Origin of the sequence: Anaerocolumna jejuensis DSM 15929, from assembly GCF_900142215.1 — a bacterium.
GTDB lineage: Bacteria > Bacillota > Clostridia > Lachnospirales > Lachnospiraceae > Anaerocolumna > Anaerocolumna jejuensis.
On record NZ_FRAC01000014.1, the window covers coordinates 57,672 to 115,342 of the forward strand.

Genomic DNA, 57,671 nt, shown 5'->3' on the forward strand with positions numbered 1-57,671 from the left:
CATTGGTATAATCCGTTTTAAAGCTTTTTCCAGCTGTAAGCTTATACAGCAGCCAGCTATCCATTGTTCCCAGGTGGTACTCCTCTTCCCTGATTTCATTCTCGATCAGCCATGTCATTTTAGAGGCTGAAAAGTACGGGGATAAGGGAAGTCCTGTCTTTTTGCAGATTTCTTCTGCTTTCTCTTTGAGCCTTTCCGCAATTTCCTCCGCCCTTTTGCATTGCCATACTACAGCATGACCAATGGCCTTGCCGTTCTTATCCCAGGCGGCCACGGTTTCTCTCTGATTGCTGATTCCGACTGCCTGCAAATCACTCTTTGCAATGCCGGAGGCTTCCACCACAGCTTTTACTGCCTTTTGCAGATTTTGATAGATTTCTTCCTGATTGTGGGATACCCAGCCCTTCTCGTTAATAATCTGTTCATGGCTGCAATCTGCCCGCCCTGTAATTTTTCCTTTTTCATCAAGGAGGACCGCCTTTGTTGCCTGCGTACTCTGGTCGATGCTTAGTATATACTTCATGTATTACTCCATTTCCTTCTCGATGGCTTTTGCGATTCCCTCACTGTCAAGCCCATAATATTGAAAGATTTCCTTATTCGTTCCCCCAATGATATGACCGTCCGGCAGGGAAAGGTTAATTACCTTTCCGGGGCAGTTTGCAGATACAATCTGCGCTGTAATACTTCCAAGCCCTCCATGGGGCGCATGCTCCTCCACCGTTACAACATGTTTTGCATTTTTCGCCGCTTTTATAATAGCTTCCTGGTCTATGGGTTTGATGCAGTACATATCGATAACACCAACACTTAAGCCTTTTTCCGTAAGCTTTTTTTGTGCTTCCACAGCATAGGGCACCATCTCTCCGCAGGCTATAATGACAGCATCTTTTCCCTCGGAAATGATATTTGCTTTATCCAGTGTAAACTCCATATGCTCTTCGTATACATCCTCCGTAGCGGAACGGCTGACACGTACATAGGCAGGCTTTTCATCCTTTAAGAGGGCTTCTATGAGCCTGGCCGTCTGAAAGCGGTCACTTGGCAGATATACTCTCATTCCCGGCAGAGAAGCCATGGATGCAATGTCCTGGCAGGAATGGTGCGTCATACCAAGAGCCCCATAGCTGACTCCACCGCTAATACCAATCAGTGTTACATTTGTACCCGAATAAGCAACATCCACCTTTGCCTGTTCATAGCTCCTTGTAGATAAAAAACTGGCAGGAGAGGCAGCAAATACCTTCTTCCCGCAGGAGGCAAGTCCCGCTGATACGGTAACCAGGTTCTGCTCCGCAATTCCAAGCTCGATAAACTGCTCCGGATACTGGTCTGCAAAGGGCGTTAAAGCAGCGGAGCCTCTGGAATCCGAACATACTACCAAAATGTCCTTATCCTTCTTCGCAGCTTCTGTTAATACATCACAAATCACCTGTCTGTTGGCTATTTTATTCACAGTAACACCTCCTCTAACTCTTTTACTGCCTGCGTATACTGTTCCTCCGTCAAGACACCATGGTGCCAGCCTTTTTTATTTTCCATAAAGGATACACCTTTTCCTTTTACCGTATGTGCAATGACAACGCTTGGTTTTCCTTTAAATTCAGCTGCAAGCTTGTAGCCGTCCAGTAGTCCCGGACAGCTGTTGCCATCCTGTACATCTATTACATTCCAGCCAAACGCTCTGAACTTTTCACCAAGATCATCACTGCTTAATACTTCTTTCGTCAGTCCGCTTATCTGCAGCCCGTTCAAATCCACGGTGGCACAAAGGTTATCAAGCTTATAATGGCTGGCTGCCATCATTGCCTCATAATTAGAACCTTCTGCCATCTCTCCGTCTCCAAGGACCACATAAGTACGGTAGGAGCGGCCATCCAGCTTGGCTGCAAGGGCCATTCCGACACCAAGGGCTATTCCGTGCCCAAGGGAGCCTGAATTCATCTCAATTCCCGGCACATCGGTATTGGGGTGCCCGATAAATCTTGAGTTAAAAGCACTGAAGGTCTTGATTGCTTCCTGTTTGTCAAAATATCCCCTGTCCCCTAACACCGCATATAAAGCGTCCGTACAATGACCCTTGCTCATGATAAAGCGGTCACGGTCCGGGTCCTTCCTGCTGTCCGGTGAAGTATTCAAAACTTTATAATAAAGAACAGTCAGGATATCAATTACGCTTAAATCTCCTCCAACATGGCCCGCTTTTGAATTGTAGATCATTTCAATGATATCACGCCTCAGTTCGTATGATTTTTTTGTGAGACTGTCCATATATACCTCTTTCTGCGCTGTCTGGCAGATTCACTGATGAATCTCTATTACAGGTTTGTGTGCGCAGCGCTGACACAAACCAACTGAAGGTAAATGATTAAATTCCCCGGAAACCTGATGTGAATTATTCGCCGCGGATATATGCTTTTACCTCTTCTTCGTTGTCATCGTATAAATCAGGACTGATGCCTATATATTTACAGGCTTCATAAAGCACCGGCACCACATCCCTGTGAATACCTACACAGTGATGGATGTATGGGCCTTCCACAATTTTAGCCTCCAGCTTTTTCAGGTTTTTCACTTCAACCCATACATAGGTCCCCTTTGTATAGGGACCGGGGATTCCCTTTGCATTTCCAAGCAATAAGGAGTATTCTCCGTTATCACCGTCAAATCTGCACAGTGTCATTTCACCATGCTTTGCCTCAGCTTCCACTGCCCCCGGATGACGAAAGGCCAGGGGATATCCTATCTTAGGCTTGCAGGAAGCACAGGAAATGGGCCAGGGACCGCAATGCTGCAGCAATTCTCCGTTTTCATTGTCCGGATGCCTTACGGTCCAGTCCGCAAAGAAGGTGCGGGCCTGATCCATCCCAGCTGCTTCGCACATAATTGCCGTAACCGCCCCATGGATATCCGTTTCACATACGACCGGAAGACCTTCTTCATTTAATAAACTGTTTGCTGCGCAGGGCATGATTCCCAATTCTCCCTGCAGGGCATTCCAGCATTGGATTGCAATGGCATTGCATCCATACTGGTCAGCAAGCTTCCTCATTGCCACTTTTAATGCCGCAATACTTTCCAATTCCTCGTCCTTTACAGCTACTTGGAAGTTCTCCCTGCAATATGCCATTACCTTGCTCACTTCCGCTTTTTCTTCCTTTGCCCTTTTTACCTCTATCGTTAACTCGGGAATCGGAATGGGCGCCAACTGGATATTGAATCTTTCCAGCAGTTCTCCTTCATTGCACATGGTCGACCAGAAATCATAGGGTCTGGGCCCAATCTGAAGTATCCTGGTATTGCGAAAGGCTTTCACTACATTACAAACCGCGAGGAAATTCCGGATACCCCGTTCAAATTCCGAATCCTCCAGCCGGCAGTTGGTCAAATATGTAAACGGTACCTGAAAGCGGCGCAGAACTTTTCCCGTTGCAAACAATCCGCACTGGCTGTCACGAAGTCTGATACCATTTTCGTCCGGCCTCTCATCTCGGGGTCCCCATAAAAGCACAGGCACACCAAGCTCCTTCGCCAAACGGGCCACTTCATATTCTGTTCCGAAATTTCCATGGGGGAAAAATAATCCGTCAACCTTCTTTTCCTTAAATTTAGCGGCAATTTTAATTCTGTCATTTTCATCGTGCAGCAGTCCGTCTTCCGCAATATCATTAATGTCTACAAAAGAAACACCCAGCTCTTTTAATTTACTTCTGGTCAAATCTGCATATTTCACTGCATCCGGTGCTGAAAATATACTTCTTCTTGTTGGTGCAAATCCCAAAACGATATTCTTCATATTTTTTCACCTCAAAGTTATATTTGATATTACTATTATTAAGTGAATTATACTTAATTTCAATAAACTATTAAGTTTTTATGCCCTCAATCGTTGACTTAATTCACTTAATCTCCTATACTTAACAGTAAAGAAATACCTACTGAAAGGTGTATATCATTATGTCAATTACAGCGAAAGAGCTTGCTAAATTACTGAATTTATCTGAAGCTGCTATCTCAATGGCACTTAACAATAAACCAGGTGTCAGCACAAAGACCAGAAAAATGGTCACGGAAGCAGCAAAGCAGCACGGTTATGATTTTACCCGAATAAATGAAGATAACACTGCCCTCCCAAGCACCAACGGCACTATATACTTTATTATTTACCGTAAGCATGGTGCGGTAGTTTCTGACACCCCCTTTTTCTCCCAGCTTTCAGAAGGAATTGACTGCGGGTGCAAACGGGCAAAGTATTATCTGAATGTCTATTATTTATACGAGGGTGATGATATAGAGAGTCATTTGACCCAGATTCTGAATCAAGGCTGCAAAGGTATTGTTCTGCTGGGCACAGAAATGAAAGAAGAAGATTTCAGACCCTTTTCCAAATTGACGCTTCCGCTGATACTGCTTGACAACTATTTTGAAACGATAACAAAGGACTGTGTATTGATCAACAATGTCCAGGGTTCTTATCAGGCGGCAAACTACCTGATTTCAAAATGCAAATCCCAGCCCGGATACTTGCACTCCTCCTACCTTATTAATAACTTCAGCGAGCGTGCCGACGGCTTTTATAAGGCAGTCCGTGCCAATGGCATGTCCACTTCAAAGTCAATCGTACACCTGCTGTCCCCTTCCGTGGAAGGTGCCTATGCCGATATGCTGGCTCTGCTGGACCAGGGAGAGGAAATTGCAGGCTGCTATTTTGCAGATAACGACTTAATCGCTGCCGGTGCAATAAAAGCCTTTCGGGAGCGCGGCTATAAAATCCCCGGCGATATTTCTGTTATCGGCTTTGATAATATGCCGGTCTGCACTTATATTGAGCCTAGTTTAACCAGTATAAATGTTCCCAAGCAATACATGGGTGAAATGGCAGTTCAAAGACTTGTATCTATAATCGGTGCCAAAGAATTTACTCCTGTTAAGATTGAAATTTTAACAAATTTAGTGAAGCGGAAATCCGTTTAAAGAACTACACCCTGCTTCACGGCAAACGCATGAAGGAATTAATTGTAATTAACCAGATGAGTTTGGCTTACATTTAAGAATTTTCCATTGAAGGGTTCTTAATGACACTTAACTGGCAGCAGTTGTTCCTAGCAGAAAGGATACCATTGTTTGAGCGTATTCCAGCGAGTTTGGTATCCTTTCTGCTGCCAGGAACAACCGCTGCCGGTTTAGTAGATTTTAGAACCCTGAACAGGAAAATTCTTAAATGTAAGCCAAACTCATCGGAAGCTTACATAATTATCCTTCATGCGTTTGCCGTGCACCCTGCTTACTGTCTCATTGATTTTTTGAAAGCACAGGAGTATAATCATTGTAAATTGGTATTTCCTGTAGATACCAATACAGCGGGCAAAGAAAAAAATATCAGAAAGGATGCCACATAATCTTCGCTCCTGTTATTACGGCAATACTGCAGCTGTCTGCGGTAGGATGATAAAATATGAAATATTTAAAATTTCTATTACTATGCATTCCTTTTTCCATTGCTGGTTATTATCTGAAATGGAACTCGACACTCACTTTTTTCCTGGTATGCTTTTCTATTGTACCTTTAGCAGGATTTTTAGGCAGTGCCACAGAGGAAATAGCTGTCTACACAGGTCCAAAACTCGGTGGCTTCCTCAATGCGACCTTTGGAAACGCTACAGAACTGATTATCAGTTTTTTTGCCATAAGAGCCGGTTTATATGAAGTGGTAAAGGCCTCTCTTGTAGGCTCCATACTAGGGAATATTCTTTTAGTCCTTGGCTGCAGTATTTTCGCAGGGGGGTTAAAACACAAGGAACTAAAATATGATTCCCAGCTTGGAAGCTTTACTGCCACCATGCTGCTCTTTGCTGTAATCGGACTTTCCATACCCGCTGTGTTTACATATCATGTATCCGAAAAGCTTGTCTCCTCCGATTATGAAAATTTAAGTATCATAACCAGTGTTATCATGCTCATTATTTATATCCTTGGTATGATATATTCCTTTAAGACGCAAAATGACCTATATGGAGTGGAGCATGCGGAGGATATCGATTCCAAATGGAGTCTGAAATTAAGTATCGTAATCCTTGCAGCCTGCACTGTTCTGATTGCCTACGAATCGGAACTTTTAGTTGATACCATTAAGCCCATGACCTCCTCTGCCGGAATATCACAGATGTTTGTGGGTATTATCCTTATTCCTATCGTAGGAAATGCAGCAGAACACAGTACTGCCGTTATCATGGCCCTTAAAAATAAGATGGATATTGCAATAGAAATTGCCGTCGGCTCCAGCCTTCAGATTGCTTTGTTTGTAATTCCCATCTCCGTTCTTATCAGCTTGTTCTTTACACCAATGAGTATTGTTTTAAAGCCCGTAGAGCTGTTCTTACTTTTCTCCAGTGTACTTATCGCCAACCAGATCGTAAAATCCGGAAGGTCCAACTGGATGGAAGGGCTGAAGCTAATATCTATCTACATCATAGCAGCAGCGGGATTTTTTATAATCGGATAGAAAGGATTTTAAAAATATGACAGATGAAATGCACAATCTTAATACAGATTTTAAAGAGCTTTTTTCAGAGAACAGGCTTGATGAACTGACTGAGCTGCTGGATACAACCTCTCCTGATGTCGTTCATACCATAACCAGTTTTAATTTTGATATTGTTAAGGGCTATCTGGATTCGGAGGAATTCCATCTGCTAAAACAGTACATCCGCTTTGTAGCCTTCACAAGTTTCCTCTGTGAATATGCGGGCCGCCGGCAAATCCTTTCCGAATCAGCCTTTCAATCGATGTCACACAGCTTTAACACTATTTTAGAATACATTCAGCAGAACAAATAAATACCGTATATTTTTCAGTTCTTTGTATATGCTAAGTAGAACTGAAAGGAGTATTTATTATGAATATTGAAAAAAGTAAAATTCAGACTCATACAAACAGTCAAAAGGATGGCACTGCAAAGGACAGCACCCTTGATAAAATCAACCTCGATTATGACTTTAATACGGAATATGGCGACGGTGATATCCCGGATATTGATAAACCATCCGGTTCCAGCAGGGATAAGGAAACAGACACCTGAGCTTTTGCATCCAAATGCTATGGCAGGAAGCCGGCATCTGCTCCTGCCATAGCACAGATTTTACTTGCCCCCTTATAGCAGATATCGTATAATGAAGTCGTTCTTAATTCCTACACCTATGAAGGAGTACATAATGAAACAGATCAAAAAAGCAGCCCTTGCGCTAATAACTGCTGCCTCCCTTGCCCTGTCGCCGGTCGCAATCCCTTATACACCGGTTATCAGTCAGGTACAGGCAGCCACCGTAAAATTGAATACTACAAAAGCTACATTGTATACAGGAAATACAATGACATTAAAAATTGCCGGAACCACTTCAAAGATAAGCTGGACAAGCAGCTCACCTAAAGTTGCAAAGGTATCAGGCAAAGGAGTCGTTACCGGGCTTAAAGCCGGACATGCTGCCATAACGGCCTCTGTCAGCGGAAAAAAATATACCTGCAGCATTACAGTAAAAAAACCCTCCATTAACCAGTCAGCTTTAAAGCTTTCAAATGGAGATACTGCAAATCTAACAGTAAAAGGAGCAGTTGGCTCACTGACCTGGAAGAGCTCAAATCCCAAGGTCGCTGCCGTAAGCAGCAAGGGACTGGTTACAGCCAAGTCTGTTGGAACTGCCACTGTAACCGCCAGCGGCAAACATAATACATATACCTGCAGGGTAACCGTAATAAAGAAGGTGTCCAGAATTTCCTCCAGTGCAGCTGCCATTACCTTGAACCAGGAAAGCTATGTGACTGTTACCCTGAAGAACTCTACACAGGATGATACCGTACTTTATGATGTTGCCAATGAAAATGTTGTTTCCTGTAAATGGGGCGACTGGGCAGATGATGAAGACAGTTTAAAGCTCTATCTTATCCCTAAGAAAAAAGGCACCACTACCGTAACCGTAAAAACGAAGACCGGAACGGATAAAGCAACCTTCCAGGTTACAGTGGGAACAGATTCCCGCGCATCGGCAACAGCTCCTGAGGCCACCAAGATTGCTGAAAAATGCTCACCTTCCGTTGTGCAGATAACCACTGATATCGGAATTGGTACCGGCTTCTTTATTGATAAGGGAGTAATTGCTACAAATTACCATGTTATCAAGGGTGCTTCCATTGTATCGGTAGAGCTTAAAGATGGAAAGGAATATACCGTTAAAACAATCCTTGGTTATGATGAAGATTTGGATATGGCCCTTTTAAGCCTGCCAGGTGTTGGAACACCTCTTACTATCAGTAAATTTGCTCCGAAGGCAGGAGATACTGCCTATGCTATCGGAAGCCCCATGGGTCTTGAAAATACTTTCAGCAAAGGCATTATATCAAATGCCTCCCGAATAGCAGAGGACGTTGATTACATACAGACAGATACCGCACTCTCTACCGGTAACAGCGGAGGACCTCTCCTGAATGCATTCGGTGAAGTAATCGGCATTAATACAATGCAATACTCCGAGGGACAAAATCTAAATTTTGCTCTCAATATCACTCAGTTATACCGCATAAGCACATTGGATCCGGTTCCCGTCAGCAGCCTCACTGAAGACAGTGATACGGATTATTCCAAAATAACCATTAACGAAGATACTTCAAAAAGTAAAAGCATCGCTACTGCTCAGGACCTGCCTGACGGCTACTATGTCACAGGAACTATCGATCCTTCCGCCGATTCCATTGGAACGGATTCTTACCGGATAACCCTTGATAAGTATTCCCGTATCGGCGTTATGGCCGCTACGACCACCGAATATCCTACGGACCTTAAAAATATGCATCTTATTATTGCAGATTCCAATAATAAGGCTATACTGTACGATTATACAGATGACGATAGTGACGGATTTTTAAATATTTTCGCCGACCTGCCAGCCGGTACCTATTATATACAGGTATGTACCATGCCAGGTAAAATCTATGTTCCATTGCCTTATTTTATCTTTTACAATCAATACAAATTAAAATAATGATAAAATGATGAAAGAAGCTGTTGTGTACTATCTCTATACAGGTTTTCCCCTGTAAAGAGCGTACGGCAACAGCTTCTTTTAGTTTACTTCGCTTTTACTGCCTTTTCTTCCTTTCTCTATTTCCTGTTTCTTTAAGGAAGGGTATTTAATTTCGCACTGACAGTATTGGCAAAATCATAATTGTTGGTGGCATCCCAATTAATGGACCAGGTCATTGCACCACGCAGTGCAGGATATGTTCTGGGCGGTTTATAGGAGCCGCCCCCAGTACCCTTTGTAAGGCAATCCAGAGCCGAATTCACAACACTTGGAGCAACATAGCCGCCTCCGGCTGCCCTCGTAGATGCAGGCAGTCCAAGACCAACCTGGTCAGGACGAAGGCCGTTTTCCAATTGGATAGCTGCCAGAGCTGTCAGGAAGTCCACAGAGCCCTGGGCATATACCTTGCCATCCTGTCCCAGCATAGTGCCGGAGTTATAGTACTGGGTATTTACAACGGTCAAAATATCCTTGATATTCAAGGCAACCTGGAAATAGCCTGAACCAACTGACTGCATGTCAAGAGTCTGGGGAGCCATGGTAATAATCAGACCTGAGCCTGCTTTTGAAGAAAGCTGGCGTAAGGCGGAGGTCATATAGGCAGCATTGATTCCATTTTCCAGATCAATGTCCACACCGTCAAATCCGTATTTTGTCATTAATGAATATACACTGTTGGCAAAATTCGCAGCGGAGGCTTCACTATTTACACTGATGGATCCTGTTTCACCACCTACAGAGATTATAACCTTCTGTCCCTTTGTTTTTGCCGCTGCAATATCATTGATAAACTGCTGTTCCGTATAGCCTCCCAGCTTGGAAGCAAGGCTGGAATCCAGTCTAAAGGTTACCTCCCCTGCATTGGCTGTTGCTTCTGCAAAGGCTACAGCAATAATATTGTAGGTCTGGGGAACATCGCTGAGCTTAAGGCACTTTGCACCATTATCAAAGTTCTGCCAGTAACCGGTCAGAATGTGAGCAGGAAGCCCTGTCTGATTCTTTGAAATGGTATAGGCACTGCTCACTACTGCTGAGTCCTTCAAATTGGAAGCAGTTGCATAAGCCTTGATCGTAGTTGCAGCTGTCACTGCAATGGCTCCGGTGTATACCTTGGAGGCTGCTCCGGGAGTGGTTCCATCGGTTGTGTAGCGGATTGTTGCATTACCTGTTGCACAGGTAAGGGTTACATCCACATTTCCGTAATAGGTTCCGCCAGCCGGTGAAAAAGCCGGAGCTGCTGTTGTATCACTCTTATTAATGGTATAAGTGGCAGCAGCGGTCTGGGAATCATTCATACCGGAAAGAAATGCCTTGGCCTTTACTGTGGTAGTGGATGAGATAGCAATAGCTCCTGTATAGGCTGCCGAGGAAGCCGTAGGTTCACTGCCGTTTAAGGTATAGCGTATCGTACTCCCGGCAGTGGAGCAGGTAATTGTAACATTCTGGGCCGTTGTATAGGTCCCTCCCCCAGGACTAAATACCGGTGTTGCTGCTGTCTGGGGCGTCCCGCCGTTATATAAGGACCAAAGGGCAGGTACGATCGGCGGTTCCCAGCCGGTAAGCGCCGTATGCGCCTGGATGCATTGATAGTTACTGTCTCCATAGGAAACAATGTCACCTACCTTATAGGCAGTTCCTGCCTGCCAGGCTGGATAGGCTGCTTTTACGGCGGCATGGGATGACAGGGTAAAGACCATAACAAACATGATGATAACAGCAGTTGTTTTTATCAGCTTTTTTCTATTCATATTCTCTCCTCCTATAGAAGCTGCCTATTACACTAAATTCCATAAAGCCGGTACGGCAGCGGGTGTCCATCCTTCCAAAGCAGTATGTGCCTGGATGCATTTATAGGTTTTTCCCTCATAGGTTACAAGATCTCCTACTTTATAAGCAGTACCCGGTGCCCATGCTGCTGTCTGTCCGGAATTTATGGTATAGCTCTGGGTAATGGTAGCTGAACTGGTCATGCCGCTCTTGAAGGCCTTAGCCTTTATGGTAGTTGTAGCACTTACCGTAAGAGCTGACGAATACAGAGGGGATGAAGCAGCAGGCTCTGAGCCGTCGGTGGTATAATGAATTTCTGCTCCTGACGTTGCGCAGCTGATAGCTACTGTCTGAGCACTGGTATAGGTACCGGCTGCCGGGTTGAATACCGGTGCTGCCACTGTCTGGGCAGTTCCTATGGTATAATCAGCCGTCACTGTTGCCGAGCTGTTCATACCGCTCTTAAAGGCTTTTGCTTTTACAGTAGTTGTTGCACTTACCGTAAGAGGGGAAGAATACAAAGGAGAGGAAGCAGCAGGCTCCGTACCGTCTGTTGTATAACGGATTTCAGCCCCTGAGGTAGCACTGGAAATTGTTACAGTCTGAGCGCTGGCGTAAGTTCCCCCTGCCGGACTGAATACCGGTGCTGCCGCTGTCTGGACGTTACTTCCAATCAGCTTTTGGAAAGCAAGGCTTGTCATTTCATAATTACTGGTATCGCCTGAGATTTCCCAAACAATCAAACCGCCATATCCATTGCTGTTAATATAATCACATCTGGCACTTAAGGAAGTGGTATCCTCATAGCTTAGAACAATTCCCTGGGATGCATTATACAGCCATGGAGTCTTGGTAGTATCATCCCTGTATTTTATATAGCCATTCTGGTTCTCCATGGTCTTTAAGGTGAAATAGGGATACTGTCCTCCCGGTGACTGAGGATTGTCCCAGGAGCCTGTTGCTGCTCCTGTAGCATTTCCATACATTCCGTTTACTCCGCCCGTAACACCCTTCCAGCCTCTGGAATAATAGGGTGTTCCCACATACAGCTTCTCAGCAGGAATCTTATAGACCTGCTGCAAAGTCTTCATGGCAGAATCCGTATTATACCTGTTCTTAATATCAATGGGAGAAGTGCCGGAAGGATCATTGGGATTTGCATAGATGGGAGACTGGTGGTTCGTTGTCGTTTCCCATGCTCCGTGCATATCGTAAGTCATAACATTTAACCAGTCCAGATACTGGGCATAAACATTCGGTTCCTGCAATTCCAGCTTGTCATAGCCGGAAGGAGCTGCTATTGTCAGCAGCTTGCCGCTTAACCCATTATTATTATATGCCTGGCGGATTTCACGCAGCAATGAAGTGAAATTCTGCTTATCCTCCGGTCCCCCCGGGCATCCTTTGTCATACTGGTCATTCGGGTCTGCTGCCCTGTTAACACCGGGATATTCCCAGTCCAGATCAATTCCGTCAATAAAGGGATATTTTTTCAGAAAATCAATTACACTCTGGATAAATACAGCCCTGCTGGAAGAGGTGGCAGCCATTGCATGGAAATTCTGGCCCCTTGTCCATCCTCCAACAGATATGATTATTTTCACATTCGGATAGAGATTCTTATAGTACTTATACTCTCCGAAATGTCCCCTTAACTGATTGGTATCCCATCCCTCGGAATGATCCATCATTTTGTCAAAGTCAGCAAAGGTATCTGTGGATGCCAGTTTAAAGGAAGAATCCACCTCAAAAAAGGCATGGTTGATAACCGTAATCTTATCCCAGGGCATCATGCCTACGGTTATTGAGCGGTGGGCACTGTTATAGATCCCCCAGTTCGGGAAATAAACAACAATGTTTTTCCCCGAAGCAGCCTTCGCAGTATCTGCGCCGGCAGGTATCATTGTTACCAATAAGGCAAGTGCCAATAATACCCCTATCATTTTTTTGATTTGTTTCATAAATTAACCCCTTTCTTATAATATATACTCAACATGGCAGCTGATAACCTCCGGATAAGGACCAATTCTCCCCCTTCCTTCATCCAGGTATTGGTTGTTATTTACTGTCACGTAAGCCGATAGGAATATACTCCCCCTTTACTTCTAAAAGATAATTACAGCAGTATTTCAGATATCCCAAAAAATATTTTATTTCATCAATATTCTATGTTATTCTGTTTTTTTCGACATTGTTATGATAAATTAACCTTAGGATGAAATTTGACTGAAATTGAAAGCAAAAAGAATCTTTACGGGCAGGAAATAAAGAAAACCTGCAGCCAAGTATCCCATAATAATTAACCATATATCCATTAACTGAGAGTCCTTTTATATGTACCATTCTCTCTTAAGGATCTGTCTTATCAACAAGGTTAAGAAGTATAATAACTGCTGCCGGTCCAAGAAAGCAACAAAGAAGTATCTTTTAATTGGTTCCATTATAGTATAATTCTTCCAACAAGTAATTGTATATATTTGTTATTTTTATTGATTTATTGGCATATTTTGTTTATTAATTAAGAAATGTTTTCTTTTTTGGCACGACGGCTGATTTTAGACGCTGTTTTTAGACAGCATGGCAAACGTATGAGACCAAATAATGGATAGGAACAGATGACCAAGGGGGTTGTTTTGGAGTTTTGTCTCAAGAGGTTCCTTATGACACTTAAGCGGCAGGAAACGTGACTAGGTAAAACAGTGCCACTGTTTGAGCTTGATACCTTACACAGCCAAATTTGTCACAGCGAGTTTGGCGCTGATTTACCTGCCAGTCACGTTTTCTGCCGCTTTAGTGGAATAAGGGTTCTCGCGTAACAAAACTCCAAAACAACCCCCTTGGTCATCGTCCGGTTCCATAAACTTCCTTTATGCGTTTGACATGGAAATGACAGCTGTTGCTATGGACATGACGGCTGTACACTTGACCTTCCTTTTTAAAAGGCGTATAATGGCTTTTTGCACGGTCACTTTAGTCTCCGTAATAAAAAATAAGGTGATAAATGATGAAATTTAAGTTTTTAAATCAAAATTTGGAACAGCGCCGTGAGCTGATATTACGCGGAAATGTTCTATCCACTATCCTCATGCTGTCCGTTCCTTCTCTGATGATGGGTATTGTACAGTCCCTGATACCCGTTATTGACGGATTATTCTTAAATAACCTGGCAGGCACCAATGCAGCCAGTGCAGTAACCTACTGTACCCCAATCGTAAATATGACTTCCGCCCTGTCCCAGGGACTTAGTGTTGCCGGAATGGCAATCATCGGCCAGTCAAATGGAAGGGGCGACTATAAGGGAAGCCGCCGGATAACGGTGCAATTGGTGGTATTTGCTTTTATATTGGGATTTCTCTTAGCTCCCCTCCTGGTAGGTCTTGCTTTTCCCATATCCTCTCATGTGGACAGTGAAATTGCACATAATGTATTCTTATATCTGGCATTAAATGCCCTTGTAATACCCTTTTCTTTTCTGGAATCCATCTATAATGCAATTAAAAATGCAAGCGGCAAGCCGGAGGATTCCTTTATCCGGATGATTATCATGCTGATCCTTAAGATTGTATTTAACACTCTCTTTGTAGCCATCTTGCCCCTGGGACTTATCGGCTCCGTTATGGCCTCCCTGGCCTCCAACTTTCTGATTACCTTATGGATGTTTTATGAGCTTTTCCTGAAAAAGACCGGAGACAGGCTGGAATTCAAAGGCTTCCATTTTGACAGCAATATTATAAAGCAGCTTTTGCACATCGGTTTCCCTTCCATGCTCTCAAGCCTTATGCTTAACCTGGGCTTCTTCTTAATAAACAATGAGGTTGAAAAATACGGTGCCATTGTGCTGAACGGGCAGGGTATTGCAAATAATATCACCTCCGTCTGCTTTATACTGCCCTCCTCCTTTGGTTCTGCAGTTACTACCATGGTGAGCATGAACATCGGAGCAAATCAGAGTAAAAGAGCAAGGTTTTCCTGTCTGGTGGGCTGTATTACCAGTGCCATTACCGCTATCATCCTGATTGCCGTCATTGTTCCCCTTTCCTCCCATATTACGGTGCTGTTCACCAGAGAAGCGGAGGTACTTGCCATTGCCAACAGAGCATTACATATCTATACCTATTCCGTGGTGGGCTTTGGCGTATGCATGGTAGAACAGGGGGCTTTTATCGGCCTCGGCAAGACAAAGATAACCCTGGTCATAAGTATCCTCCGGGTATGGCTGCTGCGGTATCTCTTCATACTTGCAACAGAACAGGCCTTAGGCTACTATTCCGTATTCTGGGGGAATCTTTTCTCCAATTACATGGCGGCCCTGCTGATAACCATATTGATTTTTAAAGTAAAATGGAAATCTGATTTATGATTAAATAGAAAGAATCAAGATAGAAAGGGTGTCGCAAAATCACTGAAAATCAAGTGATTAAGCAACACCCTTCTTCTTTATAACAAAAATTAGAGAGGAATTTTATAAGCCTTCATGCTTGATGTTTATAAAGAGCATTTCATGAATTTATTGATATTAATTGCTCATTTAAGTATTCCTTATGTTCTCTTTTGATTTTTTCTAATACTTCTTTATTTTCTAATAAATCAAGAGCTGTAAAACTTAACACCTTTGCTCCTAACAGGATAGATGCAAGCCCTTTTTCTGAACACGCAGCTGCTTTCATCTCCTCACTATGACCAGCAACAGGAATATCTGTAATCGCAATACTTGGTTGTATTACCGGTATTATCTGAGACACATTTCCAACATCTGTAGAACCCATTGGTTCATTTTGCTTTCTAGGTGTAATAACTTCCCCAAACAGATTCAGATTTTTTTCATATATCTCATCAAAGTATGGAGTAGGTATCGTATTTTCCACTCGGTTCTGATAAGGCTGCATACGACCTTTTGCTCCAGTAGCAAGAGCTGCTCCCTCAACAATACGTTCAACCTTCTGATAGACTTCTTCTAAGACCGGTGCGGTAGCTGCACGAAAATAAAACTTTGCCTTAGCATAATCAGGTACAATATTTGGAGCATCTCCTCCTTTGGTAATAACTCCATGAATCCGAACATCCCTTGATAAATGCTGTCTTAGCGCATTGATAGAATTATAGACCTGAATAATAGCATCCAATGCATTAATCCCTTTTTCCGGTGCTCCTGCTGCATGCGCTGCCCGTCCCCAGAATTCAATATCCACCGGTGCACATCCAAGAGATTTTCCTGTTAATTTATGCTCATTTGCCCCAGGATGTACACAAAGGGCAGCATCAACATCATTAAAGAACCCTTCTCTTACAAAGCTCCCTTTTGCACTGCCATTTTCTCCGCCTTCTTCTCCCGGAGTTCCATAAACTCTTACTTCTCCACCTGTTTTTTCAAGAACCTGCTTTAACGCTGACGCAGCTAATAGAGAAGTTGCTCCAAAAAGGTTATGCCCACAGCCATGTCCCAACCCTTCCAACGCATCATATTCAGCTAAAAAAACAAAAATTGGTCCCGGTTTGTTTGACTGATATATTGCTGTAAATCCTGTTCTGTGCCCTGCCACATCTGTTTTTACAGTAAAGCCTTCTTTAATAAGTTGTTCTGAAAGGCGTTTGCAGGCAAAGAATTCATAGTTGCTTACTTCAGGATGCTTATGTATATCAATTGCGATCTCTTTATAGGTATCTCCTCTCTCTTCAATAAAATCTATTATTTTTTTTCTTTCATCCATATTAATTTCCTCTCTATTACAAAAGTGCTTAAAAGCTGATATTCTTTCTTAAAAATCTCCTTTTTCATCACAATAAACAAAATGCCCTGTCTTTATTTCCCTCCAAAAAAGATTTTTTTTATCAGAATGCAGCATAAAGATTTCTCTTTTTCTTTCCCTCTCTGAATAGGGATCCGGAAGAGGAATAGCTGAAATAAGACTTTTGGTATATGGGTGGATTGGGTTTCTATAAATTTCATCAGCTTCTCCCAGTTCCACCAATTTACCTTTATACATCACTCCAATACGATCGGATATGTATTTAACCATGGACAAATCATGAGCAATAAACAGATAAGTAAGCATATTATTCTTTTGTAATTTTTTTAAAAGATTCACCACCTGAGCCTGGATTGAGACATCCAAAGCTGATATGGGTTCATCACATACAATAAGTTGAGGGCTTAAAGCAAGTGCCCTTGCTATTCCTATTCTCTGACGCTGCCCGCCGGAGAATTCATGTGGATATCTGGATGCAAAATCCATATTTAGACCTACAGTCTGTAATAATTGGTTCACTCTGTCGTTCCGTTCCTTTTTTGAGTTAACCATATTATGAATATCTAACCCTTCTGCAATAATATCTCTTACCTTTTTTCGAGGATCCAGTGAGGCATAAGGATCCTGAAAGACTATTTGTACTTCCTGCCTGAATTGCATTTGTTCTTTTTTATTATGAATTTCAGTAATATTCTTTCCTTTATATCGTATGGTTCCTGATGTTATATCCAGTAGCTTTACAATCATACGCCCCATCGTTGTTTTACCGCATCCTGACTCTCCCACCAGTCCGAAAGTTTCTCCTTTTTTAATATAAAAACTAATTCCATCAACTGCATTTACTCGCTGCGTTCCATTATCATATGTATGTACAAGTTCCTCCACTTCAAGTATTTTATTTATTTCCTTCATAAAGACCGCTCCTTTTTAAAAATTCTTCTCTGCGCTCTCTTAAGGCTGCCGGAGGATTAACTGCAGGGGCTCTTTCATCTAAAAGCCAAGTGGCTGCATAATGTGTATTACTAATTCGAAACAAAGGCGGTTCATAAAGCTCATCAACAGCCATAGCATATTCATTTCTTGGTGCAAAGGCATCTCCTGAAGAGGGTTTCAAAAGATTAGGAGGGGAACCGGGAATTGTGTATAAAGATGATGTATTCATATCTAATGTTGGCATTGATTTTAACAATCCCCAAGTATAAGGATGTCTTGGATCATAAAATATTTCATCCGCCTGGCCAATTTCTACTATTCTCCCTGCATACATTACTGCCACACGATCTGCCACATTTGCAACCACACCCAAATCATGTGTGATAAATATAATTGAGGTATTAATTTTTTTCTGTAAAGCTTTCAACAAGTCAATTATCTGTGCCTGCATCGTAACATCCAGAGCTGTTGTAGGCTCGTCAGCAATCAGCACTTTGGGATTGCAAGCCAATACCATAGCTATTACAATTCTTTGCCTTTGACCTCCCGAAAATTCATGAGGGTATTGTTTGCTTCGGCATTTTGAATCTTCTATCCCCACCATCCGCAATAGTTCAAGCATGCGGTTTCTGGCTTCTCTTCGGCTTACCTTTTTATGAAGCGTTATAGCTTCTTCAATTTGCCGCCCAATTTTCATTGTCGGATCCAAAGAAGTCATAGGGTCTTGAAAGACCATTGCTATATCATTCCCTCTTATATGGCGCATAGTACGTTCACCTATCTTAAGAATATCCATTCCCTCTAAGAGAATTTCTCCAGCATCAATAGATGCATTCATTGACAGCAAACGCATAATTGCCCTGCATGTTACAGTCTTACCGCTCCCTGATTCCCCCACAATAGCCAGTGTTTCTCCTTTATGCAGTGAAAAACTTACATTCCTTACCGCATGTACCTTACCGGCCTGTGTAGAAAAGGAAACAGATATATTTTTAACTTCCAGCTGTGTATCTGACATTCTTCTACCTGTTTACACACCATATGGTATGGCCATATTCCACAAATTATTAAATGCTTTATGGCATCCTTTCCATCCTGAATTTCTTCTTACTATTCCTTCATTTTCGGGTCAAATGCATCACGCAATCCATCTGCAAACAGATTAAATGCCAACATAATGACACAGAGAATAACAGATGGTATCCACATCTGATATGGATGTATACGAAACATTTTATAACCACTGTTAAGCAATGTCCCCAAAGATGCATTGGGTATTTTCATACCAACTCCGATAAAGCTTAAAAAAGTTTCAAAGAATATAGCAGAAGGAATAGAAAACATTGCTCTTACCACTACAATACCAGCTATATTAGGAAGTATGTGTGATATGGCATAACGTATCTGTGAGGACCCCAGTACAATGGCAGATTGTACATATTCCAGATTCTTAAGACGTAGTGCTTGCCCTCTTACAATTCGTGCCATGGGAATCCATGATGATATGGTCAAAGCGAGGATAATTGACAGAATACCAGGCTTAAAAATCAGTAGCATCAGAACAACCAACACCAGATTCGGAATACCTGTCAATATTTCTAATATTCTTTGCATTATGTTGTCTGTTTTTCCTCCTTTTATTGCACTTGTCAACCCATAAATGACGCCTATAGTTAAATCCAAGACTGCTGCGATAAAAGCAATCGTCAGGGAAATCCTTGTTCCATATAAAGCTCGGGACAGCAAATCTCTTCCAAATTCATCTGTTCCAAAGATATAATATTGATTATCAGGTACATTTGACAAAGCATAGCTGTCAAGCCATTGGCCTTGTAACTTTGTCATTCCATTAAGTCCATTAATGGAAATACCCGGTATTTTAGGTGGAAGATTTGCATAAGGTACATTTTGCTTATTTGGATTATATGGTGCCAGCACCGGAGCAGAAAAAGCCAGAATAATGATTATGACTAACAGGGCCATAGATGATACTGCCCCTTTATTCTTACACAGCCTTCTCCATGCATCCTGCAAAAAAGTCGGGGCTGCCTTTATTTTTTCCTCTTTATCTTCTTTCCCTGCTGCTTTAAACCGAAAGAGTTCACTGGGTATCTGATCTATATTCATATACATTTTCACATAGTATCCTTTCTTCCGATTACTTGCCACTAATGAATCATTTAATTTTTCTGCCCTATACGAATTCGTGGATCAATTAACTGATAAATCGCATCCATTAAAAAAATCACCAGTACAAGCAGTGTGGAGAATAAAATAGTAACCGCCATAATGGTAGAATAATCATTAGAAAGTACCGACTTTGTAAACTGTTCCCCGATTCCTGGTATTGCAAAAATATTTTCAATTACCATAGAACCTGTAATTAAGGACACTGTTAAAGGTCCTACAATGGTTACCATAGGAATTAATGCATTGCGAAGACCATGCGTCATCACTAAACGCAATTCACTCATTCCTTTTGCTCTTGCTAATTCTATATAGTCACTGCTTAACACCTCTATCATTTCCGCTCGTATAAAACGGGAGGTGTCTGCCATGGGGGATATTGCCAATGCAAGTGTAGGCAATATACTTGAGATAAAGTTATTTTTCCATAAGCCAATAGGCAAAAGTCCCAGTGATACTGCAAATATATACTGTAATACTACAGCAACAACAAAATTAGGAGCCGAGCGTCCGATGATAGCAAATAAAGAACAAAAGGTATCAATCCATGTATTATGTTTCATTGCTGCTATAGTTCCTAACAGAATTCCCGTAAGAGTTCCAAGCAAAACGGCCTGTAGCCCCAGCTGAATCGAAACACCGATACGGCTTCCAAGCAATGTGGTAACTTTCTGGTCTGAAAATTGCAGAGATATTCCGAAATCCCCATGAAGGATATTATTGATATAAGTAAGGTATCTTTTATACAAAGGATCATTAAGTCCATACTTCACATCCATTACCTGTAATTGTGCTTGGGTCAGTTTATCTCTGTTATTATATGGTGTTCCAGGCAGCAAATTCATTAGGAAAAAGGTTATAGTAACAATAATCCATAATGTTGTTACCATATATAACAGCCTGTGTCCGATAAAGCGAATCCACCGCTTCATAATTTCTCCTTCCATAACAACGGGGCTGTATCATTAGCATGAATAGCCCCGAAATAGTACTTCTCTTCTCGTCTTTATTCTTCTATATAAGCATGGGTTACATCAATTGGAGTTCCTAAGACATGTGTTACATATCCCTTTAATTTTGGATTAATAAGATAACTTTGTGATGCTTGTACAATGGGAATAACTACCGCTTTGTCTACCAGATATTGGTTTGCTTCTTTTAAATGTTCCCATCTCTTAGAAAAGTCAGTTCCATCCGTGGTTTCCAAAGCTGTTACCAGATTTTTCAGTTCTTTCGATTTCCATTGACTATGATTGTGTTCATATCCTTCTTCATGCTGCTTTATATAGGATGTAGGATCAAAATCACCGGTCCACCCGCCAAGGGCTAAGTCGAATTTGTAGCTCATCATTTCTTCAAACCGTACAGAGGCAGGTACATTCGCTAAATCTATCTTTAGCCCAGGTAAATTGGTTTCATATACGCTTTGCAGATATTGCCCAATCTTTATGTTTTCATCCGTATCACTTGTAACTAATCGGAGGGTTATACTGTCAGTTCCCAACTCCTGCAAAGCTTCTTTAAATAACTGCTGTGCTTTTTTTACATCTGTATATACAAGTGTCCCAAAATCATCAGCAATACTCTTACCATTATCCGGGTTTACTGCAATACCATTTGGAATCACACCTACGGAAGGAATTCCATCTCCATTTAATATTGCTGTTGAAAGTTCTTCTCTATTTAGAGCATATAAAAGTGCTTTTCTTAACTTTTCATTCTGAAGGTATTTATTTGAGCTGATCCCCATCTCAAGATTCGTCATCCGAAGTGTCTGTACCGAAACGAGATCTTCCTTCCCTTTGTATAATGATATGTATTCGCCAGTAACTTTTGTGCCGTCTAGTTCTCCCGCTTCATATAAATTTACACCAGTCGCTACTTCCTTTACCACCTGAACATTAATTTTATCAAAATAAATATTATCTGCATCCCAGTAGTACGGATTCTTTTCATATTTCCAGGAAATATCGGTTCCATTCCAGTCTTTCAATACATAAGGGCCGCTTGCTAGCAGTGCATCTGCAGTTAGCCCGTAATTTTTACCTTGTTTCTCTACAAATTTTTTGCTTACAGGTGAAAGTAAAGTTGATGACAGGGTGGTATTAATATAACTATTAGGAGCTACCAGGGTAAACTCAAGCTTTGTATCTGATATAGCTTTCACTCCCAGTTCTTCCGATTTTAAAGTTCCTGCAATAATTTCCGTTGCATTTTTAATATATGAAAGGTTATTTGCACTTTGAGAACCCGTAGCCGGATCAACAACTCTTTGTGCCGCATATACAATGTCAGCTGCCGTAATTTTTTCGCCATTTGAAAACTTTGCATTATCCCGTATCTCAACAGTAACTGTTAGACCATCTTTACTTACTTCTGGCAAAGCAACTGCAAGATTTGGTACAGCTTTATTTTCTTCATTTATCCTATAAAGTGGATCTGCCTGAAAATCTATCTGCTCAGAGCTTATTGTATCATAGCTTTTTCCAGAATCCATGGTAGTAACTTCACCAGATGCCACCCAATTTAATACTTTATCTTTTGAGGAGTCGGCCTTCGTTTCTGCAGGTGTAGGTGTGTTCTCAGATACTGCCGTTTCAGCTGCCCCCTGTGTACCGGAAGAATTTGTAGTTGTTTGCTTATTATCATTCTTAGAGCATGCACTTAGAAATAGGGTACTGATTATAACTGCAGCAACTATTACGGAATATACTTTTCTTTTCATAAACTTCTCTCCTTCTTGTTATGTAACTATGAATATCATACACTTTGCTTTACACAACATCGGTCGAGTGCAGCAGAAATAGATATACTGTTTTCATCATATGTGTTCCCAATTGATGAAGCATTTACATATCCATTATTAAACATAAAATAATAATTTACAGAAAGCATATTGTTGCGCCTTTGCAAAATACATGTTTTACCAAAAATATTATTCATGTAATCTTCTCCTTGTAGTATTTTCAGAAGTATATCATTTATTTCATACAAAGTCAATATGTTTAGTATGTTTTATATTTTTATGCATACTTCTATATAATAAAACAGAGGTTATAATATTGTATTATTCACCTCTGCTTTACTTTTTTTGTGCCCTTATAAGATTTGTTATTCCTTCTCCGATACTAGAAATGACTATAGGAATAAGTTAGTGCTAAAATAACGGTCTCCCCTGTCTGGAAATAATGTAACCACATTTCCCAGCGTAATCTTATCAATCAGTTTTAATGAAGCTGCAAGCGCCGCTCCTGAAGAAGTTCCAGCTATGATTCCCTCCTTTTTTGCCAGTACTCTTGCCATATAAAAGGCTTCATCATCTGAAACCTTAATTACTTCATCTACTAATCTCATATCCATTGTGTCCGCAATAAAGTCATTTCCAATCCCTTCAATATTATAATCAGCATGCTCGCCGCCGCCCATAGTAGATCCTATTGGGTCAGCCAAAATACCTTTAATCTCAGGGTTTTGTTCTTTCAGGTATTTTAAAACTCCTGTATATGTTCCTCCGCTTCCGGCACCAAGAATCACATAATCAATTTGTCCCTCCAATGCCCTATAGATTTCCGGCCCTGTGTGATCATAGTGAGCCTGAGGATTACTGGCATTTTTAAATTGCTCTAACGAAATGGAATGAGGGATTTCCGTCTTTAATTTCTCCGCCTTTGAAACTGCGCCAAGCATTCCTTCTTCACGGGGAGTATTAATAATTTCGGCACCCATAGCCTTCATTAGTGCTTGTTTTTCTACTGAAAATTTTGTAGGTACAACAAAAATAATATGATATCCTTTATTTAAGGCAGCAAAAGCAACACCCAATCCTGTATTTCCAGCCGTAGCTTCAATAATCGTATCACCAGCCATTAGCCTTCCCTTTTTTTCAGCATCCTCTATCATATATTTCCCAATTCTGTCTTTCACGCTTCCACTTGGATTATAAAGTTCAAGCTTAGCAAATAAATTCACATTTTCTTTGCTATTAATATATGACAATTTTACTAACGGAGTATTTCCAATTAAGTCTTGCATGGAATGATAATACTTCATTTTTTATTCCTTTCTATTTTCTTAATTCACAAGAGGTCAGTCTATCCTTGCTGCCTTAATGGCCCCCTCCAAATCTGCAATGATTTCATCTACATTTTCTATTCCTGCGGACAATCGAATCAAACTTTCTGTGATTCCTATTTTTTGGCGAATTTCATAAGGAATAGAAGCATGTGTCATACTGGCAGGATGGCATACAAGTGACTCGACACCTCCAAGACTTTCTGCCAGAGCTACCAATTTAAGATTTTTAAAAAACAGCTTGATATCATAGTTGTCTTTTAATTCAAAAGATAACATAGCTCCGCCATTTCTTGCCTGTTTCTTATTCGTTTCATATCCTGGAAATTCTTTTAGTCCCGGATAATAAACTCTTTCTACTCCCAAATGGTGCAGCAGATGATTAGCAATCTTAACAGCATTTTCTACATGTCTGTCAAGACGAACGCTCAATGTCTTTATACCACGTATTAAAAGGAACGAATCAAAGGGTTGTAAAATACCGCCTGTCGCATTTTGTATAAATGCCATCTGTTCTGCCAATTCCTTACTATTGACAACTACCAACCCAGCTATCAAATCACTATGCCCACCTAAATATTTGGTAGCACTATGTAAAACAATATCAATCCCTAATTCTATTGGTCTCTGTAAATAAGGGGTCATAAATGTATTGTCTACAATGGATAATATATGATGCTTCTTTGTCAAATCAGCAATAGCTTTTAAATCGGTTACTGTCATTAGCGGATTTGCCGGACTTTCAATATAAAGAGCCTTAACCTCCGTTGTTATACTCTTTTCCAGGGCACTGATATCCGTTGTATCTTCAATGGAATACTGAATACCAAAGTTTTTAAAAATCTTTTCCAATACACGGAATGTTCCTCCATATACATTACTTGAAATAATAATTTTATCACCTGAATGAAATAATGATAAAACTGCAGTGATTGCAGCCATCCCGGATGCAAATGCAAAGCCTGCCTTTCCTCCTTCTAATTCAGCAATTAACACTTCTAACGCTTCTCTTGTCGGATTACCGGTTCTTGAATATTCATATCCTGTATGTTTTCCCAAACTGATTTGTTCATAAGTAGATGTTTGGTAAATCGGAATATTGACCGCACCTGTTCTCTCATCTCCAGATATTCCTCCATGAATTAATGCTGTTGATATGTCACTGTAACTCTTTTTCATAATTTCCTCCGTAAGATTGTACTATAGTTTGCTTCCTATTTATATAATATAATAGGCAACCAGGCTTAAATGCTTGCCTATAAATCATACCTTTCATATATGAATTATATGTTTTTATTATATCATAATATTTTTAGGTGTCAATCTTTTATTTATAACCAGCTATAGTTTTTATTTATATCTCTATATGCTTTCATGCTATTTGCTGCCATGGTAGTATTAATGTTCCCTTCTCCCAAATAAAGGTATATTTGTTGTCCACGCTTCAAGTTTTGTTCCATTGATAAAAACCGTAAGCTGCCCTTCAAAGCCCGTTATACTGTTTTTGGGCATGAAAAAGAAGATGTTACTCCAGTAGATTATTCATCTACTTTTGCAACATCTCCCTTTATTTTGATGTATATTTTGGTAATTATTACGCTATATATTCTTGTACATATTTACTTTATATAGATTACTTCTGTCACAGCAGCTTTTAATCAAAATTACTGCCCAGCCGGGTTCATCAGATAAACCGAAACATAATCCAAGCAAGGATATTATCCTTATGAAGACGCATGGCAAGCCTCAGAAATTTATCGGAAAGCTTATTTCCCTTAAAGGGTACATGGGCCAAGGACACTACTTCTATCTTATTTAGCAGCTCCTTTTCCGATATTCCCTCCGGCATATCAAAGGTTACAGTATGTGCTGCGTTTCCTCTGATATCAAAGTAATTATCCGATAAAGGCGTATCGGTACCGGGAATCGTAACATAGACATAGCGGGCGTAGGTATCAGCTTTTAGGGTCAGAATCCCTTTATTTCCTTCTCTAGTGCACTCCTTCTCAATCCTACCCTTTTGCAGCTGTGCTTTTCTATCCGGTACCAGCAGGCGGTTCTGGGAGAACAGGACCTTATCCTCTTTCAGAATACGGATGATCAGGACCTTATCCGTTTTTGCCTCTCCTTTCAGCACTGTATCCAGAGAAATGCTCCATGCTTTGAAGGCTTTTACCCCTGCAAGAGCCGCATCCTTTTCCTCCTGCCATATTATCCTGCCGTCAAAGCCTTCTATCACATACTGAAGCTTCACCTTCTCTTCCCGGGGATATTCATTGACAATATAAATATCCGCCCTGTCCTTTTTTAAATCCAGGGAAGCGCTTAAGGGCTGGTTAAAGGTTTTTGAGCCGTATATAACAGCCTTGAACTGCTTCAGATAATCAATTCCCGCCCAGGAAGCAACGGGCCAGCAGTCATTATACTGCCAATAGATGGCTCCATTGCAGCGGCCTATGTTTCTCTTCCATTCCTCTGTAGCCTCTCTGATGGTCTCTGACTGCACCAGCTGGGAAAGATAGATAAAATCCTGAAACCTGACCGGATTCTTGAATTTGGCAAGGAGGTAAAAAAGCATTTTCTGGTTTCCGCCCTTGGATTTCTGATGGGACATCATAACCGGGTCAAAGATGCCCGGTTCTCCTGCATCGGTAAAGGAACGGATAGCCTTCATGGAAGGCAGGGACTCCATGCCGAATTCCGAGCAGAACCGTGAGGGCATCTTCCGGAAATATTCAATGGGTCTCATACCATGCCATACCTGCCACAGATGGGTATCCCCCCTGTTAAAATCATTTGGCTTACCGTCGGGGATTCCAGAGTTTGGCGAGCCCGGCCAGTATGGAGTAATTCCATCCTCTTTGTTAACCCATTTTTTCAAAATATTATGGAAAAAGTTATTGTTGGCCTCCTTTAGTCTTGCGTTCTTCCGCCAAAGCATGGACATTAATTCAATTTCATTATTCCCGCACCACAGCGCCAGGGAAGGATGATGTTTGATTCTGCGCACATTGTCCTTTACTTCCAATTCAACATTATCCAGAAAGTCTTTGTTATAAAAAGGATAGGGCAGGCAGGCAAAGCAAAAATCCTGCCATACCAATATTCCATACCGGTCACATAAATCGTAAAATACATCGGATTCATAATAACCGCCGCCCCACACTCTCAGCATGTTCATATTGGCAGCCTTTGCGCCTGCTATGTAGAATTCCAGGTCCTCTTTGGACGTGCGGGTAATGAAGGAATCGCTGGGTATCCAGTCGGCACCCTTTACGAATATAGGCACGCCGTTCACAAGGAAGCGAAAATTATTCCCGATACTGTCCTTCCCGGTATCCAGCTCTATGGTCCGCAGTCCGATGTTCTTAGTTAAGGTATCCAACAGCCTGTCACCATCAAAAAGTTCAACCGTCACCTGATACAGTGGCTGGTCTCCAAGGCCATTGCACCACCAAAGCTCCGGGCCTGTTATTTCAATTATCTGCATGGCTTGGGTCCCCTGAAGCTTTTCCTCCACTGTCTCCAGCCTGCCGGAAGGATGGTGGATACTGGTCTTTAAGGTTAGTCCCTGGCTTTCGCGTGCTATTTTCCGCACAGTCTTCCCGGGCATTTGAACGACATCTACTGTTGGCACCTGAGCAACGGCCTCTGCTGGTTCTTGAGTATCGACCTTAAAATTACTATAAGATGTAATTTCTGTACCAATATGCAGTACGACTTTTTCCTGTACATGCTCCTGCCTGATTGACACCTGTTCAATTCCAGCCGTAACATGCCCCTGCAATTCGATACTCCCGCTTATACCAACAGGCGGCAGCACCGGTCCCCAATCCCAGCCGAAATGACATTGTACCTTTCTGATATGGGATATTCCTTCAACCCCCATGCCAGTGTGAATCTTAAGGTTATCCTCCCTGTTCTTTTCCTCCAGGTAGGGCAAGGGTGATAAAAACCGGATTCGAATGTAATTATCCTTCTCCTGAAGCAATCCCTTTACGGAAAAGCGGTAAGTACGGTGGACATTGTCCGTATTTGCTAGTACTTTTCCATTTAGCAGTATTTCCGTCAGCGTATCAAGACCCGTAATTACAATATCAATACTGTCATTGGCTGACATACCGGAATCAAGGTCAAAGCTCCTTGAATACTCATAATCCTTCTCAACGTATTCGAGCATTTCCTTCTCATTCTGTCCCCAGAAAGGGTCTTTGATTATTTTGTTCTCCATCATGTCAAGAAAATTGCATCCCGGCAGATGCCCTGTCACTTTGAATGTGCCCTTGCTGTCAATAAGTTCCCAAGCTCCTGATAAACTTTGTTTTTGCATCCTGTAAACACCCCTTTTTGAAATTTGTTTTCGGATAATAAGTTTATAAGCATTTCCCCATACCTTCTGTCTGCCAGGCTGTTTCTCCGGCAGCCTTTTTCCTCTATCCTCCTTTAAAATGATGTGTATTATATACAGTAAATTATATCATCTACAGGTTATGCCCACAAGTGCAACCGATATCTGCCCCACGGCAAACAGATGAAACCAAATGATGGATATACACAGATGACCAAGGGGGTTGTTTTGGAGTTTTGTCTCAAGAGGTTCCTTATGACACTTAAGCGGCAGGAAACGTGACTAGGTAAAACAGTGCCACTGTTTGAGCTCGTTAACTGACACAGCCATATTTGACACAGCGAGTTTGGCACTGATTTACCTGCCAGTTACGTTTTCTGCCGCTTTAGTGGAATAAGGGTTCTCGCGTAACAAAACTCCAAAACAACCCCCTTGGTCATCGTCCGCTTCCATAAACTTTCTTGTGTTTGCCGTGATACCTGCTGCCTGTGTTTCCTGCATGCAAAAAACCGGTCCTTCGCTGAGATTGCGAAAGACCGGTTACAGTATCCAGCCTCAAAACCTATTCAAATCTGTTAACTACAGAACCAGGGATGGTGCTGTGTATACCCTTGCCTTTAGTTCATTGTCCAGCATGTAGAGGCCCTTGGGGTCCCCGCCGAATAAATCATATTTCTTGATGTTGTCATCGGCATTTTTTTCTTCCTCGCCCTGCTCCTTGATAAACCAGTCAAGGAACTGCATGGTGCGGAAATCCTTATTTTTATAGGCTGCTTCGTATATGGTATTAATAGAGGCAGTTACAAATTGCTCATGCTCCAAAGCCTGTGTTAATGGCTCCCTAAAGTTCTTATAGCTGGTATCAGGACCTGCAATTTGTGTTAAGATAACCTGTTCGCTGTTGTTTAATAAGTACTGGCGGAATAACAGGGCATGATCTCTTTCCTCCTGCATCTGAACAATAAACCAGTTTTCAAATCCATTCAGGTTCTGGTCCGCATAATAATTTGCCATATCCATATAAAGATAAGCCGAGTAAAATTCCTTGTTCACCTGTTCGTTTAATAGCTTTGATACTTCCGGGTTCAACATATGCTTTCATCCTCTCTATTATATTCTTTGGGATTATGCACAAACTAATCATATTCTATTCTATCTGTTGTACACAAATTAATTATACCATATCTTACCCGGTTTGGAAATGAAATACGAGAACTCTCTTGAAAATTATTTTTATTTTCAATTTTATATGAAAGAACAGCTGATGATGAGATTTATTTCTTGAAGTCATATATTTTTAATAAAGCATAAAGCAGCATCAACTTTACTGAGGGGTAATATCGTTTATCCACCTTATGCTTTATTAAAAATATACGGCTCAGGTTGTCCGGCTTCCTATATTTGTATTATAGCAGAGTTTTATGACTTTGTCAAATATTATTGGAATATTTCCAGTATTAATAGAACACTATTTTAATAATATTTATTTATGATAGTATTTGTTGGAGAGGTGATTTTATGGATATTGGTAAACAAATCAAAACCCTTCGTCTCGGGAAGGCCCTTACCCAGACCGGAATGGCAGAAATCCTTGGTGTCAGTAAATCCACTATGTCAAATTATGAAAGAAATATCAGCACTCCGGACCCTGACACGCTCAGAAAGATTGCTTCTTATTTTGATGTTACGGTTGATTACCTTTTTAATGATATGACAGATAGTCCAAGGGATATAATTAAAGAAGGAACTGCTTATCATCCCGACAAAGCTCTGAACAAAGATGAGTGGAATGCCATCAGTTACTACAGACGCCTAAGCGATGAACAAAAGGATTTTATAAAAGGTCAAATGATACAATTATATCAAAAAAGTTCTTCCTCTAATAAGGGTTGAATCAGGTGCTTCCTGTTGAGAAAGCACCTGATTTTTTATTTATTTACTTACTTTGGTACAATTCCATGAACGCATTGTCAAATTCCCTCCCCAGCTCAAGTATCTCCGTATGATTTACCGAGCCTCCATAAAAATTCAGCATCCTGTGCAGCTCCTGCCGCTTCTTTTCAATGTAAAAGTACCTCAGTTTTGGACTATCACCTAAATTAACCGGATTACTATACTTACTTTTGTAAAGCTTACTCTTAGCTTCCATTATTTATCCTCCTCCAACCGTATTTCATTTCCCCTTGTTTTCCCCATAGCCCTTGTAAATACTGTCGAACAACGATATTAAATTAGTAAAATCCGTTTACATAATTATTTGCTTCCCGAGCAAATAATATATAATCATAATATACATATTTTGCTTTTTTTTCAAGTGTTTTCACTAAATATCTACACAAATTTACAATAATCAAATTTAACCCTAAGTCTGTACAAATGTTTGTATTTGAGTTAGAATATGATTATTAATACGATATAATCAGGAGGTGTTTATGCTGATAACCTATATTCACCATAGCTGCTTTAGTGTGGAAACAGAGCAATCTGTGTTTCTCTTTGATTATTATAAAGGTAATATTCCCACTTTTCCAAAAGAAAAACACCTTTTTGTATTCTCCAGCCATTCCCATCAGGATCACTTTAACCATGATATTTTTAAATTGTTAAATGACTACCCTCAGATAACATATATCCTCTCCAAAGATATCCATGTAAGAAGATCTTTTTTTACTGAGCCTGACGGTTTTGAAAATGCAAAAAAGCATATTATAACTATTGGTAAGAATGAATCTCTCTCACTGCCTGCCTTTACCCTTGAGACCTTCCGTTCCACCGATAAGGGTGTAGCCTTCCTGATAACGGAAAAGGGACGTACCCTCTATCATGCCGGTGATTTAAACTGGTGGTTATGGAATGAGGATACCCCGGAAGAGCAGCAGAAGATGACAAAGAATTTTAAAGATGAGATTCGAAAGCTTGGCGGAAGAAAGATAGATTTTGCCTTTCTTGTATTAGACCCAAGGCAGGAAGAGGAGTTTTATTCCCTCGGCTTTGACTTCTTTATGAGAAATACCGACACTGCCCATGCCTTTCCCATGCACTTCTGGAGGGATTACAGTGTGATAGGTAAATTCAAAGCTTCAGAGGAAGCCATCCCCTACCGGGATAAGATTATGGAAATTACAGACGAAGGTCAAACCTTCCTTATTGATGATTAATCAGAAAGGATACTGCCATGAAATTCAAATTTGCACACAATAATATCAATGTACTGGATCTTGATAAATCCATCCGTTTTTATGAAGAAGCTCTTGGCTTAACCGAAACCAGCCGGAAAGAACCGGAGGACGGAAGCTTTATTATCGTTTATCTTGGAGACAAGGAAACTTCCCATTTATTGGAGCTTACCTGGCTCAGCGACTGGGACCATCCCTACGATCTGGGGGACAATGAATTCCACCTGGCTTTTGTTACCGATGATTATGATACCGCTTATAAGAAGCACAAGGAAATGGGCTGTATCTGTTACGAAAACCCTGCCATGGGGATTTATTTTATCAATGACCCGGACGGTTACTGGCTGGAGGTAATTCCGGCAAAATAGTTTTCAGGAGGTATTTCATGGATATCAATTATGAGCTGTATAAGGTATTTTATTATGTAGCAAAAACATTAAGCTTTTCCGAGGCTGCTGCATCCCTCTATATATCCCAGTCCGCCGTAAGCCAATCCATCAAAGTACTGGAGGGGAATTTAAACCAGACCCTGTTTCTTCGAAGTACCAAGAAGGTTTCCCTTACAAAGGAGGGCGAACTGCTCTTTAAGCATATAGAGCCGGCCATTAATCTCATCAGCCGGGGTGAGAACCAGCTGTTAGAAGCTTCCGCTTTAGGAGAAAGCCAGCTTCGCCTGGGTGCCAGCGATACCATATGCCGCTATTATCTGGTTCCATTTTTAGAGGATTTTCACCGGAAATATCCCAAGATACACATTAAGGTAACCAACGGTACTTCCTTTCAATGTGCCAAGATGCTGGAAAATAATGAGGTGGATATCATAGTTACCAATTCCCCCAATTCCTCTCTTATTAACAGCATGCATATTGAAACAGTTCTGGAATTCAATGATATCTTTATTGTAAATAAAGACTTTTTTGAGGTGAAGGATGGCCCCCTGTCCCTGGAAGAGCTTCTCTCCTATCCCATCCTGATGCTGACCAAATATTCCACCACCAGTGAATTTCTTCACAACCTGTTCCTGCAGCATTCTCTGGACCTTGTACCGGCGGTGGAATTAAGCAGTAATGACCTGCTCATTGACCTGGCAAAGATTGGGCTTGGTATCGCTTTTATTCCGGATTTTTGTTACGGAAAGGATTCCTCCAACCGGCTGACGCCCATTACCTTAAAGGAAACCCTTCCCTCCAGAAAGCTGGTAGCATCTTATAATGAGAACATTCCCCTTTCCAATGCTGCCAGATACTTCATTGAGCAACTGACAAATTAAAAGAGATAAACGTATCCTGCCAGTTAACACCTTTTCTTTCGTGTCTGCCTGTCAGGGTACCGTCTATCTCTTTTTCTTAATTACCTTTACTGCTTAGAGGATTGCTTCTCTCTTCAAAGAAGGCACCATTATCTGGATTGCATTCGGACTGGGGCTCATAGGCTGCTTTGTGTACCATGGCAGAACCTACGGTGATGTCTCTGGTCTGGCCGTATTTATCCTCCGGCTTTTTAGGCTCTTCCTTTGAAGTTACCTTACTATTATTGGTCTGCTTACTGTCCTTTTCCATCGGTTACTTCCTTTCTGCCTGAAAATTCGATTACCTGCTGCAAGGATAGTATTCCCCGGAACATTGTGTGTATCCATTTTATTATATTCTAAAATATGATTCGAGTATCATAAATCAAAGTCAGGGGTATTGAATGTAGATTGGAGGTATAAAAATACACTCAGCTCCGTGAAAGTCGCTTCGATGCATTTTTATACCCCCAATCTACATGTGCCAAGGCTGAGATTAGATTATGGTACCCAAATAATAAAATTTTAATAATAAATCTAAATCGTTTTTACAATTCTTTCCGTAACCTTATCGTTTTCTGCTATAGTTCCCAGCAGTAAGCTTCCTTCTCTTTCATGCAATTTCTGGTTCTTTACAGCCGTCTGGATACTGGTATTGGCATAGCAGTATAAGCATCCGTTGCTGCAGGTATCATAAGCGCCGATATCCACACTGTCAATACAGTTGCAGCCGGGCCGCTGGCTGGCTGCCTTTGCCCTTTTAATCGGCCGCTTCAGAAGCTTTTCAATCAATTCTCCATCAATACAGCTTGCTTTTTTGATACCGGGAACGGAAAGAAGTGCTTCTTCACAGCAGCTTCTTACCTCCATTCCATACCTTCCTCCGATATCTGCAAGGTCTGCTGCCAGGAGCACCATCTCCTCTTCTGTAATTTCCCGAATGAGAGCAGTATTCCTTTGCCGTTTGATTTTCTGATAAATATCCACAAAGCTGATGTTTACGACCTGGGTATATCCACATAACCTTTCACAGAATTCCCCAAAGGCCCTTCTGTGAAAGGCGGCCGTATATTTATCATTTAAGACAATCGGGTCATAACGCCATTCTATTCGCTCTGCGCCAATAAGCTTTGACAGCTCGATAAAGGTATCTGCAATATCCGATTTCTCCCTGAGATTCACCTCCAGATCATTCCCGTAAGGAGTTAAGGTAAACTGAAAGTAAAAGGGATAGTCCTTTTCGAACAGGTAGGGTATCCGGGGCAGCATGAGCAAAGGGTCCTTTGTCCAAAAGCAAATACAGTCAACATCCTCTTCTGACAGGCTGACCCTGCTTACCTGCCTGGGATTCATGGGGTTTCTGACATGGACAAAGCCCTCCCTTAGCCTTTGAAAGAACCAGGGTGAATAAAATCTCGGTATGTCCGTTCTTCTGGAAGCACTAATTACCATAATGACCCCTGCCTTCCCTCTATTTTGCTTTTAAAATGAACATCTTACTTCTGAAATCACCCCAGGTAAGCTCTGCCGGAACATTCAAGCCGTAATTCATGAGCTGGGAACCGCTGAGCACACTATCCGTTCCCTCCAGTTCGTATACAAGCTCCTCCGACAGTCCGGCTAAGGAAAAGCGGTAAAGGGCATCATTGGGAGTATTCAGTACACGGTAGAAGAAAACAACCGCTTCCTTCTTATCCTCTGATACAAACATCCAGGCAGTATGATTTCCTTCAAAGGGACTTAACAAACGATAAAAGTCTCCGTACTGGATAAGCTTTCGCAGTCTCTTATAGGCTGAAATCTGTGCCTTGACCGTTTCCTTTTCTTCTCCTGACAGCTTTGCGGCATCCAGCTCATAGCCGAAATTTCCTGCCATGGCAACATCTCCCCTGAATTCCAGAGAAGTGACCCTTCCGGTCTGATGATTCGGAACGGCGGATACATGGGCGGTCATAGCGCTGACAGGATAAACCAGGCTGGTTCCATATTGAATCTTTAAACGCTCTACGGCATCCGTATCATCACTTGTCCAGTTCTGGGGCATGTAGTATAAAATACCCGGGTCAAAGCGTCCGCCGCCGCCGGAGCAGCTTTCAAAGAGCACCTGTGGAAATTTTGCCGTGATTTCTTCCATTACACGGTAAACTCCCAGGATATAACGATGGGCGGTTTCCATCTGCCTGTCTGCTGGCAGCAGCTCAGAGCCGATATCCGTGATATTGCGGTTCATATCCCATTTTACATAAGAAATGTCAGCACTGCCCAATATATCGGACAGCATGGTAATAATGGCTTCCTGAACATCCTCTCTGGAGAAATCCAGTATCAGCTGGTTCCTACCAAGATTCCGGAATCTGTCAGGCACATGGAGGCACCAGTCCGGATGGGCCTCGTAAAGCCTGGAATCAGGTGATACCATCTCCGGCTCAAACCACAATCCAAACTTCATTCCCTCTTCCTTCACGGCATCGGCAAGACCCTTTAAGCCTCCGGGCAGCTTTTCTTCATTGACAAACCAGTCCCCAAGGCTGGAAGTATCGGAATTTCTCTTTCCAAACCAGCCGTCATCCAGAACTAACAGCTCGATTCCGAGAGCAGCGGCTTCCTTTGCCAGTTCCCTTAACTTCTCTTCATTAAAATCAAAATACGTAGCTTCCCAATTATTGATAACCACGGGCCTTTCGGCATATTTGTATTTTCCTCTTGCCAGACGGCTGCGGTACAGCCTGTGGTAGGTTCTGGACATTTCACCGATACCTGCATTGGAGTAGACCATTACCGCTTCCGGCGTATAAAACTCTTCTCCCGGTTCCAATGTCCAGGAAAAATCAAAAGGATTGATTCCCATTGCCACTCTGGCCGTCTTATACTGGTCCACCTCAACACTTGCCAAAAAGTTGCCGCTGTATATCAGGCTGAAGCCATAAGCCTCCCCTCTGTCCTCTCCGGCATTCTTTGATACCAGGGCCATAAAGGGATTTTCAGAATGTCCGCTGGCACCTCTGCGGCTTTCAATGGACTGGGTTCCGTTTACCAGCGCCCTTCTGACCTCATGGCGCTCTCTGGCCCAGCTTCCGGACAGGGTAATCATATCAAAATCATAGCTGTCAAAATCCATGCTCATACTGAGAGCACGAAGGAGCTTAAGGGATTTCTTTCCTTCATTCAGGAAATGTGCGGAGCGAAGAATGGCATCAAACCCTTTCATTACCGTGTAGCTTAAAATCAACTTAAGACCTGTCAATGCATCCTTTAAAGTGATGAGCAAGGTCACCGCTTCCTCCCCGCTCTCTGCATAAACACTGGGAAGGCCCTTTAAGGCCGGCTTGCCCTTCACAATTTCATAGCCTTCATATGCAAAATCGGTAATTCTGCTGCCATTTTCCAGCTGCACCTGATATGCCGGCATACGAAGGTCCGAATTTCCATAAGCCGGATATTCATTTGGCATCGCATCCAGTGAAAACTGGCTGTCCCCATCGGTGGTAGCGCTAAAGGAAGCCCTTCCTGCCGCCTTCACCATAGCCTCTACATTGGGATTTAGAATCTTACCGCCCCAATACACATGGGATAAAAATTTCTGCCTTTGTATTTGCATAATATAAGTGGACTTTTCTGTCTGCAAGATAAAGCTGCTGGTTTTTTCTTCAAATTGTATGCTCATATTGCCCTCTTTTCTGCTTTTTAACCTGTCTGCGGGTTACTGCTTCTCTCATTTCATATCTCTAACTATTTCCGAAAGATATCATTATCTTTCACATTTTACCGAAATACTTCCCCAAGTTCAATGTATTATTTTCTACTAAATAGCCGGAATTTCAGTTTTTTCTCTTTCAGATATAAAAAGGCCGGAATATATGGGATTTTAATACCAGATAAGACAATATAATTCAATTAAAAACACTACATACGAAAGGAAGTTTATGGAACCGGACGATGACCAAGGGTTTATTGCCAATCCCCAGATGATTTTGGCTTACCTTTCGTAATTTTCTATTGAGGAGTTCCCTAATGACACTTAAATGGCGGCAGCTGTTCCTAGGTAAAATTATACCACTGTCTGAGCTCACAACCCTGCACAAATACAACCTTCCAGCGAGTTTGGTATAATTTTACCTGCCAGGAACAGCTGCCGGCATTTTAGTGGAATTCGGAACTCCGAACGAGAAAATTACGAAAGGTAAGCCAAAATCATCGTCCGTTCCCAATCCCCCCTTATTACAATCTAAATGCAGCTAGTTGGGAAAAAATACTGGAGTTTATAAATTTAAAAAAGATGGTTCTAAAATTGTGACAGTTAAAAGATTCATGCGTATGTCGTGACTAATAAATTTGTTTTATTGTTTTTCCCTTTGAAAAATGGTATGATAAATTGAAAAAATACGGAAAGGACGTGGTTTTTTGATTAAATCTGTATTTTCTATCGATCTTCCGGTATTAGAAAGTATGCATATATGGAAAAACCGTATTGAACCTATTAATAAAACTGGCAACGAAAAACGTATTTGCATTGTATCAGGCATCCACGGTGATGAACTGGAAGGCCAATACATCTGTTATGAAATAATCCGCAGGATAAATGCAAATCTGCATCTTCTCCATGGAATTATTGATATATATCCCTGTCTTAACCCTTTGGGAATCGAATCTCTCACCAGAGGCATCCCGGCCTTTGACCTTGACCTGAACAGATGCTTTCCCGGAAATAAAAATGGCGATATGGCTGAAAATGCCGCCCAGGCAATTGCAGAGGATATTCTGGGAGCCGAGCTTTGCGTAGACCTTCATTCCTCCAACATCTTCCTGCGGGAAATCCCCCAGGTACGTATGATTGAAGAAAATGCTGAAATGCTCCTGCCCTATGCGAAGCTTCTGAATCTTGATTTTGTGTGGGTACATCCTTCAGCTACCGTGCAGAATGCAACCCTTACCCATGCCCTTAATTCCAGCGGAGTTCCCACCATAGCAGTGGAAATGGGCACCGGCATGCGTATTACCAAGCAATTCGGGGACCAGATCACAGAAGGTATCTTCTGCCTTTTAAAGGAGCTTGGCATGTGGGAGGGAGAAGTCATCACGCCAAAGACTCCCATTATCTCCTCCGAAGGTCAAAGCGAGGTTACCATGGTCCATGCAGATGTCTCCGGAATCTTTCTTCCGGCAGTAGAGCATTGGATGGGCATTAAAAAAGGGGAGGTCATCGGCGATATCGTAAACAGCCTGACAGGAGAGATCAACCAGCATATTTTAGCTCCCTGTGACGGCATGGTATTTACTTTAAGAGAATATCCTGTGGTGAACAAGGGCTCTTTGATTGTCCGCCTTCTGGGAGGTGATTTTGCATGATAAAAGATACGGTATACTCCATTACCTCTCCCTTTCGCGGCGAAATCAGCATTCCCGCCTACCGCTTTGGTAAGGGTGAAAAATCAGCCTGCATCGTAGGTCCCACCAGAGGCAACGAGGTCCAGCAGCTCTATATCTGCTCCCAGATAATCAGAACTCTTGCAAGACTTGAAAAAACAGGCAGCATCGTAAGCAATAACGAAATTATGGTCATCCCCTCCGTCAATCAATATTCCATGAATGTGGAAAAGCGCTTCTGGGCTATGGATAATACGGATATTAACCGTATGTTTCCCGGTGATGCGGAAGGAGAAACCACAAGAAGAATTGCGGATGGTATCTTCCAGGCTGTGAAGGGCTATAATTACGGTATCCAATTTGCAAGCTTTCATACACCCGGAGACTTTATTCCCCATGTCAGAATGATGGAGACAGGCTATCAGAACACCAGCCTTGCCAATCTCTTCGGGCTTCCCTATGTGGTTACCAGAAAGCCCCGGCCCATTGATACGGCAACCCTGAACTACAGCTGGCAGATGAATGGAACCAATGCTTTTAGCGTTTATACCTCCGCCACCGACCACATTGATGAGAAATCCGCAGGACAGGCAGTATCTTCCGTCCTCCGCTTCCTTACCAGAATGGGCATTATCAAATACAACTGCCACAACGGCTTTATCGCGACCACCCTGGAAGAAGAAAGCCTGATGTCCATCCGTGCAGATGTATCCGGCATCTACCGGCGCTTTAAGGAGCCGGGCGAAGAGATTACCTTTGGAGACCTCTTAGCAGAGGTGGTAGACCCTATTGAGGGAGAAGTAATTTCCCAAATCATTGCTCCCAGTGACGGCATTATCTTTTTCGCTCACAGAAAGCCTCTGGTAATTGAAAACTGTACGGTATATAAATTGATTCGAAGGCTTCATGAATAAAAAACAGCTGTTTCGGATTCTGATTATCAAAAAAGACATGCTGCAAAACGAGCCATAAGCCCCTATTGCAGCACGCCTTTTATTTTTTCAAGGATGAAAACATTGGTTTTACAAAAACTCTGATTCCTATTTTGCCTGCCAGTGTTTTAAAGTCGGGAAAAAGACTTTCATCCTTTTTCTGGCTTCCTCCTCACTTATGCCAGGATTAGCTTCAACCATATTGGGAACGCAGAATTCAATCATGTCCTCCATTGTTCCCTTAAATGTAACCTCTCCCTTATCATAACAATACTTGCAATAATCCTTGCTCTTTGAACCATCTTTCTCTGTGCCATATAATTCATCTGTTTCGCCCATTGGCATTCCGCAAACCTGACAATATTTTTCTTCCATTTTAAAGCCTCCTGTATTCTATTATGTTATTTCGTTACTTACCCTTAAAGTGTAACAGATGAAACCTGACACAAGCCTGTCACGTTTATAAAATTGTTATAATTTTTTTATGTGTTTTTTTTATTTTAACAACCATACATTTTGCAGGCTTACTTCCAAAACCATCCAAACAGAAAATGAAAATTGCTTTTCAAATTTTCAAACTATTAGTTAATTGAAAATCCGAAAGCTCTCTTCTTTGCTAAAGAGTATACTCTAATTCTTTATTTTCTCTTAAACCGGCTTATAAAACTTGACTTATATGGAAAAAGTATTAAAATGGTAGTATGTGCTATCTTATACATTGCACATGAATCACATATAATGGAGGAAACACCGTGAAAAGATCAAAAAGAATCATATCCCGACTGTTGGTTTTTACCTTGATAGCAGGAATGATGTTCGCTGCCGGCTGCAGCAAAAAGACAAGCTCTACTGGTGACTTGGTAGTAACCATTAATGACGACAAACTTTATATGCAGGATATGATGTATTTCATATATGCCATGGAAGGTCAGGGACAGAGTTATGCCCAGTACTATCCTGGTTATTGGGATATGGAATACCCCGAAGGCTCAGGTTCTACCATGAGGGATCAGATGAAGAAAAGCGTAATGGATGCCGCCGTTATGTGGGAAATTCTTTACCTGAAAGCAAAAGAGGCGGATTACAGCCTGACTGACAATGAAAAGAAAACTGTTACATCCAACGTGGAATCTATAATGACATCCTTGAAAGATAAGAAAGAACAGTTAAAGCTTACCGGATTCACCACTGAAAACCTTACAAAAGCACAGGAAAAACTTCAGATTGCAGACAAGTATTACCAGACTGTTATTGATGGCCTGGGTATCAAGGAAGCTGACATTAAAGCTACCATTGACCGTGATAAATACAGACAGTACAACACGGAATACCTGTTTATCCCTACCACAAAGTACGATGAGAGCAACAAACTGGTAGACCTTCCTGCCAAGGATAAAGAAGCCGCTAAGACTTCTATTAACAAGGCTTTAACAGAAGCAAAGGCTGGCAAGGAATTTGCTGATATTGCAAAAGAATTCGACAACATGAACACAAGTACCCTTAACTTTATGAAGGATGACAACAAGGCTGATGAAGCTTATCAGGCAGCTGCTTTAAAACTTGAAAATGACAAGATAGCCGACAACGTTATCGAAGCAAAATCCGGTTACTTCGTTGTAAAGATGAAAGATAACAATAGCTCCGAAAGCTATGATGCTGCTGTGAAAGAGGCTGTTTCTGAGGCTCAGAACAAAGCTTTTACAACAAAATATGAAAATGAAATCAAGAAGGATTTTAAGATTACAGAAAATGATAAGGTTTGGTCTAAGATAGTAATGGGTGAAACAACGATTCCCAAGGCTGAGAGAATAACCGCTACACCTACACCTACCGCAAAAGATGCAACTGCAACACCTACTGCAACACCTACACCTACCAAAAGTGGTAAGTAATCTTAATAAATAAGAACTTAAAAAGTACCCTGATAGTGAGACACAGAAAGCGATGCTGTGCTTAATTATCAGGGTACTTTTTTTCAGATTTTAATCTATGGTTTGTTAGACAAAAGGCAGTCTTTCGAAAGGGGACGGCAGTTTACACAAAATAGAACGTATGAATGCTTCGATTACAATGTATAAGAAGTCCTAATTCTCTGAAGGTTTTGTGCTGGACATATCATCAAACAGATAACTCGCTAGCTAAAACAATCTGCTTGATGATATAGCACAAAATCTTCAGAGAAAAGGACTTCTAATACATTTCCATAGGCGCATTCATACGTTCTATTTTGTGCAAACTGCCTGTGTTTATTTCAGAACAGGGTATTTGCTAAAGGCTTAATTATTTATATTAGTTTTTCAAATTCACTGACTGGCATGGGCTTGGAAAAAAGGTAGCCCTGTGCCATGTCACAAAGTACACTTTTTAAGAAATCGGATTGGTTCTGGGTTTCTACACCCTCGGACAGCACCTTCATATTAAGCTGCTTTGCCATGCTGATTATGCTTGATACAATGATCTGTTCTTCCCTTTGCATATTATCGTGGCCGAAGAATCCCTTGTCCAGCTTGATAACATCCGTTGCCATATCCTTTAACAGGTTAAGGGAGGAATATCCTGCACCGAAATCATCAATGGATACACCGAAGCCTAAGCTTCTAAGCTTTCTCATTGCTGAAAGGGCAGCCTCGGTATTGTTCAGGAATATACTTTCCGTGAGCTCCAGTTCCAGCAGATTATATGGAATTTCATAAGAATCCACTAATTTCTTGATCTCGTCTACGAATCTTTCATCATGCAGGTGTACTCTTGATACATTTACAGATATCGGGACAAGCTTTCTGCCTTGGCTCATCCACTCTTTGATGATCTTACATACTTCTTCATAAATGTAAAAGTCCAGGTTTACCACAAAGCCGTTATTTTCAAATATCGGAATGAAATCTCCGGGCATGATTATTATTCCATCCCTTATCCAGCGCACCAGTGCCTCTGCCCCTACCAGACTGTTATCCTGGAGGTTCACCTTGGGCTGCAGGTAAACGACGAACTCCTTGTCCTTTAATGCCTGCTCCATGGTATTGTTGATTTCCGCTTCCCTCTGAAGGTTCAGCTGCATATTGATATCAAAAAAGCAATAGGTGGACTGGGAGGCATTTTTTACAGTCTTCCGGGCAACGTTGGCATTGTCTATGGCAACGGTAATATCTTCTTTGGGGTTTACTAATGCAATACCGCTTGCTACAATGAACTTTGTACCAGGGTACTTGGCTTTTTGTATCTGGCTAAATTTATCATTGATATTCTGAATATAATCAATTATTTCATTTTCCTTCTGATAGGTAAGGCATACTGCGAAATTATCATCAGAAATTCTGGCAATACCCTCTTTACTTTTATTTTCCTCGTAAATAATAGAAGCAAAATCACATAGGATTTTATCCCCTGTCTCATAGCCAAGGGTGTTGTTAAGATACTTGAATTTTGTAATATCTAAGTATATTATTGCAGACTTTCTCCCACTGCATACCGTAGACTTGTCTGCGGTACTGCCATTTATAACGGACTGTGAAAGTGTTTTTCTTTCACACTTGCTCTCCGTACTGCTTATGATGCTGCTGGCATCTTTTTTAAATTTATGTAAAGTAGGGAGTCCTGTAAGTGCATCGAAATTCTTCATGATGTACAGCTGCCTGCTGGCACGTTCTGAAGCTCTTAATTTCAACAAATAGGAAGATATTATTTTTGTGATGGTAAGAAAGGAATCCAGCTCATAATCGCTCCAATTTCTGCACTTTTCATAATCATGAACGCTTATGCAGCCCTTTAATACATCATTTTCAAATATGGCACATTGAAGCAGTGCTTTCACACCAATCTTTTTCAGTGCCTCTTCCTTCCTGTCATCCTCTGTTATTTCCGTCAGGGAATATACCCCGGACTCGCTGAAAGTAAAGGAATGTCCTTTTAAATAATCAGAAAATTCTTCCTTCTCCTTCTTATCGGCCTCCATCTTATCATTGGAGCAGAAATAAGTCATCATAAAATCAGGAGTATCGGAAGCATATTCAAAAATACAAATCTGGGAACAGCCAAACTGTACTCTTACTTTATTTAATAACAAATTAATGGCACTGTTGACATCCTTTGTCCTGGACATAATATCAAAGGCAAAAGCAGTTATTTCCTTGTCGAAATTGTTGCTGCCAAAGCCCTTGGTACGGTTGATCTGGTATTTATGAAAGCACTCATTATCCAGATACAGGCCGGGGTTGGCGATGTCACCATAGAAATGTCCGAAATGAATCTCCTCGTTGTCAGGCTTATTTTCTCTGTCATAAAGAAGTGCTGCATCAGCCTTTAAGAACAATTCCTGAAAATTCATTCCATCCTTTGGATAAGTTGAGATTCCGATACTGCAGGATAATTTGTAATTCTTATTTTCTCCTGTATAGGTATTGGCAAAAACCGAATAGATTATCCTTGCCTTTTCTTTTAAGAGTTCTGCATTGGAAACATTTTTTATAAAGATAAGAAACTCGTCACCGCCGATGCGGCTTGCAATATCCGTATCATAGAAATTCTTGCGCAGGGCTTCCGCAATATTGACCAATACCGTATCTCCAAACAGATATCCTAAGTTTTCATTTACCACGTCAAAATTGTCAATATCCACCAGCATTAATGCATGGTATTGCTCTGAAGCAGAAGTTTTCAGAAATTCTTCTATTACTTTGCGGCTGTACTCCTTGTGGTACAGACCGGTCAGAGAATCCAACTTTTCCCGTTCCATTATTCTGTTTTTCTCCATCAATTTTAACTCTTTCCGGTGTGTCAGCTCCTGCCTGATTTCCTCCCAATTGCCCCCATCAACCAGCACGCAATAAATCGTGTCGTTACAGATAAATTCGACACAATTATCCTTTTGTACATAATTGCTGATAACACCTTCCGGCAGAGGGGTCGTTATAAAGAAGTCCATTAGTTGCTCTCTTGTATATATATACCTTTTTGGAAAGGTGTTTTCTCTTAAGTCAGACATATTTCATTTTTACCATCCATGCTGTAAATTCCTGTCATCCTTGATCATTTACCTGTATAATTGTACACATTATATCATGATTTCTGTTATTCCACAACCGCTATTTAAAACATAACACAATTACAACTGTTTTCCGGAAAGAATTCCTACCGCCAGCGAATATTAATGATATTTGCTCATATATTTAGTTAGTAAAACTATTTTTGGAGATGAGCCATGGACCAGGATTGCAGACAATATATCATTAGTGATGAATACGCTGACTTTATTGTGGAAAATGGTTCTCCGCTGAGTCGATTTCTGGCAATAGAAAACACTTGTCAAACTCCCATTACCAATAGTCATACTGCCGTCTTTGTTCCTCTTGCAAATGTACCTGAAAATATGATTCAGACTTACGGCTACAGTGTCTTCCCAAGCTGCTTCGGCCTTATGGATATCAGCAGCCTTGAAAGCTCAGGAGTTACCAGGATTCGTAACATCCCGGTCTTTAATCTGAGAGGGAACGGAATACTGGTCGGTATCATAGACACTGGAATTGACTATACTCACGAAGCCTTCCGCAATGCGGACGGAACTTCCAGGATTGTTTCCATTTGGGACCAGACCATTCAGACGGGCCCTCCTCCGGAAGGCTTCCTGTATGGCTCGGAGTATACCAGGGAACAGCTTAACGAAGCACTTGCAAACCCCAATCCCCTGTCCGTGGTTCCCAGTACGGATGAGAATGGACATGGCACTTTCCTTTCCGGCATCATAGCGGGTAATACCAATGAGGCACAGCGGTTTTCCGGAGTTGTCCCGGAAGCTGCCATTATAGTCGTAAAACTGAAACAGGCTAAGCCTTTTATCAGAGAATTTTTTCGCATCCCACAGGATGCCATATGTTATTCGGAAACAGATATTTTATTTGGTGTCAATTATCTGATGGCCGTTGCCAGAAGCCTCTCCTTACCGATATCCATATGTATCGGCTTTGGTACCTCTCAGGGCGCCCATGATGAAAGAGGCATATTAAGCACCTATTTATCGCTGCTGGCTGATAACAGCGGTGTAGGCATTACCATTGCCGGAGGGAATGAAGGAAATACAGGACACCATTTTCAGGGGAATATACAGAGCTCCACAGACTTTATAAGCGTAGACCTCCATGTTGGCAGTAATGTAAATGGATTTTCCATGGAGCTTTGGGGAGCGGCCCCCAGCACCTTTTCAATTGATATCCTCTCTCCTACGGGCGAATACATTCCCCGCATTCCTGCAAGAATCGGTGAAACGAGGGTAATACGCTTCATCTTTGAGAAAACGGTTATTTATGTGGACTACCAGCTGGTAGAGTCCCAGACAGGAGACCAGCTGATATTGATGCGCTTTACCTCTCCCACGGAAGGTATATGGCGGTTCCGGGTATATTCCAGCAGTGATCTGCAGGCCACCTTTCATATCTGGCTTCCCATATCCCAGTTTCTGGATACCAGTACTGCCTTTGTGGAACCCAATCCTTACACTACCCTGACTTCTCCCGCCAATACCTTAATACCCATTATTGTAACGGCCTATAATAATACCAACGGCAGCCTTTATCTGAATGCCAGCAGGGGTTTTACCAGAACAAATTCCATCAATCCGGATCTTGCTGCTCCGGGAGTGAATTTAATCGGTCCCGCTCCCGGCAACCAATATACGACCATGTCGGGAACCAGTGTGGCAGCCGCCCATACCGCAGGTGTCGCGGCCATGGTCTTACAATGGGGAATTACAGAAGGCTATTACACCCAGCTTGACAGCGTTGAAATCAAGAACCTGATGCTGCGGGGTGCAAGAAGAGACCCGAATCTGACTTATCCCAATAGGGAATGGGGCTATGGCATTCTGGATATCTACAATTCCTTTAACAGCCTCCGGGGTGAAACCGTCCCCGGGTCATTTCAGTAACAGGGCATGCAAAAAGCTGTTAACCAGCTATTTTACAAAGGAAATACTCCTTTGGCCACAGCCAGTTAACAGCTTTTCTTTCCTGCTTTCCTCTTTGGGACAGGTTGCTGTATTTACAACTGCCTCTTATAAATCTGCAATATTTACCAGTGATATATTATTAATATCGGCAATTTCAAGGCTCGTTACCAATGCTCCTGCCGTGTCAAGGGAAGTAAGGCAGGTCACACCGTTTTCGATGGAGGTTCTTCTTATTAAAAATCCATCTCTGGATTTATCCCTTCCCTGGGTAGGGGTATCGATTACCAGGTCGATTTCATGTCCCATAATAAGGTCGATGATAGTAGGTGACTCTTTATCCAGCTTATTTACAGGTACCGCCTTAACCCCGTTATCATTCAGGAATTTTGCTGTACTTCTGGTTGCATAAATCTCATAACCCAGTTTTCTGAATCTTCCTGCTACCTCCACAGCCTCCAGCTTATCTGCATCCTTTACGGTAATAATCATTTTCTTATGCTTTGGCAGATTGATGCCGGCGCCTAAGAAGGCTTTATAAAGGGCCTCATTAAAGGTCTTTGCTATCCCTAAGCACTCTCCGGTAGATTTCATTTCCGGTCCCAGGCTGATGTCTGCACCGTAGAGCTTTTCAAAAGAAAATACGGGCATCTTAATTGCAATGTAGCCTGCCTTGGGAGCAAGGTCCGTTCCGTAGCCTAATTCCTTTAACCGGCCTCCGAGAATTACCTGTGAAGCCAGTTCTACGATAGGAATACCGGTTACCTTGCTGATATAAGGCACCGTACGGCTGGAGCGGGGATTTACTTCTATTACATATACCTCATCATGGTAAACAATAAACTGTATATTGATTAATCCGATAACATGCAGGGATTTTGCAAGCCTTCTGGTATATTCCACGATGACCTCCTGCAGTTTCTCCGAAACATTCTGGGAAGGATATACGGAGATGCTGTCACCGGAATGGATACCGGCACGCTCTACGTGCTCCATAATACCGGGTATCAGGATGTCTTCTCCGTCACAGACCGCATCCACTTCCACTTCCTTACCCATCAGGTATTTGTCTACCAGAATGGGGTGTTCCTGGACATTTAAATTGATGATTGCCATAAATTCACGGATATCCTCGTCACTGATGGCAATTTGCATGCCCTGGCCGCCTAATACATAGGAGGGCCTTACCAGTACCGGGTAACCTAACTCATTGGCCACCTTAATAGCTTCTTCCGTTGTAAATACGGTCTTTCCGGCAGGTCTTGGTATGGAACACTCCTCTAAGATAGCATCAAATAGTTCTCTGTCCTCTGCTGCATCTACATTTTCCGCACTGGTTCCAAGGATGGGTACTCCCATCTTAAGAAGTGCTTCCGTTAATTTGATGGCCGTCTGTCCGCCGAACTGAACTACCGCTCCGTCCGGCTTCTCCAGGTCAACGATTGCTTCCACATCCTCCGGTGTAAGAGGCTCAAAATAAAGCTTATCTGCAATATCAAAGTCGGTACTTACGGTTTCCGGGTTATTATTTACGATGATGGTCTCATAGCCTGCCTTTGAAAGGGCCCAGACACTGTGCACGGAACAATAATCGAATTCAATTCCCTGGCCGATGCGGATAGGGCCGGAGCCTAAGACCATGACCTTCTTTCTGTCCCTGGTCTTCTCAACTTCATTTATACTTTTATAGCAGGAATAATAGTAAGGAGTACTGGCTTCAAATTCCGCAGCACAGGTATCTACCATCTTATAGGCAGGCAGTATTTTATATTCTTCTTTACGGAGCTTCTTAATCTCTTCGAGGCTTTTTCCTGTCAGCTCTGCAATTACACGGTCTGGATATTCCAGCCTCTTGGCTTCTTCCAAAAGCTCTCTGGTCAAAGGCTTATTCTTCAGCTCTTCTTCCATTTCAACCAGAATTGCTATTTTATCCAGGAACCATCTGTCTATTTTGGTAATTTCAAATATCTCATCATAAGAAATGCCTCTTCTGATTGCTTCCGCTATGACAAATAAACGGCGGTCATCTATACGGTAGAGAAATTCTTTGATGTCTTCTGTGGAATATTTACCGTAATTGCCGTAATTTAAGCTGTAAATATTCTGCTCCAGGGAGCGTAACGCCTTCATTAAGGCACCCTCAAAATTGGTGCAGATACTCATAACCTCTCCTGTTGCTTTCATCTGAGTGGTCAGGGTTCTCTTTGCCATTATGAATTTGTCAAAAGGCCACTTTGGAATTTTCACTACCACATAATCCAGGGCAGGTTCAAAGCTGGCATAGGTCTTACCGGTAATAGCATTAGGGATTTCATCCAGATTATAGCCTAGGGCAATTTTAGCCGCTACCTTGGCAATGGGGTATCCGGTGGCCTTGGAGGCTAACGCAGAAGAACGGCTTACCCTTGGATTTACTTCGATTACACAATATTCAAATGTATCAGGATTCAGGGCATACTGCACATTACAGCCCCCTGTTATATTTAGCTCGGTAATGATATTAAGAGCGGAGCTTCTTAACATCTGGTATTCCTTATCCGACAAGGTCTGGGAAGGAGCCACAACAATACTGTCACCGGTATGCACACCGACGGGGTCAAGGTTTTCCATGTTGCAGACAGTGATGCAGTTGCCCTGCTTATCCCTCATGACCTCATACTCGATTTCCTTCCAGCCTGCAATACTTCTCTCAATGAGACACTGGCCCACACGGCTTAGCCTTAAGCCATTGGAGCAGATTTCCTTCAGAATTTCGGCATCGGGAGCAATACCGCCGCCGCTTCCCCCAAGGGTATAGGCAGGTCTTACAACAACAGGATAGCCGATGGTTTCCGCAAAGCTAAGGGCGTCCTCCACCTTTGTTACAACGGTACTAGGAGCACAGGGCTCACCGATTTTCTCCATTGTGGATTTAAATTCCTGACGATCCTCCGCCTTCTTGATGGTCTCCGAGGTCGTTCCGATTAAACGGATACCATTTTCCTTTAAGAAACCGGACTCTTCCAATTCCATGGCAATATTAAGTGCTGCCTGGCCGCCCAGGGTAGGAAGCACACTGTCTGGCATTTCAAATAGAAGAATCTTCTTTACCATGTCCGGTGTCAGCGGCTCAATGTATACCTTATCTGCAATGTCCTTATCCGTCATGATGGTTGCGGGGTTGGAGTTTACCAAAATAACCTCAATCCCTTCTTCCTTTAAAGAACGGCAGGCCTGTGTACCGGCGTAATCAAATTCCGCTGCCTGCCCGATTATAATAGGACCGGACCCAATAACCAGAACCTTTTTAATATTCTCTATTTTTGGCATACCTGCACCTCCATCATATTAATAAATTCGTCAAACAGGAACTCGGAATCCTGAGGACCTGCACAGGCCTCGGGATGAAACTGCACTGTGAATATATTCTTGTTCAGATAATGGTAGCCTTCAATGGTACCGTCATTGGCATTGATAAAGTACTTTTCAGCAATGTCCTCCTGCAGGCTTCCATCCTCCACCACATATCCGTGGTTCTGGGAAGAGATATAGACTCTGCCCGTCTTTAAATCCTTTACCGGATGGTTCGCTCCCCTGTGCCCGTACTTTAACTTACTGGTATCTCCGCCGCAGGCTAATGCCATAAGCTGATGTCCCAGGCAAATTGCAAAGATGGGAACATCACTTTGATACATTTTCTTAATCTCTTCAATTATCTCTGTACATTCCTTCGGATCTCCCGGTCCATTGGAAAGCATAATGCCGTCGGGGCCGTCTCCCAGGATTTCCTCCGCCTTTGTAAGAGCAGGATATACTGTCACATCACAGCCTCTTTTTAGCAGGCAGTCCTTAATATTATCCTTGGAACCATAATCCAATAAGGCTACTTTATAGTGCCCTGTCTTGTAAGGGTGTACTTTTAAGCCGCTTCTTGCAAGGTCTGCAAGAGAGGGTGTAAAATCTTCTGCCAGATAGCTCTGCTTTTGTGCACAGGTTACCTTCTTTACCACTCCTGTTACCTTATGGGCCTTTAATTCCTTTATTACTTCTTTTACATCCACATCTTCCCTGCAGGTAATCATACCGTTCATGGTACCCTTTTCCCTTAATATCTTGGTAAGGGCCCTGGTATCTATTCCTGCAATTCCCGGAATATCGTTCTGCTCTAAGAAATATTCAATGGTGTCCTCACTGCGAAAGTTACTTGGTCTCCTTGCGATTTCTCTTACGATATAACCGTCCACCCAAGGTTTTCTGGATTCCATATCCTCATAGCATACCCCGTAATTTCCAATCAGAGGATATGTCATAACAACAGCCTGTCCCGCATAGGAGGGGTCTGTCAGAATCTCCAGATAGCCCGACATGGAGGTATTAAATACGATTTCACTGATAACATCCCTTGTTGAACCAATACTTGTTCCTGCAAATACATTGCCGTCTTCCAGTATTAAGAAAGCTTTCATAACTTCCACCTGTTCCTTTCAATGTCGTACACTTAACAGTTCCCTTTGCCTGCAAAAGCAGCCTAATACCTGTTTTTGCCCGAAAAAAAAGAGTAGAATACTTATTTTTCCCCATACTACTCTCCCTATCCAGCCTACAGATACCCAAATTGCTAAAATTCTATCACATCTCTTTCAAAAAAACAAGAACTTTTTTTATTAGAATTTCAACGGAGTTTTATAAGGAGTTGTTATTTATTTTTATTCATAATTTTATATAATTATACTTTTTATTTTTTAAATAATCAAGAACTTCTTTATGATTGTTCACAATCTTTTCAATATCCCTTCATACCTGAGACATATATGAACGTTATAATATATTCATAAGCTAACAACAAGGTTCCCCACCTTGCTAACATAAACTTTTTTTCATAAACCGGCCAGCAGGTTTACCTGCTGGCCCCTCCTTTGTCCTCTGGTCTGAAGCTTCCGTTTCCAAATACCTCCTAAATTTCCATCACTTATCTATTACATATTTGTTACAAAAATGTTACAATTTATTTGTTCCTAAAAGATAGCAAACAACAAGGAGGATATTACTTATGTGTTTCAACTTTAGTTCATGTCACTTCAGCTCTTGCAACTTTAGCGAATTATGCAAACAACTATTAAAATATTGCAGTTTTAGCTCCTGCTACTAAGCATTGGATTTCCTTAAAGGCTCAACCTACCGGGTGGGGCCTTTTTTTATTGTTTTACCATAAGCATACCTATCACAAGCTTGCCTGTGAAACTGCTTGTAAACTATTCTCCATACATATCGCAAGCCTGCTTATGAAATTGCTTACAAACTATTCTCCATATATTCGCAAGCCTGCTTATGAAATTGCTTACAAACTATTCTCCATACATTCGCAAGCCTGCTTGTGGCATTTCTCAAATAATAAGTTTAAAATGCCAGGCATTTTCAATCTATTCCTCATGCATATTGCCAGGCTGCTTTCAGTATTTATCAAATAGTAAGTTAAAATATACATCCCATTTTTCAACAAAATTGTATATATCAAACATATTTTCCAAATATTACTTGTGTTTTTTACCAATTGATTTATAATTAATTACAGAGTAAGAAAGTGTGCATAGAAACCCTTTCACACTTCATTATTTATGGCAGTACCGCAGACAAGTCTGCGGTATACAATGGGGGAAAACATGAAAAAACTTAAGAAATTTTTGTCTCAATTTATGCTGATTGCATGTCTAAGTACCTTTATAGCGCCTAATGCCGAAGTACTTCCAAACTTATCAATTGTTTCTACAGCACAGGCTGCTGCTTATAGCAAAGAAACGATTAATGATGTGCAGGAAGCTCTGAATTATGCGGGCTATAATTGTGGAACACCGGATGGAGTTGTTGGGAAAAATACAAAGACTGCAATTAGAAAGTACCAGAAAGCCAAGGGCCTTAAAGTTACGGGTGCTGTCAATAACACCCTCATAAAGTCCTTAGGTGTCACTGTCCACAAAAAAACTTCTTCCCGAACCGCCAGAACGGAAGCAACCGTATATATCACAAGGACCGGGTCTAAATATCACCGGGCAGGATGCCGTTATTTAAGGCAATCCCAAATTGCCATTTCTTTATCAGAAGCTAAGAAATATTATGATCCTTGTTCTGTTTGTAATCCATAAATTCATGTTCTGCCCAAGGAATTTCCTTTGGGCAGATTTTTTATTTAACGCGTATTCGTACGCATTGTTCCATTATGAGATTATTGAGAAAACACGGAAATGGCCTTTGACCTAATAAAAGGGTGGGATTCGGCGAATCCCACCTCTGCTAAATACTGACTAACCAAGTTCTCCAATTCTCGTTACGGCAACATAAATTCCTGATATCCTATACCAGGTGGGTAAATCAACAATCCCATTGGCCGGAAGTCCAAAGGTCTCCTGAAAAGCTCTTACGGCGGCCTCTGTCTGTGGTCCATAGACACCATCTGCTGCTACCGTCGGAACAGAGGAGTAGACTCCTGCAATGGCATTTAACTGCTCCTGCATCTGCCTTACACTATCTCCTCTTGAACCAATGGAAAGATTGGCACCAGGCCAGGAGGAAGGAACTCCTGCTACTTCATTTGCGGAATTGATATAAATACTGTTACCATAGAAATTCCTTAATATCTGAATGGCCGTCATCCCCTGGTCACCAAGGGCTTTTGAGCCCCATTGTGTCATCCATCCCGGACAGGTCACGTTTCTGCCGTCGCAATATTGTGTGAGTATCGGCTGTCTTACATTCGGCCTTGACAGATAATTGTTAAACACCTCATCCACTGCCTGGGATACGGTATCATATATATTCCTTCCAGGCATCCATTTATGGTCAAAAGCCGTGGAAGAGGTAATCGTAAAGTTATAGCCCCTATTTCTGTACCATTCCGTATAGACCCGGTTCAGGGTAAATGACATTATGGCAAGTACATTGGCTGTTATAGTGGAAGCCGGCCATGTAGCATAGATTTCACTGGAAGCAACATTTTTGATATAATCCCGGTAACGTATATAATAATTCTCTGCACTGGTATCAGACGGGGGTCCATCATGTACTATTACGAATTCCGGAATAACCACGCTTGTTAAAACAATTTCTCCGCTTTCACTGGTGGGTTTGATTTCTGATTCTGCAATTTTAGGCGGATAATCTCCGTATAGTGTATGAGGGGGGATAACAAACAGCTGTGTTCCCGGCTGTTCTCTTAATGAAATAGGCTGAATTGCCGTAACATCCGGCAGAATCTGTGAACCATCTACATCTACATTATCAAAGCCTTCTGCGGCAACGTTGATATTATATTCCGAGTAGGGCTGTGCAGTGGAGGCAGGATCAAGACTATAATCAATATTAGGAGCCTGCAATTCTACCTGGGAAGTCCGGCCTAAATTATCTGTTGTCAGTTCTTCTACCGTAGTATCAGGGTCACCGGTATAGGTTATTCTGACCTTGGCATTTGGTATAGGGCGAAATCCCTGTTCTGTGGTCACATTCACCTGAAGCTTTCCCAAGTTCTGTGTTCCCACCTGGGCCGGATAAATTTTTATGTCATTATAATTATAACTGCTCATTTTTCACACTTTTATGAGAGATTTAATTCAATATATGCGGTACTAGTCAAGATAATGATTCCTTCCTTTAATTTCATTTCCTATTATTTATGCAAAAATAAGCTGCTCCAATGCCCTTCTTCCAATTGCATTGAAACAGCTTATTTTATAATTAGTGAAATATTAATATTTATACAGTTTATACAGTGGACAAATCCCATTCTTCATAAATCTTTGGAACATCGCTGATAAGCCGTTTCGTATAATCGGCCTTTGAATGAAGAATAACTTCATCGGCAGTACCTCTTTCTACGAATTTACCATGCTCCATAATATAAACACTGTCCGAAATATAATAGGCCAGGCCGATATCATGGGTAATAAAGATTATGGTCATACCGGTCTCATCCCTTAAATGCAGCAGCATGTCAAGGATAGTGGCACGGGAACAGGCATCAATCATTGAGGTAGGCTCATCTGCCAGCAAAATCTTCGGCTTCAGCAGGAAGATTCTCGCTATCATAAGACGCTGCATCTGGCCTCCTGAGAGCTCGAAAGGATATTTGTTGGTAAGCTCCGCAAACTTTAGATTTACAAAGCTGCAGGCTTCCGTCATCATCTCCATTTTCTTCTCCATGGGAAAGGTTCTTCCCCCTCGCATATTAATACAATCAAGAAGCACCGTATCTATCTTTGAGAAAATATTATAGGAGGAAAAGGGGTCCTGAAAAATAGCCTGAATATCCTTCCAATATCCCTTTTTCTTTTTTCTGGTACTGATATCACGGGGCTTTCCCTGGAAAAAGATCTCCCCCTCTGTTGCATTACTAAGGCCCAGGAGCAGCTTGCTCAGTGTAGTCTTTCCGCTTCCTGATTCCCCTACAATGGATATCAGTTCTCCTTCATGGAATTCAAAGTCTACATGGTCCACCGCAACGGTCTTCTTGTTACCCATGCCAAATACCTTTGTTACACCTTTTCCGCTTAAACATAAGGGTCTGCTGTTTTTCTCATTATTTTTCATTGCCGTACACCTCCCTCAGTTTCTCAACATCATAAATACAGCGGTAACTGCGGCCTTCCTCAAACTCCTTTGAGTCAATTGAAATGGCGCGGCATTCAGCAGTGGCATACCTGCACCGTTCTGCAAACCGGCAGCCAGCAGGAGGTTTTTTAAGGTTCGGCGGTGTTCCGGGAATTGCTGTAAGCTTCACATCACGGCTTCCGGCTTCCGGTACGATAATAGAGCCCATAAGTCCCTTGGAATAAGGATGGATAGGGTCAAATACCATTTCCTTTGCCTTCCCTTTTTCCACAATCTGTCCTGCATACATTACCATAATATCATCTGTTACATTATATAATAATGGCAGCTCATGGGTTATAAATATCATGGATTTTATATAACCCTTCTCCATGAGGTTCTTTAACATCTTAATGACCATTTTCTGGCTCGTTACATCCAGAGCACTGGAAGGCTCATCCGCTATTAATACCTTTGGTGATAGAATGGTTGAAATAGCAATTACGGTTCTTTGCTTCATACCTCCTGATAATTCCACCGCATGTTTTTCCAGTACGGAGGCAGGAAGTCCAAGCTCTTCAAATCTGGCTTTTGCCATATCATAAATGTCTTTTTTTGTTTTCTTAGGCTCATGAACACGGATAACATCTTCTATAAAACGAATAATTTTCTGAGTAGGATTTAAAGCATTCATAGCTGCCTGGGGGATATAAGCAATTTCCGTACCAAGTATGTTTCTTCGTATATCATCGGGATCCATCTTGGATATATTCTTTCCGTCTACGACAATATCTCCGCTGATATAATGGAGGGGAGGAAAATAATATCCCATAAGGCTTAAGGCCAGTGTGGATTTTCCGCAGCCTGACTCACCGGCAATACCAAGGGATTTCCCTTCTTCGATTTTTAAAGACACCCCGTCAACAGCATAAACATCTTCTCTGAATCTTGTGATATATTTTGTCTTGAGGTCTTTAACCTCCAGCATTGTCTTTCCCATAGCAGACCTCCTAATCTCTTAAAGTGGGGTTGAACACCTGATCGAGACCAGTATTCATTAAATTCAGTGAGAATGATATCAAGGCAATAACAAGGATTACCGGGAAATATGCCCACCATGCACCATTTAAATGAGCGGAATAAGACATAGCCCAATCCATCATAAGTCCCAACGTGGAAACATCGGCTGTCTTTGGTCCTAATCCAATCATGGACAGGGAGGCTTCTGCCAGTATTGCTGTTGATATCTGAAGTATGAAGGCCATTACTACATAGGAAGCTATATAAGGCAATATATCCTTAATAATAATGCTTGTAAGGCTGTGTCCTGAAAGCTTGCTTAAGTTAACATGATCCCTGTTACGAAGTGAAATAACCTGGGACCTGACTGACCTGGTAGTCCACACCCAGGAGGTTATTCCAATTACAATGGCTACTGTCGAAGCACCCCGCTTATCCTGCCCGATACTGTAGGATATCAGAATCAACAGCACAAAGGACGGAATAACGGTAAAAAGATTTGTGATGAACATGATAAAATCATCGATGAAACCGCCAAGATATCCGGCTAATAAACCAAGAGTCAGGCCAATTAAGGTAGCTATTGTTCCGGCTATCAATCCGATTAACAGGGAGGTCTTTGTTGCGGATACTAATTTTTTCAATACATCGTCACCAAAGTTATCCGTACCCAGTGGAAGGACCTTCACATTGGGAACATCCTTAAGATTTACATAATCGGTGTCTGATATTTTTTTTATTTCGTCCAGGGACTGAGTCTCCTGATTTTGTACCGATACTACTAAAGGCTGCTCATTCAGCGCATTGCCAAGGCTCTTATCAAGTCTTTTATAGAAATTACGCTGAGCCATTGTCATCCCTTCCGGCTTTGCCGCAGGGTCATATTTTTCCTGCCAGAGCTTTATCAGGCTGTTGCCATCCTGCATATCAATATCTTCCGTCGGAACTCCGACTGCCGTAAGCCACTGTACCATGGATACTTTATCCGTATCACTTAATTTATTGGTAAGTCGCTTTGCATTCGCATCGGGAAGATCGATGGTTTTGGAATTCGTATTGATACTGTCATATACGGAGAAGTAAATTCCTGGCTTTAAAAAACTTCCTTTGCTTATCATCTGCAGGGGATCTCCCGGGCTGATGATGGGATAAATAATCACTGTTAATAACATAATCGCGAATATAACAAATCCTAAAACAAATTTGGGAGAGTGAAGCACCTGTCTAATTGTATTTTTCATCCTGTCCGCCTCCCTTAATCAAATTGTGCCGCTTTTACGCGGGGATCAATAAAACCATAAATAATATCAACTATAAAGCTTGCCAGCAATACCATAATCGTAATAATCAGTGTAGCTGCTGATAAAAGCGGATAATCAGAGTTTGATACTGCCTGCAGTATAGTTGATCCAAGTCCCGGATAACTAAAGATTACTTCTGAAACCAGAGCTCCACCTACCATGGTACCGATAGAGAGCGCAAGTCCTGTAATCTGAGGAAGCATCGCGTTACGGAATACATAGCCTACAATTTTCCAATCCTTTATACCAAGGAAACGGCTGTATTTCACATAGTCAGCATTTAATTCATAAATTGACATAGATCTCATACCAATAGCCTGGCCGCCGATTGAAATGAGTACAATGGACCAGAATGGAAGCTGATAGTGAGCAAAAACAGATTTTACAAATTTCCAGCTGACCTGAGGAATTAAATCATATCCATAGCCACCGGAAATAGGTGCAATTTTTAAATTGATTGCAAATACAATCATAAGTATTACTGCAAGACCAAAAGCAGGAAGACTACTGAAAAATAATGTAATAGGCATTAAGACCTTATCAAATCCCTTCCGGATATAGGCCGCCAATGCCCCTAGTACATTTCCGATAACCCAGCCTACAATAATTGCCGGAAACTGCAGCGCAAGAGTCCAGGGAAGCGCTGATGAAATAATATCGGATACTTTACGTGGATATTGGCTAAAGGAAAGACCAAAATCTCCTTTAGCAGCATTTTTACAATAAGTGATAAACTGAACATACATAGGCTTGTTGGTACCAAACTGTTCAGCGTAATGGTTATATATTTCTTTTGCCGCAGATGCATCTGATATACCCTGAGCCGATTTTGCCGTGATGGCTGCAACAGGATCTCCCGGCATTAGTCGTGGAAGAATAAAATTAAGCAGGATAGCAGCAGCGAACGTAATGAGGAACCATACAATCTTTTTGCCGAAATATTTACGATAGCCTTTCATTGATTACCTCCATA

The 57,671-nt window shown here is 41.8% G+C and carries 44 protein-coding genes (1 of these 44 only partly in view); 15 read left to right on the forward strand and 29 right to left on the reverse strand.

What is annotated here, in order from left to right:
* The 4 genes from BUB77_RS14460 to BUB77_RS14475 form a co-directional block, all read right to left on the reverse strand.
* A protein-coding gene (locus BUB77_RS14460) for an FGGY-family carbohydrate kinase (protein WP_073277135.1) crosses the window boundary here: on the reverse strand, positions 1-523 show its 5' portion. 929 nt of this gene lie to the left of the window's left edge; 523 of the gene's 1,452 nt are visible here — the first part of the coding sequence; it begins with the start codon at positions 521-523; its stop codon lies off the left edge, out of view.
* A gap of 3 nt (positions 524-526) precedes the next feature.
* Complete coding sequence (locus BUB77_RS14465) at positions 527-1,456, reverse strand: transketolase family protein (RefSeq protein ID WP_073277137.1); 930 nt, start codon at positions 1,454-1,456, stop codon at positions 527-529.
* On the reverse strand, positions 1,453-2,271 hold the full coding sequence (locus tag BUB77_RS14470) for a transketolase (RefSeq protein WP_073277139.1): 819 nt from the start codon (positions 2,269-2,271) through the stop codon (positions 1,453-1,455). Before BUB77_RS14470 ends, BUB77_RS14465 begins: the two co-directional genes overlap by 4 nt.
* Before the next feature lie 124 nt (positions 2,272-2,395).
* Positions 2,396-3,796, reverse strand: coding sequence for an L-fucose/L-arabinose isomerase family protein (locus BUB77_RS14475; protein WP_073277141.1), 1,401 nt, complete (start codon positions 3,794-3,796; stop codon positions 2,396-2,398).
* A 161-nt stretch (positions 3,797-3,957) separates the two neighbouring features.
* On the opposite strand from BUB77_RS14475, the gene BUB77_RS14480 reads away from it, so the two are divergent.
* The 5 genes from BUB77_RS14480 to BUB77_RS14505 all read left to right on the forward strand — a co-directional run bounded on the left by BUB77_RS14480 (position 3,958) and on the right by BUB77_RS14505 (position 9,032).
* A complete protein-coding gene (locus BUB77_RS14480; RefSeq protein ID WP_073277143.1) occupies positions 3,958-4,974 on the forward strand; it encodes a LacI family DNA-binding transcriptional regulator in 1,017 nt (338 codons plus the stop codon).
* A 481-nt stretch (positions 4,975-5,455) separates the two neighbouring features.
* Complete coding sequence (gene cax / locus BUB77_RS14490; RefSeq protein WP_073277147.1) at positions 5,456-6,502, forward strand: calcium/proton exchanger; 1,047 nt, start codon at positions 5,456-5,458, stop codon at positions 6,500-6,502.
* 16 nt (positions 6,503-6,518) lie between these two features.
* Positions 6,519-6,836, forward strand: coding sequence for a hypothetical protein (locus BUB77_RS14495; protein ID WP_073277149.1), 318 nt, complete (start codon positions 6,519-6,521; stop codon positions 6,834-6,836).
* Positions 6,837-6,895: 59 nt separating this feature from the next.
* Entirely contained in the window at positions 6,896-7,078 is a 183-nt protein-coding gene (locus BUB77_RS14500) for a hypothetical protein (protein ID WP_073277151.1), read from the forward strand.
* 133 nt (positions 7,079-7,211) lie between these two features.
* Positions 7,212-9,032 carry a trypsin-like peptidase domain-containing protein gene (locus BUB77_RS14505; protein WP_073277153.1) on the forward strand — a complete coding sequence of 607 codons (1,821 nt, stop codon included), beginning with the start codon at positions 7,212-7,214 and terminating at the stop codon, positions 9,030-9,032.
* 134 nt (positions 9,033-9,166) lie between these two features.
* On the opposite strand, the gene BUB77_RS14510 is transcribed toward BUB77_RS14505, so the two are convergent.
* Together BUB77_RS14510 and BUB77_RS14515 are read right to left on the reverse strand one after the other, a co-directional pair.
* The gene (locus BUB77_RS14510; protein WP_073277155.1) at positions 9,167-10,822 is read right to left on the reverse strand and encodes a chitinase; all 1,656 of its coding nucleotides are present in this window, start codon (positions 10,820-10,822) and stop codon (positions 9,167-9,169) included.
* Between the two features lie 27 nt (positions 10,823-10,849).
* Positions 10,850-12,802, reverse strand: coding sequence for a glycosyl hydrolase family 18 protein (locus BUB77_RS14515; protein WP_073277157.1), 1,953 nt, complete (start codon positions 12,800-12,802; stop codon positions 10,850-10,852).
* 1,040 nt (positions 12,803-13,842) lie between these two features.
* Here BUB77_RS14515 and BUB77_RS14520 point away from each other — a divergent pair.
* A complete protein-coding gene (locus BUB77_RS14520) occupies positions 13,843-15,201 on the forward strand; it encodes an MATE family efflux transporter (RefSeq protein WP_242962517.1) in 1,359 nt (452 codons plus the stop codon).
* A gap of 139 nt (positions 15,202-15,340) precedes the next feature.
* On the opposite strand, the gene BUB77_RS14525 is transcribed toward BUB77_RS14520, so the two are convergent.
* The 10 genes from BUB77_RS14525 to BUB77_RS14575 form a co-directional block, all read right to left on the reverse strand.
* Positions 15,341-16,549 carry a M20 family metallopeptidase gene (locus tag BUB77_RS14525; RefSeq protein ID WP_073277161.1) on the reverse strand — a complete coding sequence of 403 codons (1,209 nt, stop codon included), beginning with the start codon at positions 16,547-16,549 and terminating at the stop codon, positions 15,341-15,343.
* 48 nt (positions 16,550-16,597) lie between these two features.
* Positions 16,598-17,500, reverse strand: coding sequence for an ABC transporter ATP-binding protein (locus BUB77_RS14530; RefSeq protein WP_073277163.1), 903 nt, complete (start codon positions 17,498-17,500; stop codon positions 16,598-16,600).
* Positions 17,484-18,539 carry an ABC transporter ATP-binding protein gene (locus BUB77_RS14535; RefSeq protein WP_073277165.1) on the reverse strand — a complete coding sequence of 352 codons (1,056 nt, stop codon included), beginning with the start codon at positions 18,537-18,539 and terminating at the stop codon, positions 17,484-17,486. Before BUB77_RS14535 ends, BUB77_RS14530 begins: the two co-directional genes overlap by 17 nt.
* A gap of 92 nt (positions 18,540-18,631) precedes the next feature.
* Positions 18,632-19,648, reverse strand: coding sequence for an ABC transporter permease (locus BUB77_RS14540; RefSeq protein WP_207650841.1), 1,017 nt, complete (start codon positions 19,646-19,648; stop codon positions 18,632-18,634).
* A 53-nt stretch (positions 19,649-19,701) separates the two neighbouring features.
* A complete protein-coding gene (locus BUB77_RS14545) occupies positions 19,702-20,640 on the reverse strand; it encodes an ABC transporter permease (RefSeq protein ID WP_073277167.1) in 939 nt (312 codons plus the stop codon).
* 74 nt (positions 20,641-20,714) lie between these two features.
* Positions 20,715-22,205 carry a peptide ABC transporter substrate-binding protein gene (locus tag BUB77_RS14550; RefSeq protein WP_170866657.1) on the reverse strand — a complete coding sequence of 497 codons (1,491 nt, stop codon included), beginning with the start codon at positions 22,203-22,205 and terminating at the stop codon, positions 20,715-20,717.
* A gap of 641 nt (positions 22,206-22,846) precedes the next feature.
* Positions 22,847-23,758, reverse strand: coding sequence for a PLP-dependent cysteine synthase family protein (locus BUB77_RS14560; protein ID WP_073277173.1), 912 nt, complete (start codon positions 23,756-23,758; stop codon positions 22,847-22,849).
* A gap of 36 nt (positions 23,759-23,794) precedes the next feature.
* Positions 23,795-24,958 carry a trans-sulfuration enzyme family protein gene (locus BUB77_RS14565; RefSeq protein ID WP_073277175.1) on the reverse strand — a complete coding sequence of 388 codons (1,164 nt, stop codon included), beginning with the start codon at positions 24,956-24,958 and terminating at the stop codon, positions 23,795-23,797.
* A 505-nt stretch (positions 24,959-25,463) separates the two neighbouring features.
* Positions 25,464-28,109 (reverse strand): beta-mannosidase, encoded by a 2,646-nt coding sequence (locus BUB77_RS14570; RefSeq protein WP_084124265.1) that lies wholly within the window; start codon positions 28,107-28,109, stop codon positions 25,464-25,466.
* Positions 28,110-28,706: 597 nt separating this feature from the next.
* The gene (locus BUB77_RS14575; RefSeq protein WP_073277179.1) at positions 28,707-29,219 is read right to left on the reverse strand and encodes a ferritin; all 513 of its coding nucleotides are present in this window, start codon (positions 29,217-29,219) and stop codon (positions 28,707-28,709) included.
* 426 nt (positions 29,220-29,645) lie between these two features.
* On the opposite strand from BUB77_RS14575, the gene BUB77_RS14580 reads away from it, so the two are divergent.
* Positions 29,646-30,020, forward strand: coding sequence for a helix-turn-helix domain-containing protein (locus BUB77_RS14580; protein ID WP_073277181.1), 375 nt, complete (start codon positions 29,646-29,648; stop codon positions 30,018-30,020).
* A 43-nt stretch (positions 30,021-30,063) separates the two neighbouring features.
* On the opposite strand, the gene BUB77_RS14585 is transcribed toward BUB77_RS14580, so the two are convergent.
* Positions 30,064-30,276 carry a hypothetical protein gene (locus tag BUB77_RS14585; protein WP_073277183.1) on the reverse strand — a complete coding sequence of 71 codons (213 nt, stop codon included), beginning with the start codon at positions 30,274-30,276 and terminating at the stop codon, positions 30,064-30,066.
* A gap of 283 nt (positions 30,277-30,559) precedes the next feature.
* On the opposite strand from BUB77_RS14585, the gene BUB77_RS14590 reads away from it, so the two are divergent.
* The 3 genes from BUB77_RS14590 to BUB77_RS14600 are packed head-to-tail and all read left to right on the forward strand — an operon-like array spanning position 30,560 to position 32,573.
* Positions 30,560-31,285 carry an MBL fold metallo-hydrolase gene (locus BUB77_RS14590; protein ID WP_073277185.1) on the forward strand — a complete coding sequence of 242 codons (726 nt, stop codon included), beginning with the start codon at positions 30,560-30,562 and terminating at the stop codon, positions 31,283-31,285.
* Positions 31,286-31,302: 17 nt separating this feature from the next.
* Entirely contained in the window at positions 31,303-31,671 is a 369-nt protein-coding gene (locus tag BUB77_RS14595; protein ID WP_073277187.1) for a VOC family protein, read from the forward strand.
* A 17-nt stretch (positions 31,672-31,688) separates the two neighbouring features.
* The gene (locus tag BUB77_RS14600) at positions 31,689-32,573 is read left to right on the forward strand and encodes a LysR family transcriptional regulator (protein ID WP_073277189.1); all 885 of its coding nucleotides are present in this window, start codon (positions 31,689-31,691) and stop codon (positions 32,571-32,573) included.
* Positions 32,574-32,649: 76 nt separating this feature from the next.
* On the opposite strand, the gene BUB77_RS14605 is transcribed toward BUB77_RS14600, so the two are convergent.
* The 3 genes from BUB77_RS14605 to BUB77_RS14615 all read right to left on the reverse strand — a co-directional run bounded on the left by BUB77_RS14605 (position 32,650) and on the right by BUB77_RS14615 (position 36,255).
* On the reverse strand, positions 32,650-32,862 hold the full coding sequence (locus BUB77_RS14605; protein WP_073277191.1) for a hypothetical protein: 213 nt from the start codon (positions 32,860-32,862) through the stop codon (positions 32,650-32,652).
* Between the two features lie 266 nt (positions 32,863-33,128).
* Entirely contained in the window at positions 33,129-34,043 is a 915-nt protein-coding gene (locus BUB77_RS14610; protein ID WP_073277193.1) for a DUF1848 domain-containing protein, read from the reverse strand.
* Between the two features lie 19 nt (positions 34,044-34,062).
* Positions 34,063-36,255, reverse strand: a complete 2,193-nt coding sequence (locus BUB77_RS14615; RefSeq protein ID WP_073277195.1) for an alpha-galactosidase — start codon at positions 36,253-36,255, stop codon at positions 34,063-34,065.
* 737 nt (positions 36,256-36,992) lie between these two features.
* Here BUB77_RS14615 and BUB77_RS14620 point away from each other — a divergent pair.
* Positions 36,993-37,937: a M14 family metallopeptidase gene (locus BUB77_RS14620; protein ID WP_073277197.1), complete on the forward strand. Its 945-nt coding sequence runs from the start codon at positions 36,993-36,995 to the stop codon at positions 37,935-37,937.
* Positions 37,934-38,869 (forward strand): M14 family metallopeptidase, encoded by a 936-nt coding sequence (locus BUB77_RS14625; RefSeq protein ID WP_073277199.1) that lies wholly within the window; start codon positions 37,934-37,936, stop codon positions 38,867-38,869. The genes BUB77_RS14620 and BUB77_RS14625 overlap by 4 nt, the downstream gene beginning before the upstream one ends.
* A gap of 126 nt (positions 38,870-38,995) precedes the next feature.
* Here the strand turns inward: BUB77_RS14625 and BUB77_RS14630 are convergent, their stop codons facing one another.
* Entirely contained in the window at positions 38,996-39,262 is a 267-nt protein-coding gene (locus BUB77_RS14630; RefSeq protein ID WP_073277201.1) for a zinc ribbon domain-containing protein, read from the reverse strand.
* 377 nt (positions 39,263-39,639) lie between these two features.
* Here BUB77_RS14630 and BUB77_RS14635 point away from each other — a divergent pair, with 377 nt between their 5' ends.
* Entirely contained in the window at positions 39,640-40,779 is a 1,140-nt protein-coding gene (locus tag BUB77_RS14635) for a peptidylprolyl isomerase (protein ID WP_073277203.1), read from the forward strand.
* 392 nt (positions 40,780-41,171) lie between these two features.
* On the opposite strand, the gene BUB77_RS14640 is transcribed toward BUB77_RS14635, so the two are convergent.
* Positions 41,172-43,808, reverse strand: a complete 2,637-nt coding sequence (locus tag BUB77_RS14640) for an EAL domain-containing protein (RefSeq protein WP_073277204.1) — start codon at positions 43,806-43,808, stop codon at positions 41,172-41,174.
* A gap of 276 nt (positions 43,809-44,084) precedes the next feature.
* Here BUB77_RS14640 and BUB77_RS14645 point away from each other — a divergent pair, with 276 nt between their 5' ends.
* Positions 44,085-45,803, forward strand: coding sequence for a S8 family peptidase (locus BUB77_RS14645; RefSeq protein WP_073277206.1), 1,719 nt, complete (start codon positions 44,085-44,087; stop codon positions 45,801-45,803).
* A gap of 126 nt (positions 45,804-45,929) precedes the next feature.
* On the opposite strand, the gene carB is transcribed toward BUB77_RS14645, so the two are convergent.
* Together carB and BUB77_RS14655 are read right to left on the reverse strand one after the other, a co-directional pair.
* Positions 45,930-49,130: a carbamoyl-phosphate synthase large subunit gene (gene carB / locus BUB77_RS14650; RefSeq protein ID WP_073277208.1), complete on the reverse strand. Its 3,201-nt coding sequence runs from the start codon at positions 49,128-49,130 to the stop codon at positions 45,930-45,932.
* Positions 49,118-50,266: a carbamoyl phosphate synthase small subunit gene (locus tag BUB77_RS14655; protein ID WP_073277209.1), complete on the reverse strand. Its 1,149-nt coding sequence runs from the start codon at positions 50,264-50,266 to the stop codon at positions 49,118-49,120. The genes carB and BUB77_RS14655 overlap by 13 nt, the downstream gene beginning before the upstream one ends.
* A 1,194-nt stretch (positions 50,267-51,460) precedes the next feature.
* Between BUB77_RS14655 and BUB77_RS14660 the strand changes: the two genes are divergently transcribed.
* Entirely contained in the window at positions 51,461-51,940 is a 480-nt protein-coding gene (locus tag BUB77_RS14660) for a peptidoglycan-binding domain-containing protein (protein WP_073277211.1), read from the forward strand.
* 159 nt (positions 51,941-52,099) lie between these two features.
* Here BUB77_RS14660 and BUB77_RS14665 read toward each other — a convergent pair whose 3' ends face one another.
* The 5 genes from BUB77_RS14665 to BUB77_RS14685 form a co-directional block, all read right to left on the reverse strand.
* Positions 52,100-53,374, reverse strand: a complete 1,275-nt coding sequence (locus tag BUB77_RS14665; RefSeq protein WP_073277213.1) for a peptidoglycan-binding domain-containing protein — start codon at positions 53,372-53,374, stop codon at positions 52,100-52,102.
* 178 nt (positions 53,375-53,552) lie between these two features.
* Complete coding sequence (locus BUB77_RS14670) at positions 53,553-54,377, reverse strand: ABC transporter ATP-binding protein (RefSeq protein WP_073277215.1); 825 nt, start codon at positions 54,375-54,377, stop codon at positions 53,553-53,555.
* Positions 54,367-55,377, reverse strand: coding sequence for an ABC transporter ATP-binding protein (locus tag BUB77_RS14675; RefSeq protein WP_073277216.1), 1,011 nt, complete (start codon positions 55,375-55,377; stop codon positions 54,367-54,369). The genes BUB77_RS14670 and BUB77_RS14675 overlap by 11 nt, the downstream gene beginning before the upstream one ends.
* Before the next feature lie 10 nt (positions 55,378-55,387).
* Positions 55,388-56,638: an ABC transporter permease gene (locus BUB77_RS14680; protein WP_073277218.1), complete on the reverse strand. Its 1,251-nt coding sequence runs from the start codon at positions 56,636-56,638 to the stop codon at positions 55,388-55,390.
* Positions 56,639-56,652: 14 nt separating this feature from the next.
* Complete coding sequence (locus BUB77_RS14685; protein WP_073277220.1) at positions 56,653-57,657, reverse strand: ABC transporter permease; 1,005 nt, start codon at positions 57,655-57,657, stop codon at positions 56,653-56,655.
* Positions 57,658-57,671 lie beyond the last annotated feature (14 nt).

Bases quoted from the DNA above. Each gene is read 5' to 3' on its own strand.
- BUB77_RS14665 (WP_073277213.1), bottom strand. From the start codon at position 53,374: ATGAGCAGTTATAATTATAATGACATAAAAATTTATCCGGCCCAGGTG.
- BUB77_RS14560 (WP_073277173.1), bottom strand. From the start codon at position 23,758: ATGAAGTATTATCATTCCATGCAAGACTTAATTGGAAATACTCCGTTA.
- BUB77_RS14525 (WP_073277161.1), bottom strand. From the start codon at position 16,549: ATGGATGAAAGAAAAAAAATAATAGATTTTATTGAAGAGAGAGGAGAT.
- BUB77_RS14595 (WP_073277187.1), top strand. From the start codon at position 31,303: ATGAAATTCAAATTTGCACACAATAATATCAATGTACTGGATCTTGAT.
- BUB77_RS14640 (WP_073277204.1), bottom strand. From the start codon at position 43,808: ATGGACTTCTTTATAACGACCCCTCTGCCGGAAGGTGTTATCAGCAAT.
- BUB77_RS14685 (WP_073277220.1), bottom strand. From the start codon at position 57,657: ATGAAAGGCTATCGTAAATATTTCGGCAAAAAGATTGTATGGTTCCTC.
- BUB77_RS14660 (WP_073277211.1), top strand. From the start codon at position 51,461: ATGAAAAAACTTAAGAAATTTTTGTCTCAATTTATGCTGATTGCATGT.
- BUB77_RS14520 (WP_242962517.1), top strand. From the start codon at position 13,843: ATGATGAAATTTAAGTTTTTAAATCAAAATTTGGAACAGCGCCGTGAG.
- BUB77_RS14680 (WP_073277218.1), bottom strand. From the start codon at position 56,638: ATGAAAAATACAATTAGACAGGTGCTTCACTCTCCCAAATTTGTTTTA.
- BUB77_RS14540 (WP_207650841.1), bottom strand. From the start codon at position 19,648: ATGAATATAGATCAGATACCCAGTGAACTCTTTCGGTTTAAAGCAGCA.
- BUB77_RS14505 (WP_073277153.1), top strand. From the start codon at position 7,212: ATGAAACAGATCAAAAAAGCAGCCCTTGCGCTAATAACTGCTGCCTCC.
- BUB77_RS14675 (WP_073277216.1), bottom strand. From the start codon at position 55,377: ATGGGAAAGACAATGCTGGAGGTTAAAGACCTCAAGACAAAATATATC.
- BUB77_RS14550 (WP_170866657.1), bottom strand. From the start codon at position 22,205: ATGGATTCTGGAAAAAGCTATGATACAATAAGCTCTGAGCAGATAGAT.
- carB (WP_073277208.1), bottom strand. From the start codon at position 49,130: ATGCCAAAAATAGAGAATATTAAAAAGGTTCTGGTTATTGGGTCCGGT.
- BUB77_RS14580 (WP_073277181.1), top strand. From the start codon at position 29,646: ATGGATATTGGTAAACAAATCAAAACCCTTCGTCTCGGGAAGGCCCTT.
- BUB77_RS14655 (WP_073277209.1), bottom strand. From the start codon at position 50,266: ATGAAAGCTTTCTTAATACTGGAAGACGGCAATGTATTTGCAGGAACA.
- cax (WP_073277147.1), top strand. From the start codon at position 5,456: ATGAAATATTTAAAATTTCTATTACTATGCATTCCTTTTTCCATTGCT.
- BUB77_RS14585 (WP_073277183.1), bottom strand. From the start codon at position 30,276: ATGGAAGCTAAGAGTAAGCTTTACAAAAGTAAGTATAGTAATCCGGTT.
- BUB77_RS14480 (WP_073277143.1), top strand. From the start codon at position 3,958: ATGTCAATTACAGCGAAAGAGCTTGCTAAATTACTGAATTTATCTGAA.
- BUB77_RS14565 (WP_073277175.1), bottom strand. From the start codon at position 24,958: ATGAAAAAGAGTTACAGTGACATATCAACAGCATTAATTCATGGAGGA.
- BUB77_RS14610 (WP_073277193.1), bottom strand. From the start codon at position 34,043: ATGGTAATTAGTGCTTCCAGAAGAACGGACATACCGAGATTTTATTCA.
- BUB77_RS14590 (WP_073277185.1), top strand. From the start codon at position 30,560: ATGCTGATAACCTATATTCACCATAGCTGCTTTAGTGTGGAAACAGAG.
- BUB77_RS14470 (WP_073277139.1), bottom strand. From the start codon at position 2,271: ATGGACAGTCTCACAAAAAAATCATACGAACTGAGGCGTGATATCATT.
- BUB77_RS14605 (WP_073277191.1), bottom strand. From the start codon at position 32,862: ATGGAAAAGGACAGTAAGCAGACCAATAATAGTAAGGTAACTTCAAAG.
- BUB77_RS14630 (WP_073277201.1), bottom strand. From the start codon at position 39,262: ATGGAAGAAAAATATTGTCAGGTTTGCGGAATGCCAATGGGCGAAACA.
- BUB77_RS14510 (WP_073277155.1), bottom strand. From the start codon at position 10,822: ATGAATAGAAAAAAGCTGATAAAAACAACTGCTGTTATCATCATGTTT.
- BUB77_RS14500 (WP_073277151.1), top strand. From the start codon at position 6,896: ATGAATATTGAAAAAAGTAAAATTCAGACTCATACAAACAGTCAAAAG.
- BUB77_RS14670 (WP_073277215.1), bottom strand. From the start codon at position 54,377: ATGAAAAATAATGAGAAAAACAGCAGACCCTTATGTTTAAGCGGAAAA.
- BUB77_RS14495 (WP_073277149.1), top strand. From the start codon at position 6,519: ATGACAGATGAAATGCACAATCTTAATACAGATTTTAAAGAGCTTTTT.
- BUB77_RS14615 (WP_073277195.1), bottom strand. From the start codon at position 36,255: ATGAGCATACAATTTGAAGAAAAAACCAGCAGCTTTATCTTGCAGACA.
- BUB77_RS14645 (WP_073277206.1), top strand. From the start codon at position 44,085: ATGGACCAGGATTGCAGACAATATATCATTAGTGATGAATACGCTGAC.
- BUB77_RS14570 (WP_084124265.1), bottom strand. From the start codon at position 28,109: ATGCAAAAACAAAGTTTATCAGGAGCTTGGGAACTTATTGACAGCAAG.
- BUB77_RS14530 (WP_073277163.1), bottom strand. From the start codon at position 17,500: ATGAAGGAAATAAATAAAATACTTGAAGTGGAGGAACTTGTACATACA.
- BUB77_RS14625 (WP_073277199.1), top strand. From the start codon at position 37,934: ATGATAAAAGATACGGTATACTCCATTACCTCTCCCTTTCGCGGCGAA.
- BUB77_RS14535 (WP_073277165.1), bottom strand. From the start codon at position 18,539: ATGTCAGATACACAGCTGGAAGTTAAAAATATATCTGTTTCCTTTTCT.
- BUB77_RS14545 (WP_073277167.1), bottom strand. From the start codon at position 20,640: ATGAAGCGGTGGATTCGCTTTATCGGACACAGGCTGTTATATATGGTA.
- BUB77_RS14600 (WP_073277189.1), top strand. From the start codon at position 31,689: ATGGATATCAATTATGAGCTGTATAAGGTATTTTATTATGTAGCAAAA.
- BUB77_RS14515 (WP_073277157.1), bottom strand. From the start codon at position 12,802: ATGAAACAAATCAAAAAAATGATAGGGGTATTATTGGCACTTGCCTTA.
- BUB77_RS14575 (WP_073277179.1), bottom strand. From the start codon at position 29,219: ATGTTGAACCCGGAAGTATCAAAGCTATTAAACGAACAGGTGAACAAG.
- BUB77_RS14475 (WP_073277141.1), bottom strand. From the start codon at position 3,796: ATGAAGAATATCGTTTTGGGATTTGCACCAACAAGAAGAAGTATATTT.